Origin of the sequence: Ruminiclostridium sufflavum DSM 19573, assembly GCF_003208175.1 — a bacterium.
Classification (GTDB): domain Bacteria; phylum Bacillota; class Clostridia; order Acetivibrionales; family DSM-1351; genus Ruminiclostridium; species Ruminiclostridium sufflavum.
In genome coordinates this window covers 1-42,901 of record NZ_QKMR01000028.1, presented here as the reverse complement: position 1 = coordinate 42,901, position 42,901 = coordinate 1, and the positions used below count along the sequence as shown (strand labels likewise).

39 protein-coding genes and 1 pseudogene are annotated in these 42,901 nt (G+C 34.4%); 32 read left to right on the top strand and 8 right to left on the bottom strand.

The features are described from left to right. Nucleotides 1–225, bottom strand: a 225-nt coding sequence (tnpA, locus tag LY28_RS17280; RefSeq protein WP_110463355.1) for an IS66 family insertion sequence element accessory protein TnpA, incomplete at its 3' end; no start/stop codon positions are given. Nucleotides 226–385: 160 nt separating this feature from the next. Between tnpA and LY28_RS17275 the strand changes: the two genes are divergently transcribed. Genes LY28_RS17275 through LY28_RS19890 form a run of 4 tightly spaced genes read left to right on the top strand, consistent with a single transcriptional unit; the run spans nucleotide 386 to nucleotide 1,861 of the window. After that, entirely contained in the window at nucleotides 386–598 is a 213-nt protein-coding gene (locus LY28_RS17275) for a hypothetical protein (protein WP_110463429.1), read from the top strand. A gap of 6 nt (nucleotides 599–604) precedes the next feature. Further along, entirely contained in the window at nucleotides 605–1,381 is a 777-nt protein-coding gene (istB, locus tag LY28_RS17270) for an IS21-like element helper ATPase IstB (RefSeq protein WP_110463428.1), read from the top strand. A 13-nt stretch (nucleotides 1,382–1,394) separates the two neighbouring features. Then, on the top strand, nucleotides 1,395–1,730 hold the full coding sequence (locus LY28_RS19760; protein ID WP_110463427.1) for an IS66 family transposase zinc-finger binding domain-containing protein: 336 nt from the start codon (nucleotides 1,395–1,397) through the stop codon (nucleotides 1,728–1,730). Then, nucleotides 1,667–1,861 carry an IS66 family transposase gene (locus LY28_RS19890; RefSeq protein ID WP_479692094.1) on the top strand — a complete coding sequence of 65 codons (195 nt, stop codon included), beginning with the start codon at nucleotides 1,667–1,669 and terminating at the stop codon, nucleotides 1,859–1,861. Before LY28_RS19760 ends, LY28_RS19890 begins: the two co-directional genes overlap by 64 nt. 208 nt (nucleotides 1,862–2,069) lie before the next feature. On the opposite strand, the gene LY28_RS17255 is transcribed toward LY28_RS19890, so the two are convergent. Both LY28_RS17255 and LY28_RS19845 read right to left on the bottom strand, forming a co-directional pair. Continuing rightward, nucleotides 2,070–2,318, bottom strand: coding sequence for a DUF6618 family protein (locus tag LY28_RS17255; RefSeq protein WP_110463425.1), 249 nt, complete (start codon nucleotides 2,316–2,318; stop codon nucleotides 2,070–2,072). Nucleotides 2,319–2,478: 160 nt separating this feature from the next. After that, on the bottom strand, nucleotides 2,479–3,006 hold the full coding sequence (locus LY28_RS19845; RefSeq protein WP_422785020.1) for an ExeA family protein: 528 nt from the start codon (nucleotides 3,004–3,006) through the stop codon (nucleotides 2,479–2,481). Nucleotides 3,007–3,577: 571 nt separating this feature from the next. Here LY28_RS19845 and LY28_RS17240 point away from each other — a divergent pair. The 3 genes from LY28_RS17240 to LY28_RS17230 are packed head-to-tail and all read left to right on the top strand — an operon-like array spanning nucleotide 3,578 to nucleotide 6,768. Beyond that, nucleotides 3,578–4,807: a tyrosine-type recombinase/integrase gene (locus LY28_RS17240; RefSeq protein WP_165835616.1), complete on the top strand. Its 1,230-nt coding sequence runs from the start codon at nucleotides 3,578–3,580 to the stop codon at nucleotides 4,805–4,807. After that, entirely contained in the window at nucleotides 4,797–5,759 is a 963-nt protein-coding gene (locus LY28_RS17235) for a tyrosine-type recombinase/integrase (protein ID WP_165835615.1), read from the top strand. The genes LY28_RS17240 and LY28_RS17235 overlap by 11 nt, the downstream gene beginning before the upstream one ends. Continuing rightward, complete coding sequence (locus LY28_RS17230; protein WP_110463421.1) at nucleotides 5,749–6,768, top strand: tyrosine-type recombinase/integrase; 1,020 nt, start codon at nucleotides 5,749–5,751, stop codon at nucleotides 6,766–6,768. Before LY28_RS17235 ends, LY28_RS17230 begins: the two co-directional genes overlap by 11 nt. Nucleotides 6,769–6,821: 53 nt before the next feature. Here LY28_RS17230 and LY28_RS17225 read toward each other — a convergent pair whose 3' ends face one another. Together LY28_RS17225 and LY28_RS19840 are read right to left on the bottom strand one after the other, a co-directional pair. Further along, nucleotides 6,822–7,535 carry an integrase gene (locus LY28_RS17225; RefSeq protein ID WP_110463420.1) on the bottom strand — a complete coding sequence of 238 codons (714 nt, stop codon included), beginning with the start codon at nucleotides 7,533–7,535 and terminating at the stop codon, nucleotides 6,822–6,824. A gap of 100 nt (nucleotides 7,536–7,635) precedes the next feature. Beyond that, nucleotides 7,636–8,181, bottom strand: coding sequence for a DUF6431 domain-containing protein (locus tag LY28_RS19840; RefSeq protein WP_422785019.1), 546 nt, complete (start codon nucleotides 8,179–8,181; stop codon nucleotides 7,636–7,638). A 247-nt stretch (nucleotides 8,182–8,428) separates the two neighbouring features. Here LY28_RS19840 and LY28_RS19835 point away from each other — a divergent pair, with 247 nt between their 5' ends. From LY28_RS19835 to LY28_RS17120, 22 genes and pseudogenes are all read left to right on the top strand, one after another. Continuing rightward, a complete protein-coding gene (locus LY28_RS19835; protein WP_110463419.1) occupies nucleotides 8,429–8,686 on the top strand; it encodes an IS66 family transposase in 258 nt (85 codons plus the stop codon). Between the two features lie 346 nt (nucleotides 8,687–9,032). Continuing rightward, nucleotides 9,033–9,272, top strand: a complete 240-nt coding sequence (locus LY28_RS17215) for a hypothetical protein (RefSeq protein ID WP_110463418.1) — start codon at nucleotides 9,033–9,035, stop codon at nucleotides 9,270–9,272. Between the two features lie 23 nt (nucleotides 9,273–9,295). Then, a complete protein-coding gene (locus LY28_RS19830; RefSeq protein WP_110463417.1) occupies nucleotides 9,296–9,475 on the top strand; it encodes a sigma factor-like helix-turn-helix DNA-binding protein in 180 nt (59 codons plus the stop codon). Nucleotides 9,476–10,224: 749 nt separating this feature from the next. Beyond that, complete coding sequence (locus LY28_RS17205) at nucleotides 10,225–10,437, top strand: SHOCT domain-containing protein (RefSeq protein WP_110463416.1); 213 nt, start codon at nucleotides 10,225–10,227, stop codon at nucleotides 10,435–10,437. An 80-nt stretch (nucleotides 10,438–10,517) separates the two neighbouring features. Next, nucleotides 10,518–12,122, top strand: a complete 1,605-nt coding sequence (locus LY28_RS17200) for a recombinase family protein (RefSeq protein WP_110463415.1) — start codon at nucleotides 10,518–10,520, stop codon at nucleotides 12,120–12,122. Further along, nucleotides 12,119–13,120 (top strand): recombinase family protein, encoded by a 1,002-nt coding sequence (locus LY28_RS17195; RefSeq protein ID WP_110463414.1) that lies wholly within the window; start codon nucleotides 12,119–12,121, stop codon nucleotides 13,118–13,120. Before LY28_RS17200 ends, LY28_RS17195 begins: the two co-directional genes overlap by 4 nt. Next, nucleotides 13,026–14,690, top strand: a complete 1,665-nt coding sequence (locus LY28_RS17190; RefSeq protein WP_340162553.1) for a recombinase family protein — start codon at nucleotides 13,026–13,028, stop codon at nucleotides 14,688–14,690. The genes LY28_RS17195 and LY28_RS17190 overlap by 95 nt, the downstream gene beginning before the upstream one ends. Before the next feature lie 150 nt (nucleotides 14,691–14,840). Beyond that, entirely contained in the window at nucleotides 14,841–15,233 is a 393-nt protein-coding gene (locus LY28_RS17185) for a resolvase (protein ID WP_110463412.1), read from the top strand. A gap of 295 nt (nucleotides 15,234–15,528) precedes the next feature. Further along, nucleotides 15,529–15,738 (top strand): annotated as a pseudogene (locus LY28_RS19245) (DUF1413 domain-containing protein); the annotation flags it as partial. Nucleotides 15,739–15,771: 33 nt separating this feature from the next. Further along, nucleotides 15,772–17,808 (top strand): ATP-dependent nuclease, encoded by a 2,037-nt coding sequence (locus tag LY28_RS17180; RefSeq protein ID WP_165835618.1) that lies wholly within the window; start codon nucleotides 15,772–15,774, stop codon nucleotides 17,806–17,808. Nucleotides 17,809–17,832: 24 nt separating this feature from the next. After that, the gene (locus LY28_RS17175) at nucleotides 17,833–19,527 is read left to right on the top strand and encodes a UvrD-helicase domain-containing protein (RefSeq protein WP_110463410.1); all 1,695 of its coding nucleotides are present in this window, start codon (nucleotides 17,833–17,835) and stop codon (nucleotides 19,525–19,527) included. Between the two features lie 350 nt (nucleotides 19,528–19,877). Further along, the gene (locus LY28_RS17170; RefSeq protein ID WP_110463409.1) at nucleotides 19,878–20,630 is read left to right on the top strand and encodes a Fic family protein; all 753 of its coding nucleotides are present in this window, start codon (nucleotides 19,878–19,880) and stop codon (nucleotides 20,628–20,630) included. Between the two features lie 199 nt (nucleotides 20,631–20,829). Further along, the gene (locus LY28_RS17165; RefSeq protein ID WP_110463408.1) at nucleotides 20,830–22,158 is read left to right on the top strand and encodes an AAA family ATPase; all 1,329 of its coding nucleotides are present in this window, start codon (nucleotides 20,830–20,832) and stop codon (nucleotides 22,156–22,158) included. 2 nt (nucleotides 22,159–22,160) lie between these two features. Next, entirely contained in the window at nucleotides 22,161–22,820 is a 660-nt protein-coding gene (locus LY28_RS17160) for an RloB family protein (RefSeq protein ID WP_110463407.1), read from the top strand. A 143-nt stretch (nucleotides 22,821–22,963) separates the two neighbouring features. Further along, nucleotides 22,964–24,355, top strand: coding sequence for a recombinase family protein (locus LY28_RS17155; RefSeq protein ID WP_110463406.1), 1,392 nt, complete (start codon nucleotides 22,964–22,966; stop codon nucleotides 24,353–24,355). Nucleotides 24,356–24,880: 525 nt separating this feature from the next. Then, entirely contained in the window at nucleotides 24,881–25,189 is a 309-nt protein-coding gene (locus tag LY28_RS17150; RefSeq protein WP_110463405.1) for a hypothetical protein, read from the top strand. Nucleotides 25,190–25,298: 109 nt separating this feature from the next. Further along, on the top strand, nucleotides 25,299–25,601 hold the full coding sequence (locus tag LY28_RS17145) for a DUF7225 domain-containing protein (protein WP_110463404.1): 303 nt from the start codon (nucleotides 25,299–25,301) through the stop codon (nucleotides 25,599–25,601). A gap of 62 nt (nucleotides 25,602–25,663) precedes the next feature. Continuing rightward, the gene (locus LY28_RS17140) at nucleotides 25,664–26,461 is read left to right on the top strand and encodes a hypothetical protein (RefSeq protein ID WP_110463403.1); all 798 of its coding nucleotides are present in this window, start codon (nucleotides 25,664–25,666) and stop codon (nucleotides 26,459–26,461) included. A 598-nt stretch (nucleotides 26,462–27,059) separates the two neighbouring features. Beyond that, on the top strand, nucleotides 27,060–30,158 hold the full coding sequence (locus LY28_RS17135) for a DUF499 domain-containing protein (protein WP_110463402.1): 3,099 nt from the start codon (nucleotides 27,060–27,062) through the stop codon (nucleotides 30,156–30,158). 11 nt (nucleotides 30,159–30,169) lie between these two features. Beyond that, nucleotides 30,170–30,724, top strand: coding sequence for a DUF3780 domain-containing protein (locus LY28_RS17130; RefSeq protein WP_110463401.1), 555 nt, complete (start codon nucleotides 30,170–30,172; stop codon nucleotides 30,722–30,724). A 16-nt stretch (nucleotides 30,725–30,740) separates the two neighbouring features. Next, nucleotides 30,741–33,662, top strand: a complete 2,922-nt coding sequence (locus LY28_RS17125; protein WP_110463400.1) for an anti-phage-associated DUF1156 domain-containing protein — start codon at nucleotides 30,741–30,743, stop codon at nucleotides 33,660–33,662. A gap of 12 nt (nucleotides 33,663–33,674) precedes the next feature. Then, entirely contained in the window at nucleotides 33,675–36,377 is a 2,703-nt protein-coding gene (locus tag LY28_RS17120) for a phospholipase D-like domain-containing anti-phage protein (RefSeq protein WP_110463399.1), read from the top strand. 399 nt (nucleotides 36,378–36,776) lie between these two features. Here LY28_RS17120 and mcrC read toward each other — a convergent pair whose 3' ends face one another. Together mcrC and LY28_RS17110 are read right to left on the bottom strand one after the other, a co-directional pair. After that, nucleotides 36,777–37,817 carry a 5-methylcytosine-specific restriction endonuclease system specificity protein McrC gene (gene mcrC, locus LY28_RS17115; protein WP_110463398.1) on the bottom strand — a complete coding sequence of 347 codons (1,041 nt, stop codon included), beginning with the start codon at nucleotides 37,815–37,817 and terminating at the stop codon, nucleotides 36,777–36,779. Further along, nucleotides 37,810–40,296 (bottom strand): AAA family ATPase, encoded by a 2,487-nt coding sequence (locus tag LY28_RS17110; protein ID WP_110463397.1) that lies wholly within the window; start codon nucleotides 40,294–40,296, stop codon nucleotides 37,810–37,812. The genes mcrC and LY28_RS17110 overlap by 8 nt, the downstream gene beginning before the upstream one ends. Nucleotides 40,297–40,479: 183 nt before the next feature. On the opposite strand from LY28_RS17110, the gene LY28_RS17105 reads away from it, so the two are divergent. Next, entirely contained in the window at nucleotides 40,480–41,088 is a 609-nt protein-coding gene (locus LY28_RS17105) for a hypothetical protein (protein WP_110463396.1), read from the top strand. A gap of 127 nt (nucleotides 41,089–41,215) precedes the next feature. Then, entirely contained in the window at nucleotides 41,216–42,019 is an 804-nt protein-coding gene (locus tag LY28_RS17100; protein ID WP_110463395.1) for a hypothetical protein, read from the top strand. A 253-nt stretch (nucleotides 42,020–42,272) separates the two neighbouring features. Here the strand turns inward: LY28_RS17100 and LY28_RS17095 are convergent, their stop codons facing one another. After that, on the bottom strand, nucleotides 42,273–42,503 hold the full coding sequence (locus LY28_RS17095) for a hypothetical protein (protein WP_165835613.1): 231 nt from the start codon (nucleotides 42,501–42,503) through the stop codon (nucleotides 42,273–42,275). 211 nt (nucleotides 42,504–42,714) lie between these two features. On the opposite strand from LY28_RS17095, the gene LY28_RS17090 reads away from it, so the two are divergent. After that, nucleotides 42,715–42,901: helix-turn-helix domain-containing protein (locus tag LY28_RS17090; RefSeq protein WP_207658133.1), on the top strand; the 187-nt coding region annotated here is incomplete at its 3' end.

Sequence of the window (42,901 nt, the reverse complement as noted above, 5' to 3'; positions counted from 1 at the left end):
GAAAGATACCGGTACAATCTTCTGTTCATTTCTTTGTGGTACAAGTGTTCCGGTTTCACATGCCAGGGAACGAATTTTTCGTAGCCAGTAGTAGTATGATTTTGTATTCACGTTGTTCTGGCTGCACCAGCCTACAACTGTCATACCACTGTTCTGGCAGTCCTGAATTATTTGAGTCCATTGCCTCCGCCTGAATTCGGTTTTGGCATCTGTGATTTTATCCATTTTCTGATAGCCTCCTCAAAATTGCTTTGGACTTTTTAGTCATTGACGAAAAACTTGAAAAAGTCTAAAGGTTCTTTGGAAGTATTATCTCAAATGAATGGTTAATGTGTAATGCGCTCTTTTATTGAGCGCTTACGAACAACAGACCTATAAGAGTTGTATGGGGCTTCTTAAGCTGGCCGATAAATATTCGGTTGTACGACTAGAAGCGGCCTGCAAAAAGTCACTTGGTTACACAGCTTCTCCCAGCTACAAAAGTATTAAAAATATACTTACTGCAGCACAAGACAATTTGGCAACAGAGGAACCTAAACTTGAAACTACACAGAACAAATTCGGCGTCATAAGAGGTGCCGATTATTACAGGAGGTAAGGCATTATGACTAACCAAAGTACAATTGATAAATTAATTGAAATGCGCCTGACGGCAATGTCAGATGCATTCCGTAGCCAGTTAAAGGATTCTAAAATAAATGATATCCCTTTTGAGGACCGATTCGGTATGCTGGTGGATATCGAATTCAGTAGCCGTAAGAATAACCGACTCAAGAGACTTATCAAAAATGCCGAATTTGATCAGCCTGAGGCTTATTTCGGAAACATTGATTACACTTCAGGCCGCAAGTTGAATAAAGACCTCATAAAGAGGATTGCAACATGTGAATATATCACTGAACACCGGAACTTATTTATTACCGGTGCAACCGGCTGTGGTAAAACCTATATGAGTTGCGCCTTTGGAATGGAAGCCTGCAAACAATACTATTCTACAAAGTACATTAGACTTCCCGATCTTCTCATTGACCTTGAAATGGCAAGAAGTGAAGGCACCTACAGGAAGGTCATGTCCAGATATGCGAACACTGTACTCCTCATTATTGACGAGTGGCTCTTACTGAAACCGACCGAAAATGAACAAAAGGATATCTTTGAACTCCTACATAGGAGAAGAAAGAAATCATCTACCATCTTCTGTTCACAGTACCGCTCAGAAGGCTGGTATGAACAACTTGGTGGCTCGGATAGTCCATTATCGGATGCCATTTTAGACAGGATTGTTCATGACTCATACAAAATCAATATCGAAAGCATTGATCCAGCAAAGGATATATCTATGCGTGAGGTATATGGACTAGAGAAGTCCTTAAGCGAGTAAACTCGCACCAAAAATGATTTCCAGTGCCGGACATCTGATTTCCACTTTTCCGGTACTGCGATTTCATCGCACAAGAATATTCACACCAGATTTACCTGTGGAAGTGGTTGAGAATACTCTTCCCAAAGATAAACAAATATGTCCAGAGTGTGGCGAAGCACTCCACGTTATGGGTAGGGACATACGGCGTGAATTAAAGCTGATACCTGCAAAGGCAGTTATTGTAGAGCATGTGAGGTATACATATGTTTGTCGGGATTGTGAAAAAATGCTTGTGGGGTTCCTATTCTTAAAGCACCTGTTGACGAGCCTGTCATTAAGGGTAGTTTTGCATATCCTGAAGCTGTAGCACAAATCATGACACAAAAGTTTGCTATGAGAGCACCGCTGTACCGACAGGAACAGGATTTCCGCAGGTATGGAATATGCTTATCAAGACAAACCATGTCAAACTGGCTGCTCAAATGTTCCGAGGACTGACTGGATGTAGATTTACACATTATTTTACCCCACAGTTTACAAATTAAAAACTCCTAAAAAATAAAGGATTTGCAAATTAAAATAGTTAACCTTCACAATAAAATAGCTGCTTTTGCAAAATAAAATAACCAAGCGCAAAAAAGAACAGCCTTTAGAAAGACTGTTCAGCTATAGATCTTAATGCACTTGCGACTGTAATATCATCAACTTATCCAAGAACTTGTACTAATTTCTCTCTATTCCAAAACTCATCCCTAAAATCTGCTATATGGCAACCAGCTCCGAAATCAGGCATACAAGCAAATCCGCCACAAGAATTTTTACCGACCATAACATGGATGCTAGAGCGGCTTTCGATCCGAAATTCATAGAAATTTGCATTTTTATACAATGATTTTATACGGCCTTTCCAACGCTCCGTCTTGCTTTTTCCTTTGTTAATACAATCAAATCCCATAAAATCCTCCGCTATGCGATTAGTTCTGTTTCATTTTGTGCCGCCATTACAATTTCAGTGTCTATTGACCTAACATTTTGGGTAGCCCCAATCATAAGGCATTTTTCAATAATTGAGTCAAGCTTTCTAGTAGAGACATTACAACAAGAATACAGCGATTCTAAAGCATTTTGATTAAATATTGGTTCGTGGCAGCCACAGAGAGAAGCCTAGAAATTATGTAATTTTCCATTTCAGATTTGGTAATTCCCTGAAAATTGTAGTTAATTACAATTCTTTGGCGGAGGGCTTCATGAACTTGTTTTGATAAAATACTATTTAGAGTTGGCTGACCTGTTAGGATAAAAATTGCATAGTTTTTTGAGTCCATATCAAAATTCAATAATAGCTTTAGGTCATTTAATACCTCCGTTTTAAGGTACTGCGACTCATCAATGATAATAGTGGGGATAATTTTTTTCTCTTTAGCAAGGGTTGTAATTCTATTCTGAATAGATCTAAAAAGATCTGTTTTCTTAGACTGAGGCTCCAAATCAAGACTCAAAGCTAAGATTCGATAAAACTCCATAACAGTAACAGTGGATAAAGGAATGTAGGCCACCTTATATAGATTAGGGTTCAAAGCGGCAGTGAAGCATCTGAGCGTAAATGTTTTTCCGGTTCCCGAAAGACCAGTGAAAAGCCCTATTCCTCGGGTGCTTTTAAGGTGCTCAAGTCTTGCCGTCGCTTGTTTAAAATCCTCTGAATTAAAACTATATTTTTCACTAATTCCTTTTTCGAAACTTTTCTAATGGGATGAACTTGATTTTGTGGCTGTCTTTAAGGTATCTTTCACGAGGAGTTAGCCCCAAGGCTGAATGAATACTATTCATATATTTTTCAGATAGAAAGATATTAAACTCGGTGTTTAAAGCTTCTAATGAGTCAAAGTTGTCCCAATCCACACCGTTCATCCAGTTGTCTTTAATGGTTCTAAAGCTCCGTTCAATTTTCCCTTTGGATTCTGGAGAATATGCGCGGCTGTGAATTAAAGCGATGCCAACGGATGCACAGATTAAACCCAGCTGATCATTTTTATATGGGCCACCATTATCAACACTATACCGAATTCGGTATAGTGTTGACTATCCCGAAGAAAAAACTATGCCGAAAGTTTTTTGAACTTCCTATAGTTACCGGAAATCGCGGAGAATTTTCGGAATAGTTTTTTCTTGAACATGCACTCATTCTTTGAGACCATCTTATCAGGAGGTGGTCAAATGAGAAAAACAATGAAATTAACGGACCTAATTAATGCTATAATACAGATCATGGTAGACACAGGCTTTGCAGAAGGCACAATACAAATCTATAGAGGTATTTTTTCCAGACTGCAAAAATTGGCTGACAGCAGGAAGGAAGAAGTATATTCTACAAATTTAGGACTTGTATTTATAGCGGATACAAATCATCCAGGAACAGACGAATACTGCCATTCAAGATATTGTTACCATTGTAGAATCATTCAGTTTATTGAATCGTTTATCAGAGCAGGTGCAGTAGACTGGAGCATCAATTCCGGTGCACCTGCTGAAAGTTTTAAATCACGAGATTTTAATACTATGTTCTTAAAATTTGATGAAATGATGTTATCTAGAGGATTAAAGACTAACACTCGTGATGGATATCATAGATTTGTTGGGTATTTTCTACGATATCTCAGTGATAAAGGATATCAATCTACTAGTGAAATTCAGAATGGTGATGTTGTAGCATTTATTGTTGTCGTGGTTCAGGAGCATTATTCTTCAACAAGCTTAGGTTCACATATGCCTAGATTAAAGCTTTTTCTACAATTATCAGAATACACTCAGTCCTTTGTAAGAGAGATACCAGTTCATCTGCCAAAAAAACGCGACATTCTTAAAGTATATAATGACGAAGAATATCAGCAGATGATTCAATATCTTGAGAATGCTCCAATTACTTCAAGAGATAAAACGATATCCTTCATTGCACTTGAAACAGGCTTAAGAGCCGTTGATATCTGCAACCTAAAACTTAGGGATATTGACTGGGAACACAGTGCGATTCGTCTTATTCAAGAAAAGACTGGAAAATCTTTGGTTTTGCCTTTGAAAGAAACAATTGGAAATCCTCTTGTTGATTATCTTCTAAATGAAAGACCTGTTTCTCAAAGTGACTATGTGTTTTTACGTTTTGAAGCACCATTTGTACCAATAAAATCTCATGCCGCTTGTTATAGAATTCTATTTAGAATAGCCAATAATACAGGAGTAGAATCCAATGGTCGTATTTACGGAACCCGTATTACTCGTCATAGTACTGCATCAAGATTGCTGAGGCAAGGCGTTCCTTTGCCTGTTATTTCAGAGGCTTTGGGCCATAGTAATCCAGATAATTCTATGAGGTATATCACGACAGATGATCTCAAGCTTGCAGAATGTACATTACCTCTTCCAAGAGGGGGTGAATGTGATGCTATGTAATCAAATTTCACTAAGAACAAATGCTGAATCATTTGTGGTGTATAAAAAGAGTTTAGGCTATGTGTATGAAACACAAAGTTATTGTTTAATGCACTATGTATCATTTGCTGAAAAAACATCTGATAATTGCAGTATCCCAGATAAAAGCAGTATTTTAGCTTTTATCGATACTATGTCAGATGCACCAGGTACTTTATATAACTGTGTTGCCGTGTTACGAGAATTCAGCCGCTACCTTCAATTGCAGGGATTTTCAAATGCATTTATTGTTCCAGCAAATAAAAATCCGCAAATACATCCTGAGCCTCCATATTTTTTTAACCGAATGGAAATCAATATGGTCTTTGCAGAGTGTGACAGTGTTAAGCCACATGATTCATTTCAAGGTCGAGAAATAGTTCTTCCAGCCATGTTTAGATTAGTTTATTGTTGTGGACTGAGATGTAAGGAAACAACCACCCTGTTATGCAAAAATGTGGATATAGAGTACAAATACATGGATATCATACAATCAAAAGGACTAAAAAGCAGAAGAATATTCATTAGTGAAGAACTGTCTGCTTATCTAAAAGAATACGAAATCACAATTAGCCAAGTATTTCCATACAGAAAATACTTTTTTCCTTATAGAGTTGATGGACACTATTCAAGTGGCATGTTAAACAGAAATTTTCATAAGTTCTGGTTTCAAGCATTTCCTGACTTTAATAGTGATATCATCCCAACAGTATATGATTTCCGACATCATTTCGCTTATTACAATCTTAATAAATGGGCACGCGAAGGACTGGATGTAAACATCATGCTTCCATATCTCATGAGATACATGGGACATAATTCTATAAAAAGTACTTTGTACTATTTTCACTTCGTACCTGAATTCTTTCCAACCTATCAGGAAATGTCATTATTTTCAGAAGATATCATTCCGGAGGTACCATATGAAGAATAAGCAAAAGGCGATTGACTTTTGGTCAATTTCGAAGGAGTACATTAATCATTATCTTCCTGATATTAGAAAATCCAGCAATAATACAATTAGTGCCTATCGGGCAGGAATTAATCTGTTTATTGATTATCTTGAAGAGAATAAACGGATCAGACGGCAGGAAGTATCTTTTGAAGATTTCTCACGTCAAAATTTAAAAGATTTCATGGACTGGTTAATAAATGAAAAAAAGCTTGCTATGAAAACAGTTAACTTACGTCTTACTGCAATCCACTCTTTGTTGGAGTATGCATCAGTAGAGGATGATAGAATAATTCCACTTTATCTTAATGCTCGCACCATAAAGGGGATGAAGGTCAATATGAATACAATTGAATACTTTGAAAAATACCAGATGCAAGCATTGTTAGCATCGCCAAGTTCTTCTAAAAAGAGCGAACGACGCAATCAGATGATGTTGATTTTAATGTATGATACAGCCATAAGAGTCCAGGAGATACTTGATTTATGCATAAGCAGTTTGCATCTAGAAGCAGAAGTTCCTTATCTTACTGTCTATGGCAAAGGTGGAAAGTACAGAAATATTCCCATAATGGCTAAAACAAAACAACATCTTGTACGGTATTTGAAGGAGTTTCATTTGACAGGAAGTAATAATGATCCGCTGTTTTATACTGTAACATACGGAAAAATACACAAGCTCTCAGATGATACGCTAGAAAAGATGATAAAACGTTATGCACTACTATGCAGTGGAAAGGAAATATCTATGCCGTCTGACTCACACTGTCATATGATTAGAAAAACCCGTGCAATGGATTTATATCAGAATGGTGTTCCACTGACACATATACAGCAACTGTTAGGACATGAAAATATTTCTACTACATCAGGCTTCTATGCTTTTGCAACATTAGATACTTTGGCAAAGTCCCTTTCTAATGCCAAGGACGACGTTGCTGAAAAAAGATGGATAGATTCAGATACTCTTGCACAACTTTATCGTTTATAACTGCAAAAAACTATTCCGAAAATTCTCCGCGATTTCCGGTAACTATAGGAAGTTCAAAAAACTTTCGGCATAGTTTTTTCTTCGGGATAGTCAACAAACAGTTTTTTAGGAACGCCATATTTAGAGATGGCTTTTTTAAGAACAATCTGAAAATTTACAGCATTGTCATTAAAGAAAAACTCTGCATGAGGGATGATTCTTGAAGCATCGTCTAAAACTGAAACAAGATAGGTCTGCCTTTTTAGGCCATTCACTTTAATTACAGGACCATGGGAAGTATCTGCTTGCCAACAATCTCCCGCAAATTCCATTTCAAAAGCCTTTCTTTCAATAGGTACTAATTGGCTAGGTTTTAGATTGTTATCACGGATATATCGAAGAACTGAAGCTAAAGATGTTTTATGTTCTTTTAAATATCCCTCCTCAATTAGTTTTCGATAAACAAGAGTTCCAGTAATGTAGGGAAATTTTTCTTTTAATTCATTAATTTTAGCAATAGCATCATTGCTGATAACCCTGGGGAACCCAGCATCAGCCCTCTTTTTAGGAATCAGAGCATCAAAGCCCTTGTGTTTGTAGTCTAAGAACCATTTTTTAATAGTACCTGAAGAAAAATTTGCAGTGGTGCCATCGGGTAAAGTATATGACTTTGAAGCCACATCTCTAAAGTATTGAGACTGAGAAGCAGACTGGTAGGAATCATTAACAACAGGGCTAATTAATGAGAACCTAAAGAGTGCTAATTCTTGAATTTCTTTATCCTTCATATGTAAAAACCTCCTTCTTGGACTTTTTAGATGTAATACGTTTCGCTAAAAGTCCTTAGAAACAGGATACAAGAATTTGAAACTGAAATATATTCAAAAGTTATGTGGGTGGCCTAAAATATGAACCAATGTGGAGCTGCTGGGATAAAACATTTTGACTTCTAGACATTAAAAAAAACGAATTTGAAAAATTAAAGTACTGGAATTGGAAATTAATGAAATTCAAACTGGTATTGATAACAGAAAGTATACCCTTAGGGGAAGAGTTAAAATCAATCTCTATAGAGAGAAATATTCTTAGGAAATTTATACATGGACAAAAATGAACAATAAATTTTTTAATGAAAAGATAAATTAGCTGAAAAGATATTTTAAATTGCTTAAAAATACTCAGAATTCCTTGGTTTTCAAGAAAATACATTGCTAAAACTTGCATAATACAGGAAAACGAATAAATTACAAATGGAATTACGTCAGCAGGAAGTACCGCATGAGTAGTTTTACATGAATTGCAGATAAGACGTAGAAGATTTAACCTTTTCTCAATTATATTTGAATTCTCTAGAAAGCAAATATTTCTTGAATAAATACCATGCCTAGAAAACGAATGAATAGCGCCGCAACAAGGGCATTTGAAATCCCAAATCCTATAGAAATCTAAAATTTTTCTTTGTAATTGTTGAAATTTACTGCAAAATTTAATATCATAATATTGTTGTGTGTTTAACCTTAGTGTTAAGCATTTGATTAGAAGAGCTAACTTTTCGACGGGTTGGGGCTCTTCTTTTCTTTATATTATCATATTTATTATTCTGCAAATATTTTTTCACGTTATCATGATCTATTGAGACTAAGAAAGATAAATTAATTTAAAAAGATTTTAAATATCTTGAATGGTTTATTTCGTGAATCTACAACTGGAGCCAATATATAAAACATTAAGAGAAGATAGAGAAAACTCTGTAGCCCTCCAATGTAAACGGTATTGTAATCGACTGTTTGATATTGAGTGCGATTTGCATAACCTAAGTCCAGATGAGCGCTATCAAAAACGTCATGAACTGGCAAAGCCTGTGCTTGACGAGTTTTTTGTATGGCTAAAATCCTTAAGCCCTGCGACCAAAACAGGTTTAGGACAAGCAGTTTCTTAGCAGAGCGTTCCATCCATCAAGCCATTTGTGATAGACAGAAAAAACTTTCTTTTTGCTAATACACCGCGTGGAGCCAAGGCAAGTGCTGTGATTTTCAGTATCATAGGATCGCAAAAGAGAATGGTCAAAATCCTTATGCTTATCTAGTTTATATTTTCAAGAACGCCCCCAAATTGGAATATTCTCAATAATATTAATACACTTGAACTTTTGCTTCCATCTAACGTGCCAGAATCATGTAAGACTACTGCTCGTTAGGGTTTGTCAAGGTGGTCTTTGTTTTGATGCTTACAGTTCTTATTTAAAAACAGACCTATTCAAAAATCAGAAACGGAGGAAATGCCATATGGCAGGAGAAAGAAGAGTTCCTAATTACAGAAAGCTGCATCCAGCGGTAAGCGAGGAAGTAATAGCAGTTTTAAGGCAGAGTGAACGAAAAATGCATTACCAGGAATATGATCTCAAAACAAAGAAGTTTGCGGTAATAAAGATAAACAGAAAGATTTTTTCATACCAAGCGGAGAAGCTTTCCTGGAACGGCTGGAAGAAGCAGAAGTTCAGTTCCGGGATGAAAATACCAATGTAGAAGAAGCAGCAATTAGGGCTACCATGATTGAAAGGCTCATAGAAAGTCTGAAACTATTGGATACTGAGGAATATGAATTGATAACAGCTCTATTTTATGAAGGTAAAAGTGAAAGAGAATATGCAGAGCAATGCGGTATTTCAAGGACTACATTGCAATATAGAAAATATCGGATTTTAGAAAAACTTAAAAATATTTTATAAATTTTTCGTCCAACCCTCTCATTTAACGTGGAAGTAAGTGAGGGGGTATTTTTATCCGCTCAAAAGTACATTGATAATTTTATATCCGATTTCACAGATACATTAGCTGATGAGCCTGAGAAGGACAAGCGACAAAGGAAGATGCGCCAGGACCACCTGTAAAGTTAGAATACAATCCATGCAAATGGATTTTTCTCTTGAGAAAAAGAATTTATTGAAATCTTAGCTATAGATGGAGTAAAAACTCCGCTTGAAGCTATGAACTATGTTTATTCATTTCTGATTATATAAAAGAGGAACAATAAGGTGCGAGCGAATCCATCCGGCCTAAAAGCAGTAGAGCGGAACTTGTGTTCCGGACAGTTCAACTGTTTCGCAATGACCTCATCAGCCTATAATGATACTTTTGCCCAGCCATAGACATCGCAATGGGGGCAGCCTGCGGAGATCCCGGAGGAGGTGAGAATCCTATGATGAGGTTAACTGACCTCAGTTTGTGAAATCGCCCTAATGCCTGAGAAAGGCTAGCACTGGGGAAGGTGTGTCAAATACAGTGCTTATAACTTAAAGAAAGCTGACTTAATGTCAGAAGCCATAGGGATTACAAAAGACAATTATTATCGACTTTAAGCCGACAGTAGTTGACTTTGCTTTCTCTCTGCTTTTCGCAGTGCGATTACAGGGGGAAAAGTAATCCCTATTTTTGTGATATTAAGCATATTAAAGATGACATGGAGAGGAGCATAAAGATGGAATTTGATATATATAAAATCGGAGCTGAAGCCGTAAAAGAGCATAGAATGTCAAAGGAGCAATCTAGACAGGAAGTGCAGTACAAGATGGCACTTAAGATGCTGCAGATATTGCTCCGAAGAGGCATTGTGACAGAAGATGAGTATGAAAAAATAGATATTTTGAACCGACAATCATTTTCTCCGCAACTTGCAAAAGTATATGTGTAAAAACACTTGCTTTCCGGAAAGGTTTGGAGTATTGTGTGTTGCTGACAAGGAAAATCATTCCGGAAAGGAGGAAAAATTATATGGCAAAAAAGGTAATGAAGATTGAACCTGTAAGGCAAAAAGTAATACAGCAATTAAGACCGAAAAAACGAGTATGTGCTTACTGCAGGGTCAGTACTGATTCCACCAAACAGCACACTTCCTATGTTGCACAAGTAGAATATTACAAGACATATATAGAAAAACGGAAAGATTGGGAATTTGCCGGAATTTTTGCGGATGAAGCAAAAAGCGGAACACAGGTCAGAAAACGAGAAGAGTTCCTGCGGATGATGAAAGAATGTGAAAACGGAAATATCGACATCATCATAACAAAATCGGTTACACGATTTGCAAGGAATACCATCGACAGCATTGAAGCCATAAGAAAACTAAAATCTCTTGGTATTACCATATATTTTGAAAAAGAGAACATCAGTACCATTTCGGAGCAGAGCGAACAGATGCTTACAATACTAAGTTCTCTAGCGCAAGGGGAATCGGAAAACATATCGCAAAACATTCGATGGGGAATACAAAAAAGATTCAGAGACGGCAGTTTCAATCTTACTTGCGTAGCTTACGGCTATACCAAAAATCAAGATGGAGAATTAATCATAAAGGAAGATGAGGCAGCTGTTGTTCGCAGGATTTACCGTGAATATCTAAACGGAAAAGGCTCATATGTAATAGCAAGGGATTTGACAAAAGATAATATACCGCCTGTCAGAACAGCTGATAAATGGAGTGACTGCGTAGTGAAAGATATTTTACATAATCCAATATATGAAGGTGATCTGATGCTACAGAAAACCTATACAACTGAGGTACTCCCTTACACGAAGAAAATAAATCGTGGAGAGATGCCTCAGTTTTTTATTAAAGACAACCATGAGCCAATAATCACCAGAGAACAAGGTGAAATGGTGAGAGAAATCTTAGAATACAGAAGAAGTCAAATGGGTATGGATGACAGAGGTAAATATCAAAATCGCTATAAATTCAGCAGTAAGATAATGTGCAAAGAATGCGGAGGGATTTTCCGAAGACAGAAAATATATATCGGAAAGCCTTATGAAAAAATCCAATGGAGCTGCAAGAATCACATCGAAAACAGCAAGCTCTGCAGAACAAAACCCATCAGAGAGGATTCCATAAAAGCTGCATACCTAACAATGTGGAATAAGCTCACAAGCAACTATAATATTATACTAAATCCCTTGCTTGACTCCCTTAAAAACTTAAGAGTGAGCAAAGAGCAGGAAGAAGAAATCGAAAACTTAAATAACAGAATCATGGAATTGACGGAGCAGAGCCATATCCTTAGTCAAGTAGTACAAAAGGGATATTTGGACTCTGCTGTTTTTATACAGAAGCAAAATGCGCTTAATGTTGAAATTGAAGAAATAAAGAAAAAGCGTAACAGTCTCCTTGATAACAACGGATTTGAAACAGAAATAGCAGGAACTGAACAGCTTCTGGAGATTATAAAATATAATCCTGAAATAATGGATGCATATGATGAAAATCTATTTTTACATACAGTAAACAAGGTACTCATCGGGAACAGCGGAGAGATAACCTTCCGGCTGATTAATAATCTAGAATTAACCGAGTATGCGGATAAGGGCGGTGGCAAAGCATGATGCAGAGGCATATGCCTTTGGGCTACAAAATGGTAAACGGCAATATAGAAATACAGGAAGAACAAGCTGAAATTATAAAAAGAATATTTAAGGATTACATCAATGGAAAATCAATGATTGCCATTGCAAAAGAGCTGACTGTAATGAATGTTCTCAATGCCAATAAAAAGCCAAATTGGAATCATGGATCAGTCGGAAAAATACTGCAAAATGTCAAATACCAAGGCGATACCCTTTATCCTAAACTCATAGAAAAAGATATATTTACAAAGGCACAGCGGAGAAGGACAGTCAAAGAGGCTGAACTTGGAAGAACACAGCAGATTTATGCCATGAGAAACCAGACAGTTTTCAGTGGGAAAATCAGATGTGGAGAATGCGGTGAACCTTACAGGAAATATATCGAACATGCAGGAAAGCCATCAGAGAAAATAAAGTGGAAATGTAAAAAATATATTTTTCAAAATAGCGTTTGCTGCAAAAATCAATTTTATACTGATAGCCAACTAAAGACCATATTTATAGCTGCCACAAATGAGCTTATAAAGAAGAAGTGGCTGCTGGAAAATGTACCCAAAAAGGGATCACTGAAAATGACCCTTGAACTCAGACAGACAGAAAACCGAATAAAAGAACTGGATCAGGAGGAACAGTATTCCTCACCTGAGCTTGCAGAACTGCTATTTAAGCGAGCAGAGCTTTATTATATAGGTTCAAAAATAGATGACCACAAAAGCAATACAGAGAAAATAAAGGAAGCATTAGCCGATATAGAAAAAATAACCGAATTCAATGAAGAGCTGTTTGAAGCCATTATCAAACAGATAACAGTATATAAAGAATCCGAAGTAGAAGTGGAATATATAAACGGAACAATAATAAATGTAGAAAACAGCAGAAAGGATGAAGCCCATGACAGTTACGAAAAAAACGGTAGCAATAATACCACCTCAAATAAAATACGACAGGCATGTAAGAGTAGAGCAGAAAAAGCTTAGGGTAGCAGCCTACTGCAGAGTAAGTACCCTGCTTGAACAGCAGGAAGGCAGCTATGAAGCACAGGTGGAATATTATACAGAAAAAATAAACAGCAATCCCAATTGGAAATGTGCCGGAATATTTGCCGATGATGGCAAAAGTGCAACCCAGACAAAAAAGCGTGATGATTTCAACGTGATGATAGAAGCTTGCATGGCAGGAAAGGTAGATTTGGTACTGACAAAATCGGTCAGTAGATTTGCGAGAAATACCGTAGATGCACTGCAATACATAAGAAAGCTGAAAGAAAAGAATATCCCAGTAATATTCGAAAAAGAAGGCGTAAATACAATGGAAAGCGGCGGTGAGCTGCTTATCACAATACTGAGCAGTCAGGCACAGGAGGAAAGCAGGAACATCAGTGAAAACACAAGATGGGGATTAACAAGACGGTTTGAAAACGGAATAATATCCGTCAATCATACAAAATTTTTAGGGTATACCAAAGACAAAGATGGAAACCTTGTAATAGTTCCAGAAGAAGCCGTTATAGTGAAACGAATTTTCAGAGAATATCTTGAGGGCAAAAGCATAATCCAGATAGCCAAGGGACTAGAAGCAGACGGAATCAAAACAGTAACAGGACTGGATTGCTGGCATCCTGGAACAATAGATAAAATGCTTTCTAATGAGAAATTTTGCGGAGATGCCTGTATGCAAAAGACCTACACCATAGACTTTCTTACAAAGAAGAAAGTAAAAAATGAAGGCTATGCTCCGCAATACTATATAGAAGATAACCATGAGGCAATCATACCGAAGGAGTTATTCCATCAAGTGCAGGTGGAGAAAGCAAGGCGGGCAAGCCTTAATAAAGCTGCAGTAACTAGAAAATCAAACAAAGCAAAAAAGGAAAAGAGCAAATATAGCTCAAAATATGTACTAACCGAACTTCTGGTATGTGCAGAATGCGGTCATGCTTACCGGAGACAAACATGGTCAAAATATGGACAGAAAACAGCAGTATGGCGGTGCGAGGATAGGCTGAAAAGCGGAACAAGCTCCAAATGCAAAAACTCCCCAACCTTGAAGGAAGAGCAACTCCACGATGCTATCATGAAAGCCATCAACAAAGTAGTAGAAAACAACGGAGACTTTATTGGAACATTTCGTGAGAATGTTATCAGGGTTATAGGAAACTATAGCACTCAAGGGATAGCAACTGAATATGATTACCAAATCGAAGAACTGCAAAAGCAGATGCTGAAGCTCATCGAAAATAATGCAAAACAAGGAGCTGTAAGCGATGATTTTGACAATGCCTACAAACACATATCAGAGCAGATAAACGAACTAAAAAAGGCGAAAATACAGCATGTACAAGCACAGAAAAAGGCAGAGAACTACCAACAGAGAGTAGAGGCACTGGACAAAGCCATAACCACGGTAAACCCACAAGTGCGAGACTTCGACCAAGAGCTTGTGAAAAGGCTCATTAGCTCAATTAGAGTCTCCAAAGGAATGAAAATAGAAATACAGTTTCATTCGGGGATTGTAATGTCGGAGGAAGTGGACTGCTATGAGGATTAAAATGGAAGGCACACTATGTGAATTTTAATAGGAATCACCATTACCGTAACTGCCAGTACAGCAGCTGCGGTTTTTCTATGTCTATCAGCAACACTTTGTGCTTGTAGCAACTGTTTTTAAATCATTATGAATAGAAATTGGAGGGAGAAGATGACAACAGAAGAATTATATGAATTACAGGAAGATGGAAATCTCGGATATGCCTGTGTATATAAAAAAGGCGATAATGGAATTCACACTGATTATATGTTTCCGATGACTGCAGAGAACATTGCAAACTTTATTGGAAAGAATGCTTATACAGCAGATAAGATTATCATGACAGATATGTGTGACAGGCTGATTTGTGAATCTATATATGGTGGGTTTATAATGACCTGTCCAAATCAGAAACTATGCAGAGATATTATTCCTCACTTGGCACCCATTCAGCAGGGAGAGAAAGAACCAAAAGACTTCCCAGTTGCAACCAGAGAAGAAATGGAGGCATTATGGCATTCAGAAGAAGAGGCAGTAATGCAGGCGGAATTTAGGATGTTGTAATTTGTAAAAGCTCACTTGGTTGAGGGTATTGTTAATTCCATTCATTCAATTGAGGAACGTAAACATTTTGATCATGACTTTAATGATGACTTATAACAATTATGAGTGTTTAAGAAAAACGAAAGTTTTACTTTCTGTGGAATAAAATAGAAAGGTTTTAATGATAATATTTAAAACCGTTGTAATATGTAAATTAATAAAATATATGGTTGCTTTTTCTTGTGTAAAATTTCCCATAATAGTACAATTATAATAATAATGCTGTAGATATTGTTGTGACTATTGGGACAAGAAAATGCCAACTGTGAATGAATTAATGAATATCGCTAAAGTTAAACTAGCTAATCTCTTAACGAGTGAAGGATTCATGGTTCGTGATCTATTTAAAGGATATGAATGGAACCGGATTTCATGCAGAAATCGATTACTCCTTGGCACTTTGTTTCTCAATTATATTAAGACAGATAATATAGGGGTTGTTCTGATAGAAAAGACATCATCGGGGCAACAGAGATATATAAGTTACAGGGGGGACATTATGAAACTACAAAAAATGATAATTAGTAATTATAGATGCTTTGGGAAAAAGCCAACTACTATTGAGTTTGATGACTTAACTGGATTAATTGGACATAATAGCAGTGGTAAAACCGCATTAATAACGGCTTTATTAAAATTGTTTGGCGATAAAACTTCAGATAGAAATATTGAACGATCTGATTTTCACATCCCTATTAGTCAAAATCCAGATAGCATAATTGAGAATGAAATGTTTATCGAAGCATACTTTACATTTGAAAAATCCCTTGTGGAAGAAAATGCACTTGATGTTCCTGTGTTTTTTAATCATTTTATTATAGATGAACCACAAGGAAACCCATATTTAAGAATTAGATTAGATGCCACATGGAAAAAAAGTACAAACCCTGAAGGAATTGTGGAGAGTAAAATTAATTATATAACTACAGGTTTATCAGAGGTTGAAGAGTCTGACTGCCATAAAGCTAATCGCCAAGAATTAGAACGGATAAAGATAGTTTATATACCAGCTATTAGGCAACCAAATGAGCAACTTAAAAATGTGTCAGGTTCTATTATGTATCGCTTGTTAAATAGTATTAAATGGTCAGATGAATCGAAATCAAAAATAGTAGAGAGAACTGAGTTGGTTGAACAAGCTTTCCTAGAAGAGGAATCCATAATATTATTAGCAGAATCATTAGATACTCAATGGAACGAGTATCATAAAGATCAAAGATATTCTAATGCTAAGATTAAATTTAATAATTCAGACTTAGAAACTATATTGAAGAAAGTTGAAGTTACTTTTTCACCAACTCAAACAACGAGAAGTTTTAAAAGTGAAGAGCTTGGTGATGGGCTGCGTTCATTATTCTATCTCTCAATTGTTGATACAATGCTTAATATTGAAGAAAAAATCATGGAAGAAATAATCTCAAAAGGAAGATCAAAATACTTTGATCTTCTTCCTCCAATCTTAACAATTGTAGCAGTGGAAGAGCCTGAAAACCATATATCTCCTCAAATTCTAGGAAGAGTAATTGAAAGATTGAAAACAATTGCATATAAGTTAAATTCGCAATCAGTAGTAACCTCGCACTCACCATCAATTATTAAGAGAATCGATCCTACAAATATAAGATACTTCAGAACTTGTAGAAATATTGAATGTTCTGAAATAAGAGCATTAACACTGCCAAATGAAGAAAAGGAAGCAATTCAATTTAAATATATAAAAGAAGCTGTAACAGCTTATCCTGAGTTATATTTTGCTAAGTTAGTTGTTTTAGGTGAAGGGGATAGTGAAGAAATAATTCTAAAAAAAATGTTAGAACTCAAAAATACTAAAATTGATACTTCAGAAATTTCTATTGTTCCTCTAGGTGGACGTCATGTGAATCACTTTTGGAGATTGTTGAACGACTTGAATATTCCTTTTATAACACTACTAGATTTTGATCGTGAGCGTGATGGTGGAGGCTGGGGACGCATAAAATATGCAATTCAGCAACTTATAGAGAATGGTGAAAATCGTAAGAAACTCTTAGATACTGACGATGGTGTTCTGAGTAAAAAAGAATTTGATGATATGCACACATGGACAAACTATAAAAATATCGGTGGGTGGATTGAAATGCTTGAAGGTTATGATGTATATTTTTCAGCCCCATTAGATATTGATTTCGCGATGCTTACGAAATTCAAAGAACAATATATTGCTACTTTAGCTGATAATGAAGGTCCATTTATTAAAGGATATGGGAAAATTCACAAGCCAGAAGTAAAGGAAGGCGATCAAAGCACATATACGAAATTATTAAATAAGAGAATAAAATCTGATTTACGTGCAACGTTGAAAGATGAAGGTGGCGATGGTGCTACATATACTGCAAAGGAAAAAGAACTAATGATCTGGTATAATTACTTCTTTTTAAACAGAGGTAAACCTACTACGCATCGTGTTTTATTTACTGAAAATGAGGATATAGTATTTGAAGATTTTCCAGAGTGCTTGCAGAAATTTGTAAATACAATTATCGCAAAAATAAACTAATATTTTGTATAGGAGGTGGTGTAAGTGCAATGGAAAAACTGTAATGAGTGGGTACCAACAGACGGTTTTATTCTAGAAGATGCAGCAATGCTGGTCGCTACTAGTAATGCCAGCAAATTAGTAACGGCTGGTCCAGGAGCTGGAAAAACGGAGTTACTAGCACAAAGAGCGAGCTACTTATTAGAAACCAACACTTGCATAAATCCTAAAAAAATACTGGCTATAAGTTTCAAAAAGGATGCTGCTTTAAATCTAAAAGATCGAGTTGAGAAAAGATGCGGTAATGAATTGGTATTTAGATTTAATTCTATGACATTTGATGCATTTGCCAAATCGTTACTAGATCGTTTCATGAATGGATTACCTGTTAAAATCAAACCTAATAAAAACTATGATATAGGTTTAAACAACGAAAACAACGGTAAAAGCATTCTTTCTTTTCAAGCTATTTCCAAGTTAGCTACTGAAATTATTAGAACAAATCCATCCATAAAAAAGTCACTACAATTAACATATAGTCATATTTTTTTAGATGAGTTTCAAGACACTACTTCAATACAATACGAGCTTGTAAAAGCTTGTTTTCTAGATTCAAAAGCGGTAATTACTGCAGTAGGTGACAGCAAACAACGAATTATGCTTTGGGCAGGTGCAAGGAGAACTGTTTTTGAAGATTATCTAAGTGATTTCAAAGCAACGAAGGAAATACTATTAATGAATCATCGGTCTGCTCCACGCCTTGTAGAAATACAAAAGGCTATGTATGCCAATCTTAATGAAAAAGAAGCTAATATTAAGCCGTCTCCAAAATGGGATAGTCAAATGGGCGAGGCGTTCTTGAGGTTTTTCAATGATGAAAATACAGAAACAGAAGTTATATGTAATGAGATAATAGAATTAATAGAAAGTGGAACCAAACCAAATGATATATGTATTCTTGTCAAACAAACAGTGGATACATATAGTGAAAGTATAATTAAACGGCTAGAAGATAGTAGTATTAGAGCAAGAAATGAAACTGTCTATCAAGATTTGTTAAAAGAAGAGATTGTCAAAATCTTGACTTTTATTTTTATACTTACTACTTCAAAACAAAATCCGAATGAGTGGAGATATATTAATAACTTTTTTTGTGAGATAGAATCTCTTGATGAAAACTCAAAGACTGAAGAGTTTATGCGCGTTGAAAACGAAGTAAATATCTTGCTAAAGACCTTTGCAAATAATATTCATAACATTTCTGATCCGAAAATATTTAATCAAAATATCAATATCATTCTAGAAAGATTGTCTTATGATAGGCTTGCTGCAATATTTCCAGAGTATAAAAATAAAGCTTATTATTCAAAGAAAATATTAGAGTTTAAAAAGTTGTTGTGGAAGGAGTATTTATTGGTTAATGATTGGAAAGTTGCTATTGAAAATTTTATAGGTGAAAATTCAATTCCCATCATGACAATTCATAAAAGTAAAGGTCTAGAATATAAATCTGTATTTTTTATTGGGCTGGAAGATTCCGCCTTTTGGAATTTTGCTAATCAACCCGATGAAGATAAATGTGCTTTTTTTGTAGCTCTCTCAAGAGCTAAAAATCGTGTGGATTTTACTTTTTGTAGAGCTAGAAGGACGAGGTTTAATAACATACAGAGTAATGAAGGAATAAATGAACTTTATGATATGCTATCTAAAACTGGCTTAGTTAAAGTAGAAAATCACTAAAAAATAGGAGTGTACTCTAAAGAGTAATAGTAATTGTTAATTATCGATATGGGTATAATCATTATAAAATAATTAATTGTGCCCAATAAAGCTTTCAAGTAAAACACATTTATTTGAAAATTTAATGAGCAAATTAGGCACTACGGTGTTGAAGAAATTTATGATTAAGATAAAGATTTTAGCGATAATCTTTCCCACTATTTGGCTAAATGACATTTTCTAAATAGATGAATTCAGATTTGGTGTTTTAAGATTATATGTACCAGAGCCATAATATAAATTGTTGTCTTACTATTTGTAACCAGCATGCTATAATGATTATAAAGTTAGCTATGAAATGAGGCTCAATCTTGGATTTTAAAAGAATATCAGAAAAACAAAAATCGTATGATGATGGAAAAAATACACTTCATAAAGTTACAATTGAATCTTATAATAATGCGTTTGAAGTAGAATTTACTCATAACTCTACTGCAATAGAAGGAAATACCCTTACGCTTATTGAAACTAAAGTGGTATTGGAAGACGGTATTTCCGTTGGAGGAAAAGCACTTAGAGAAATATACGAAGTTGTAAATCATAGAAAAGCCTTCCGTTATGTGAAACAATGTATCCAAGAAGGGCTTCCTTTGAGTGAAAAAATAGTAAAAGACATTGATGCACTTGTCATGAAGAATATCATAGTCGGTGGTATATATAGAAATGAAGAGGTTTTTATTAGTGGTGCCAGCCACACACCACCTGCAAGAAACGAAATGTATTTTCAGATAAAGAATTTCTTTGCAGATTTAATGTATAAGAAAGATTTGAATCCAATTGAACTAGCAGCATGGACACATGGAGAGTTTGTTAGAATTCATCCGTTTCAAGATGGTAATGGTAGGACATCAAGACTGATTATGAACTATCAATTGATGAGCTATGGTTTTTTACCGATTTCTATAGCAAAAGAAAATCGATTGAATTACTATAATGCATTAGACAAATATGCTGCTCAAGGTAATCTAGATGATTTTACAAATATGATTGCGGAATTGGAAGAAGCACAGCTTGATAAATATATCTCTATAATACCGGAACAGAACCAATCACATCAAATGTAAAAAGTATCCATAGTGTTTAAGAACATTCACATCTTCTACTTTCATAAATTTATGGAGGTAGAAGTTTTTATTTTAATTTAAATGGAAATAATTTTGCAATATTTATGCAAAATTGAATAGTAAATTTGACTTATGCATATAATATCAGTATAATTTAATTGTGATTTTGCATTAAAATTGCAGAATGGAGATAATAAATATGATTTTAGAATTCAAGACTAAGAATTATAAGTCTTTTGTTGATGAAGCTGTGTTTTCTATGACTGCAGCACCTAAACAAAAGGGGCTAGATTATAGCTTGCTAGTTAAAAAGACAAAAGGGAAAAGTGTAAAGGGACTGTGCTCATCCGTTATATATGGACCGAATGCATCAGGTAAAACTAATATTATTGGTGCCATGGACACTTTTAGGGCTATTGTACTTAGGGGTCATATTCGAAATTCAGAAGATCAATCTTCACCGAATCAAGCTTCAAGTTCATTAGAATTGATACCTAATAATATGGAAAAATGTTCTGAGCCTGTTTTATTCTCTATAGATTTCATAGAAAATGATTTGTTGATTCACTATGAAGTAAACTTGGACTTAGGATGCTTTTTAGATAGCGAATACACAAGAAAAGTATTACGAGAAGAGCTTCATGTAAATAATGAAAAGGTATTCGTCAGGGATGACAAGTTGTCCTTTGGGGATTTTAAGAATATAAACAAATTCCTAGCTGATAACCTTTATAGAAATGAAGATAGCATCATTGAAATATCAAAGAATAGTTTAAATGATGAAGAGCTGTTTTTGATGAATGGGTTTAAGCTGATAATTAGCCAAAGCTTTGTTAAGCTGATTACCAATTGGTTTACAAACAAGTTCATGGTTATCTATAGAGCGGATTCACTACAACTTATCAAACGATTTGTCGACCCACAAAAACAGACTGTTTATGTTGAGACGACAACAAATAATGCAGCAAAGCTGTTTGGGATCAATTCAAATGCACTGGGATATGTAATAAGCGAAAATGAGGCTGATGCAAAGCTATGCTCAATATTTAAAAACATGAAGGATCAAAAAAATGCAATTGTTGCTGCAGAGATATTTGAATCATACGGAACGATTCGTTTCGTAAACATATTTCCTTTAGTAATAAGAGCTATTTTGACAGGCGGTACTTTAGTAGTTGATGAATTTGATGCATCAATCCATCCGATGGCGCTAATGAGCATAATCAATGTATTCCACAATGATGAGATTAACGTAAATAATGCACAATTGATTTTTAATACTCATAATCCGATTTTCTTAAACTCCAACATCTTTAGAAGAGATGAGATAAAGTTTGTAGAACGAGATGATGGCAACAATAACAGTGTATTATACTCCCTGTCTGATTTTGGGACTACTGGCGAAAAGGGTGTTAGAAAGCACGAAGACTATATGAAAAACTACTTTGTCAGCCAATACGGTGCGATAAAAGATATTGATTTTACACCAATCTTTGAGGAATTAATCTCGAGAGAAAGAGAGGTGTAGAAATGGCAAAATTAAAGCAAACGAAGAAGTACTATTTTAGTGTAGAAGGCGAGACTGAACAATGGTATTTCAAATGGCTTCAAAGTCTCATAAATGAAACTCCAGAATCTGTGTTTAAGGTTTCCTTTGATTGCCCTGTTCAAAAGAATCCCCTAAAACGTGCAAAGTCAATTGTCGTAACAGGAAAAACAGATATTTATCATATTTCTGATTATGAGAGTGATGAAGAAATCCATGTACGACAATTCAAAGAAACAATGGACAATATGAAACAAGCAAAAGACTTAGGCAAGCAAATAAACTATAAATTTGGGTATTCAAACCTAACTTTTGATTTATGGATTGTATTACATAAGTCAAACTGCAATGGTTCATTAGCTCATAGGAGATTGTACTTATCGCATATTAACAGTGCTTACGGTGAAAATTTTGAAAACATGGATGAGTACAAACATGAGAACAATTTTAAAAGAATGCTGAGCCAATTGACTTTGCAGAATGTTAAAGATGCCGTTAATCGCGCTAAACAGATTATGAAAAGAAATGCAGAAAACGGATATGTTTTGCAAGAATATAAGGGATACAGGTATTACAAAGAAAATCCTTCTTTAGCAGTTTGGGAAGTTATTGAAAGAGTCTTGGTAGAGTGCGAATTGGTATAGTTGAATATTTAGGAAGGATTAATTCTTGGCAATTTTGCTTATGAGAAATATTATCAAAGCAGAATTGTCAAAATTTCTCGCTTTATAGATATGATTTTGTATAATAGAAAAGTCAAAATCAAATCTATATAGGAGAGGTTAAAATGGTACATAAAAAGAGTATTACAGTCATTCCGCCAGATCCAAAGTATGATTCACATATTAGGATTGAGCAAAAGCAATTGAATGTAGCAGCGTACTGCAGAGTCAGTACAAGATTTGAACAGCAAGAAAACAGCTATGAAGCTCAGATAGCATACTACACAAAAAAGATTGAATCCAACAAGAATTGGAACTGTGTTGGTATATACGCTGATGAAGGGAAGGCAGCTACTGATACAAGATTCCGTGACAGCTTCAATGATATGATTGATGACTGCTATGCTGGCAAAATTGATCTTATCCTTACAAAGTCAATTAGTCGGTTCGCAAGAAATACAGTTGATTTTCTGAGGGTTATTAGGGAGTTAAAAGAGAGGCAAATACGCATCATTTTCGAAAAAGAGAACATCGATACTATGGATAATACCGGTGAGTTATTTATCACCATCTTGAGCAGCCAAGCACAAGAAGAAAGTCGTAACTTAAGTGAAAACACAAGGTGGGGTATTGTTCGGAAATTTGAACAGGGAATTGTTCAGGTAAATCATAACAAGTTTATGGGATATACAAAAGATTCAAATGGTAGATTAATTGTAGTTCCGGGAGAAGCTGAAGTAGTTCAAAAAGTATATGACTTATATGTTGCAGGTTTTAGCGCTTATAAAATTGCGCTAATTCTTGAAACTGAAGGAATAAAAACAACTACCGGAAATGACAAGTGGCATAGCAGTACGATTTACAAAATGCTTCAATGTGAAAAGTATATTGGAGATGCTATTTTGCAAAAGACATATACGATTGATTTTTTCACAAAGAAAAAGGTCATGAATAATGGCTATGTAAAGAAGTATTATGTTAGAAACAGCCATGAGGCAATAATTAGTAAAGAGCTTTATTATAAAGTTCAAGAGGAGCTAAAAAGAAGGAGTACGAAAAAAGCTAGTGATGTTCGAAAGAGATACAGCTCGTCATATCCTTTAAGTGGACTAATTGTTTGTGGAGAATGTAATAACGTATACCACAGAGTAACCTGGTGGAATAAAAGTGGAAAGTCATATGTATGGCGATGTCGGAAACGATTAAAAAATGGAACCACAAAATGCAAAAATTCGCCAACGATAAAAGAGGCAATAATGCTGGAATTGCTAGTGGAATTGTTTATATCAATTCTAGAAACAATAGTTAATGAAGCATCAGCATATTTGTTGAAAACAAAAGCTACGTTAAAGAATTACCTATTAGCTGATAAATTAGAGTTTGATAAAAACGATATAAACAAAGCTGTATTGAATGAGACGATTGATCTGATAGTTATCAAGGATGAAAAAACAGCAACTGTGTACTTTAAATCCGGATTAATTATGGAAAAAGACTTTATCAAGACAATTGAATAATTGTTCAGAATAAAGCTCTCAAACCACATTTTGTTTGAAAGTTTTATTGCGTACAATTTTTACTTACTGGTAAAGTTGTAGCAGCACTTCAAAGTGCCTGACAGAAATGATATACTTCTGATCATAAAGAGCGGAGGTTAAGATTCGAAAAAGCGAATTATTATAACCTGTTTTTAGAGAAAAATACTCCTCCGCCAAGGAACCATCAGGTTCAAACGACATCATTTTTGTCTACTCAAGGCACGTTGAGACAGTCGTGTTGATAGAACGGAAGTAGCTTGATATCAAAGGTTCGGGGCGATAAGCCCCTTTTTTGATGTGTGTTTTATGTTTCCGTGGACACACTTTTTTATGCTTTTTGGTACAGGGGGGTCGTACTTTTACGCAAAATGATACTCGATACGCAAATAGGAAAGGGTTTTTGCGGGATTGTATAGAATTTGTAAATATAAACTATATATACCTAAGTAAGCATACTGAGGCTATAGCTCTTAATATATAGCATATTTGAGGAAGGTGTAAATTATGAACGGAGAGGCATTATGGGATAGTATTATTTCTGATATATCTTGTTCAGATGTTGAATTACAAACAACAACGGGTCTCTGGTTTAGAGCTTTTTATGAAAGAGATAAATTATATGTGGGAATGGCAATGAAACATACTCCGTCAAGCAATCTTTCTAAACAAAGACAAATATCAAAGAGAGATTTTTTATTTGTATATTCATACTATGACCGATGGACTAATGGAGAAAATGGAGTAAGACATGAGGTTAGCAGAAAATCTAGAAATACTGCTTACGTTTTTGCACTTATAGAAAAATTTAAATGATAAAAAGTAAATTAAGGACTAATAACGAATATGCCTAAAAAGGATGAAGTTCATTAAGTGAGTTGAACAGTAATTGGATATAATGATATTTTTATGAGGTAGAAGGTATATGACTATTATTGAAAAAGTAAAAGAGACTTTTTTGGAGTGCGAACCAGGCACCATCTATTTAAGAAGTGAAATTATTAATATGGTAAAAGTAAGGCATGGTGTAAATGAAGGTAGTGTTATACCAAGTGATTATTGCTATAATCTTACAAATAAGGACAAATTATCTAATGAATCTTTAAATGATTTTAAGATTTTTGAATGGATATCTCGAGGAAAATACATATATCGAGGTGAAAACTATTTCTACAAAGGAGCTGTTATAAAAAAACCTTGTAAGATAGTTACAAAAATAGAAAGCTAATTTGACTAAATAATTGGACACTTTGAAAATTTTATATTAAATACGCGAAGGCAGGTGTAAAAATGGCAAGTCATTTTTCAAGTATAGGAATACCATTAAAAAGTCAGGAAGAATTTCAGGCTTACTTTGAAAAGACCTTTAATAAAGGAGAGCATATTAAAGTAAGCAAAGGTACTTATATTAAATGGAGTATGGACTCTAAAGTTGAACTTTGGGGACAACTAAATAACAAGAATGAAGCCATAGGGCTAAATCCTCATTTTTCGGGAACAGCACGTATGAGGGTGCGTATTAGTGAGAAAGTAAAAAATCCAGATAATACTGACCTTGATGGAGCGTTTTATGCAATGACAAGTCCAAATGGTGAAGAAGATGGGGCAAACGGATATCCACTTGTATTTGATGTTCCTGATATTTATACATATGGCAGTATAAAGCTTCCACAAATAGCAAATATTCAACTGTCTGCTTTTGCTCATGAAATAAAAGGATTTGAGTCTGAAGAGGAGTATTTTAATGCTCAAGATAGCGAAATAAAGTTTGCTGTTGAATCATTTATACCATCAGGGTTATTTCATCCTGATGGAGAAAGTACAGTGCCTCCGGAAGCACGAGCTATATTTAGTGGAAGGATAATAGATACAGAAAAATGTATTAATAGACACACAAATGAAGAATATATTTGGGCTAAAGTGACTGTCATGGGGGATGAAATTGATGTTGTTGCAGATCCTGAAATTATAGAAGGAAAATTAATAAAAGGTGGAATCCTAAGTGGTTCGTTTTGGCTAAGTGGAAGAGTTATTGGTGATCTTGTAAAAGAGAAAAAATCCTTCTGGGAGAGACTTTTACACAAGTAATGTTTTACCACAAATTAAAACAATTTTACAAAAATTAACTCCCTCAATAGGATATAACCATATAAACATACCACTTCTACATAAAGGTGTTGTATTTCACGCGAGCCCTACTACTTTTTGGTATTCTTTCCCATTGAGCTAAACCGATCCCGCAGTGATTTCAATGTTTTGCTTTCCGTCTCGATCGTAATTTTATAAGAGTTTTAAAACTAGTATTTTTTTCATCAAATTAAAAGGTATTTTTGTAGCTTAATATACATAATTAGAACAAATATCCAGAGTTATATTGTTAAAGAAATATACAAAGAGTATAATTTAAATAAATATTGTACAATTTTGACACAAAAATGAAGGGTGCATAGTTTGACTTATTTTAATAATCAAAGAAATTTGGTAAAAAATTAAAATTAATTCTGATTATTGTTATTGAAATCATGAAATGGAGAACAATCATTTATAGGATATTTGAGGCAGTTCTTGATAAAAAACAATGAAAGTATATAAAGAAAATAAAATTACTGGTGTTATTCAGCAAAGTGTTGGGAAGAAATGATTATATTTGCTTAGGAAAAATATTGAATCTAGGGGAGAATACATAATGAAAACTATATTTCAGGCATGTAAAGTGAGGGAAAGTGTTTTTGACGAGACTAAAAGGGACGATACCTTGGACCTTGGTAATTTGGTAAATAATTCTATTGATGCTAAACACTTTTTTGAAGAGACTTTTATAACAGAAGGCATGAAGCTTTTATTTGATACAGCATTTAAGAGATTTAGAGGCCAAGCTTCAGGTGGGATAGTCAAGCTTACTCAGGCCATGGGTGGTGGTAAAACACACAATATGGTTGCTCTTGGTCTACTTGCATTAGATAAAAAAGTTAGAAGAGAAATCCTTAACGGTGAATATAAGAATGTTGACTCGGATATAAGGGTAGTAGCATATACAGGTAGAGAAAGTGACTTACAGTATGGGATATGGGGTGAAATTGCAAAACAACTTGGCAAAGAAGAGTTGTTTAATAGCTATTACACACCGTTAAAAGCTCCAGGTCAATCCGCATGGATTAACCTCTTAAAAAGTGATGTTCCTACACTGATATTGCTTGATGAACTTCCTCCATATTTGCAATACACGAAGGCTGTGGAAATAGGAACTGGTACACTTGCTGATATTACTACCAACGCCTTAGCTAATCTGTTCAATGCTATAGGTAAAGCAGAGCTTCATAACGTATGCCTTGTTGTTTCGGACTTACAGGCAACATATGAAGAGGGTTCTCATCTATTACAGCAGTCATTTAAAGAATTAGAAGGAGAAATTGAACGTTCTGCCATTAATATTGAACCAGTAGGAGCTAACACAGATGATTTATACAATATTTTAAGGACTCGATTATTTGAAAAAACTGCCAGTAAAGACGAAATTGCAGAAATATCTTCTGGATTCAGAAATGCAGTTAGTGAAGCCAAAGAAATGAGACTAACAAATGCATCTCCTGAAGAAATAGTTAAAGGAATTCTAACGTCATACCCTTTTCATCCATCTGTTCGTGACATTTTTGCTCGGTTTAAAGAGAACCAAGGATTTCAACAGACGAGAGGATTTATCAGACTTACTCGTATGATGGTAAAAAATCTTTATTCTAAAGATATGATGGCAAAAAAAAGGTATCTTATTAATGCTTTTGATATAAATCTGAATGATAATGAACTGATGACGGCTGTAAAAAGTATAAAACCTGAACTTTCCAATGCGATATCACATGATATAGCAAATCAAGGCAAATCAGTGTCAGAATTAATGGATTTAGAAACAAAAACAAGTGATATGCAGGATTTAAGTAAATTAGTATTAATGTCATCTCTTGCAAGGGTCACTGGGGCTACAATTGGTCTTTCGATGAATGAAATTATTGGATATATGGCTGAACCAGGAAGGGATATAACAAACCTCAAGAAAAACATAGAGGATTTTAAAATAAAAGCATGGTATTTATATACTGATAAAGAAAACAGAATATTTTTCAAGCGTGTTCAGAATGTAAATGCTGAGCTAATTGAGACATCAAAAACCTATTCATACGAAGTTGCTAAATTAAAAATAAAAGAAATGCTAGCTACAAGCTTTAAACCTAAAATGGAAGATTGTTACCAACAAGTATTAGTATTTCCGTCAATTGAAGAGATTGAACTTAAGAAAGATAAAATTACACTGATTTTAACTGAGCCTGTTGTTGGCAATACAGGATTACATTCGGACGTTGAGAAGTTTTATAATGACTCAACAATGAAAAATAGAGTAATGTTCCTTTCAGGACAACGTGTAACGATGGACAAACTTATTGAGATTACAAAAGAATATAAGGCAATTGAATCAATTATTAAGAGAATGGAATATGAAGAAAAATTACCTGCAAATGATAGTCAGCTTATTCAAGCAAAAGACCTTTTCGATAAAATAAGCGTAAGACTATTTTCAAGTATCAGGGAAACATTTATCACGCTTTACTATCCTAAAAAAGATGGTCTTCAGAAGAGTGACTTCAAAATGGAATTCAAAAGCAGTAACTTCGATGCAGAAGAACAAATCAAAAAAGTTCTTATTGAAGTCATGAAGTTCACAACAGATGTAGATCTTAATAACCTTAGAAAAAAATTTGAGGTCAGAATATTTACTGTTCAAAGAATGAGATGGAGTGACCTAATGGAACGTGTTGCAACGACAACGTCATGGGAATGGCACCATCCAAAAGCATTAGAAGAGCTTAAAACTGACGCCTTAAAGAAAGAAATTTGGATTGAAGAAGGAGGCTATCTCGATAAAGAACCGCCAGCACCAGAGACATGTGTAAGTTGTAGAGTTATTAGTAGAGACGATGATACTGGCGAAGTGACATTGAAGATTCTACCTCATAATGGAGATGTAGTTTATTATGAGATTAATAATGATGCAACGATTGCTTCTATGCAAGTTGCGGACATTAATAATTTTAAGACAACAGAGTTGAAACTATCATTTTTATGCGTTGATAGCAAGGGTACTAATTCGACTGGCTCTCTGCTTTATTGGACTAATGATGTTTTACTAAAGCACAAAATTTATGATAATGGAGGTAGCCAATATATCGAACTTAAAGCATCATCACCAAATGTTGTTATTAAATATACAAGTGATGGCTCAAATCCAAAAGATGTAGGTGGAGTATATGATGGTGCATTTGAAATTCCCAAGGGAAGTAAGTATATTCAAGCCATTGCGGTAAATGAAAAAATGGGAATTTATTCAGCAGTTAAGCAGATTGAGGTTAAGGAACAGAAATTTGAACTCGATAAAGACAAACCTGTTAAACTGAATGAGCCTCTTAACGCTACCAATACTACAGAATCCTTTGCTTTAATTGAAAGCATTAGGAAGTTCGATACGAAAGTAAGTGGTGTTAGTATTAATATACAAGAAAAAAACTCGGGGAAATTTGGCTGGTTAAGCTTAGATATGGGTGACTTTGAAGTAGAAAATGTGGATAAGCTAACAGATGAGCTTAATAGTCTGATTGACAATTTCTTTTCAGATAAAAAGTACGAAGTAAATGTTACAATTAATAATATTAAGTTTGAAACAGGGCAAACCTTTGAACAATGGGTTGCTGAACAGAAATCTACCATAGAGTCATATAAAAATAAGATTAGTCAGTAAGGAGGTAACAAATGGCCAAAAATCAAGCTATAGGATTTGGATATATACCTGACGAAACAAAACATCACTTTTTGGCGAGAATTTCCAGAAGCAAAAATAATGAAGTTTATATTTATGAAAGATTTGAATGGGATAATTCTGATGAACAACAGTCGGATATTATAGAGAAAAACCTTAAAGTTGTTATTAATAAGGAAAAATGGGATTCAGTAAAAGATGTGATAGAAAAAGAATTTAACAGGAGATTAAGTGCAACGAATACAATAGTGGGAAAGTTTAAAATTGGTGATATACCAATTGAACGTCTTTTAGGGAAAGAAATGATTCTTCTTCTTTGGGCAATTGAGGATTCTGACCCAAAACTTATAAGCACAGCGATTAAGAATTGGCTCGGACTTAGTCAGGAAGAAAGATGGTGGCTGTTTACAATGGCTAATGCCACTACAGGGTATTACGCAGACAAGCGTGGTTGGAGAAAAGCAATTCGATATGCATTAACAGAAAATCCAGTTGATGAGCGAGGCTTACAGGGTAATATTACTGAGTTTCTTTATAAACAATTTTAATTAAAAGGGGCTTAAAATGTTAGATTTTACAAAATCATTTATAGAGATACAGTTTCCTGTGTCCAAAATATCAAAAGAGAGTTATAAAGAAAGAAAAGCTAATTTGGGTCAAACCTTAACAGGATTAGGAAAATGGTGGGGGCGTAAGCCACTTATTCTTGTAAGAGCTACACTACTTGGTATTCTAATGCCTGTTTCAGAGGACACTGTTAAAGACAAAGACATATTTCTGAAAATTCTTACAATGGATAATGAGGGTCTCTGGAGCAGAAAATCAAAAGCTATAAGCACTAAAGATATATACAGTCATTTAAATACCAAAGAAAGAAAACAGTACTTTGATTCTGAATCTACTTTGGATAAACCTAAATATATCTCGGGGCTAAATAAGGAAGATAAAGAATATCTTCAAAAGTTGGTTTTTAACCGTTTGTCATATGATGAAAAGTTAGTGCTTTGTGAGCGACCTGAGCATGTAATAATTGAAAGTAAGGAAATATGGGAAGAAATCAATTCACACCTAAAAACTAATGCATTTTCTCTTGAAGAATTGGTTAAAGAACTTGGTGCGAAGAGATATGGACATAATCCAAGAGTTGGTGATTGTTTTGCGGGAGGGGGTTCAATTCCGTTTGAATCAGCGAGAATCGGTGCTGATGTCTATGCCTCTGACTTAAATCCTGTAGCATCACTACTAACATGGGCATCACTTAACATTGCAGGGGCATCGGATGATGAGGTTGAAAAGCTTAGAGAGTTCCAGAAAAAGGTCTATCATGATGTAAATAAGCAGGTTATATCTTGGGGAATTGAACACAATGAGAAAGGTCACAGGGCAGATTCTTACCTTTATTGTAATGAGGTTCGATGCCCTGAATGCGGACACAAAGTACCGTTAGCTCCATCGTGGATTATTGGACAGGGGACTAAAACAGTAGTTATTCTAAAAGATAATAATATAGATGGCTTTAATATGGAAGTTGTACAAGGGGCAAACAAAGAACAGTTTCAAGAAGCTAATAATAATATTACCTTTAGAAAGGGTAAGCTTTACTGTCCACATTGTAAAATGGAAACTCCAATGTCTTCTATCAGAGGAGATAGAAGGGATTCAGAAGGAAACACTATTTTTGGACTCAGAAAATGGGAGAAACATGAGTTTGTTCCAAGAGGAAATGATGTATTTCAAGAGCGACTCTATGCAATAAGATATGTTGAGATTTATATAGACGAAAAGGGTAATGAAAAGACAAAAAGGTATTATGCATCACCTTCAATAAAGGATATAGAGCGGGAGAATAAAGTTGTTGAGCTATTAACTGATGTATTTACAGAATGGCAAGAAAAAGGATATATTCCTTCTGCAATAATTGAATCGGGAGAAAAGACTGACGAGCCAATAAGGACAAGAGGATGGAATTATTGGCATCAATTGTTTAACCCAAGGCAGTTGCTAATACATGGGTTGTTTATGCAAAAAACTGATAAGTATGCGAAGAATAATTACGAACTAGTAATGGGATTATTAGGTATAAATAAGATTTGTGATTGGGACTCAAAACTGGCACGATGGGATTCAGCACCAGCAAGCGAAAAAATAGCACAGACTTTTAGCAATCAAGCATTAAATACGATTTTTAATTTTCCTTCAAGAGGAGTTAGTACGACAACAACATCTTGGTTTTTTAATATTAATAATACAAAAATAATGAGTAAGGCTAATATAGATTTATTTGATGCAAGAATAATAAATAATATTGCGGACATATGGATTACAGACCCACCATATGCGGATGCAGTTAATTATCATGAGCTTACAGAGTTCTTCCTATCATGGGATAAAGGACTTATTGAAAAAGCTTTTCCAGAATGGTATACAGATTCTAAGCGTGTATTGGCAGTCAAAGGGACTGGGCAATCCTTCAACGAAAGCATGATTGAGGTATATAAGAGCCTTAAAAATCACATGCCCGATAATGGCACACAAGTTGTCATGTTTACTCACCAGGATGTAAAGGTATGGTCTGAGCTTGCTATGATTTTGTGGTCGGCTGGACTTAGGGTAGTGTCAGCATGGAATATAGCAACTGAGACAGAAGCTTCGGGTTTAAAGCAAGGAAACTATGTAAAAGGGACTGTGCTTTTAACACTGAAAAAGCAAATTTCAAATGAGATAGTATTCCAGGATGAACTTTACGATGAAATCAAGTATGAAGTTGAAAAAATCATTGATTCAATGCATGATTTAGATAATAAAGATGACCCAGACTTTACGGATGCAGATTATTTATTGGCTTCATATGCTTCATCGCTTAAGGTTTTAACTGCATATAAAGAAATTGAAGGTATAGATGTCCATTATTGGCTGAGTCAACCAAGGAATAGCACGCAGGAAAATCCAATTGAAGCTCTTATCAATAAAGCTGTAAAAATAGCTTATGACTATTTAATCCCAGAAGGGTTTGATAAGATACATTGGAAAGATTTAACTCCTGATGAAAGATTTTTTATTAGAGGGCTTGAGATTGAGATGAATGGTAATTATCAAATAAGCTCCTATCAAGAACTTGCAAGAGGGTTTGGAGTTAAAGAATATGCTGACATGTTTGCAGAGTTTAAGGCAAATTCAACAAGACTTATGACACCGTCGGAATTTAAAATGAAAAATCTGGGTAATGGCGGTTTTAGTTCCTCAATAGTTCGCCATTTGCTGGTTGCGATTAATGAATGTACAAATTCAAAATCAACAGTAGAAGGCAGGAGTTATTTGAAGTCTATTTACTCTGAAAACAATGAATTCTGGTACAAGAAACCAATCATGATAGAAGTATTAAGTTTCATATCAAGGTTAGAACATGTCGAGAATATGGCACTTTGGCATGAACATGCATACTTTGCAAAGATTTTGAAAGAAGCTCTTAAAAATGAAGGTGTTTAAGGGGACTAGTATATGATAAATCGTTATTCCTCAAGAAGAGAGTCATTGACTGATTCTCTTCTTAAAAAGAAGCTAATAGATGCTCAAAGTTATGATAGGATTGCAGGATATTTCCGTTCTTCTATTTTTGAGGTTGCAGGGGAAGAATTAGAAAATATCTCAGGGCAAATCAGAGTGATATGCAATTCGGATTTGTCAGTTGAAGATGTTGCAACGGCTAAAATGGCTCAAAGTGCCATACGAAAAGAATGGTGCGAATATAAGCCTGAAGAATTACCTAATCCAGGTAGACGCTTTGAAAAGTTATATAACCTTCTTTCGTCAGGAAAAATGGAAGTAAAAGTGCTTCCCAATGAAAGGTTCGGTCTTATTCATGGCAAGGCAGGGGTTATTACTTTAAGTGATGGTTCTCGTACTTCTTTTTTAGGTAGTGTTAATGAATCGGAAATGGCATGGAAATTGAATTATGAACTCATGTGGGAAGATTCATCTCCCGAAGGTGTTAATTGGGTTCAAGATGAGTTTAATGCTTTATGGACAGATAAAACCGCTATACCTCTTGCTGATTTTGTTATTGAAGATATTAAAAGAATAGCAAATAGAACTGTTATTGATGATGTTATTAGTTGGCGTGAGGAAGATAATGCAACATCATCCGTAGCAGTTGAATTACCTGTATTTCGAGAACAATTAGGTTTATGGGAACACCAAAAGTATTTTGTAGATTTGGCTTTCAGAGAACATAAACAGTCCTATGGTGCAAGATTCATATTAGCGGACCAGGTGGGTCTTGGTAAAACAATTCAGCTTGCAATGTCAGCTCAATTGATGGCATTATATGGGGACAAACCTGTACTTATAATAGTGCCCAAAACTCTTATTTGGCAATGGCAGGGAGAACTAGATACATTACTTGACCTTCCTTGTGCTGTGTGGAACGGAAAAGAGTGGGTTGATGAAAATGGGTTAAAATATCCCAATAGAGGCAATCAAGATATTAGTAAGTGCCCAAGACGTATTGGTATATTGTCACAAGGACTAATTGTATCTCAATCTCCAATAATAGAGCACCTTTTGAACAAAGAATATGAATGTATAATAGTGGATGAAGCTCATAGAGCAAGACGACAAAATTTTGGGAATGGGAAAGAATACCATAGCCCTGAGATGAACAATCTGTATAAATTCTTAATGCAGATTTCAACAAGGACAAAAAGTATACTACTAGCTACGGCAACACCAATTCAGCTTTATCCAGTAGAACTTTGGGACTTAATGAATATTCTGTCCCAAAAGAATGATAGTGTTCTTGGTAGTAAATCAGCTTTATGGAGAAAGCCTGAACGTGTACCTCAGGGGTTAGATTTGATAATGGGGAAAGTAACAAAGGAGTTTTTCGACCTTGAGAACTGGGATTGGATTCGTAATCCTTTTCCACCGAAATATGAAGACGCTACATTTGCGTCAGTTAGAAGTAGTAACAACATGAATGATGATGATTTTGTTTTAAGCAAGGGCTATGTTGAACTATTACCAAAAGAAAGACAACGTATTGGGAATATGCTAACGAAAAAATTCTTCGCAAATTTTAATCCATACATCCGTCATGTTATTAGGCGTGAAAGAAAGTATTTAGAAGATACCATTGACCCAAATACAAATGAGCCATTTTTGAAAAAGATTGAGGTAATCCTTCATGGGGAAGATGATGATGAGGCTTTGACCCTTACTGGATACTTAAAGCAAGCATATGAGTATGCTGAAGAATTTTGTAATGAAATAGGGAAACGTTCAAAGAGTTCAGGATTTTTAAAAACGTTATTATTAAAGCGTATTGGAAGCTCTATTGAGGCAGGAAAAAATACTGGCTATAAGATGCTTAATGAGTGGAATACGGGTTTGTCTGATTTAACAGATGAAGAAGATGAAGTCCGTATAGACTCAGACATTAAAAATCTCACAGAAGTAGAATCGTTATTACTTAATAATTATGTTAAAGCGTTAGAATCAAATGAAGCGAGAGACCCCAAATATGATAAAACTGTTGAGTTATTAAAAGATGAAAAATGGTTAGACAAAGGTGTAATTATTTTCTCACAATATTTTGATACTGCAAGGTGGGTTGCTGAGGGCTTATCCAAGGAGTTTAATGATGAACCGATTGGTCTTTATGCTGGAGGCTCTAAATCAGGTGTGTACTTAAGTGGAAGTTTTAAAAAGAAAGAAAAAGAAGAAATAAAACATGCTGTTAAAACAAGAGATATAAAGGTTTTGGTTGGAACTGATTCAGCCAGTGAGGGGCTAAATTTACAAACATTGGGGAATCTTATTAATATTGACTTGCCATGGAATCCTACAAGGCTTGAGCAAAGGAAAGGTCGTATACAAAGAATTGGTCAATTGAATGACACTGTACATATCTATAATATGAGATATAAAGATTCAGTTGAAGATAGAGTTCATCACTTGCTTTCTTCCAGACTTGAAAGTATATACAGCGTATTTGGACAATTACCTGATGTTTTAGAAGATGTTTGGATTGAAATTGCTGTAGGGGATAAAGCTAAGGCGCTAGAGATTATTGATTCTGTTCCGAAAGTTCATCCATTCGAAAATCGGTACAATATGGGAGTGGAACATATTGATTGGGAAACTTGTTCTAGGGTACTAGATAAAAAGGAGAAACGTAAGTATTTTGAACAAAGCTGGAAATAACGAGATCTAATGATATATGGTATGCTGTTAATGACTATTGATAGTAAAATTTATTACAGACTCAATTATTTAATACTATTATTCATAAACATTTCATTTATAGCATTCTCCAACATAACTGACCGTATTTTCTAGTGTGCTTGCATAAATGCTTTTTTTGAAGATATAGTCTAACGTTATAGCAATATTAGTGCAAAATGAAACTGGATGATTTATTTTGCATGTTCACCCATAAATCAGCTTTTGATATAGCTAGAATCACAAAAACTGGTGTTTTTATGATTGTCGTATCTACATATTAGTTTGTGTGTACAAGGTATATATGGAAATAATTATACAGTCATGTTGGATTTTAAATTTTGTGAATTTTATTTTATTACTTTAGGTTAACCAGAAATTTTATGTAATATTAAAAACCTTCTCAACCAAAAAATTCAACTGCTTTTTAATATTACTAAAATCAGTATTCAAATCCAAAGTTTTTACACTTATACAGTTGCCACTCATCATATAGTCATTATCTGGTGTGATTTCTTCATCAGTTTTTGCGTAGAGAAGGATACCGCTAACATTGCCGGAATTAGTGGTGTCCAGATTTTTAACATAAGTAAAAATCTGATATAAGTTACCGGAATGAATAGTACAACTATTATAAAGGCTATTGGTTTGCATGGTATGCGAATAATACTTGGTATCAATAATAAGTATTTTCCCCTTGTGTTCTATTGTAATATCTGTTTTCATAGCTGGTAAAAAATCAGTAATGTTATCATCAACATCCCAGTCAATTTGAGCCGCTGTCACTTTATACTCAGGGAAATGTTTCCTATAGTATTCAAATACAAAGCGTTGATATAAATTATGTATTCTTTGGTCATCTAAATAACGGGCAAGCTTTCTTGAACCATTGGTTTCAGTTAGTAGTAGCCCGTTAATTATTAAATAACATATATTGATTAACATTTTATATGTAGAATTATTTCGCTGATATTTAATGCTTGACCACTTAATTTTATTCGGAATAATTTCATCGACATTAGTAAAATAGAGCATAACCTTTTTAAGCTCTTTCTTTTGCCGAGCATTAACTTCAGTGGAACGTATTAGTAACATGGCAGTTGTTTTAAGGATCTGATTCATATATGAATTTTCTGTGTACACATCAAAATCACATACCAACTGCTTTTTAAGTATCGTTTGCTGCTTTAAAGAAGAGGATATATCAATTTTACCTATAGAGGAACTAAGAGACTCCGAGTGGATTTTATACTCTTTGCCTAATCCTCTTTTTATTTGTATTGCAATTCCTTTTGCCAGAATTGAGGCTAACAAGTCATATATGTATTCAAATTCCTCTTCAGCAATACTCAGATAACCAGCTTCATTAAGTACTCCAAATGCATAAGCAAGCATATGGTAAATGTTTTGTAATTTAATCATTTAAAGCACCACACAATTTCTTAGTCCATTGCTCAATTTTTGATTGATCTTCAAACCAATACTCATTGAGAAGTGGAATAAGTTCATAATTTATAACTGATAATAGCCATTCATCTGTAATTTCTTCTTTAGTACAAAGATAACTGTGACCAATCCTAAAACCGTCACCAAGAGACTCATCCTTGGAGATTACTTCATTTAACGCCTTTATCTGCTCTACTAAAGCTGTGAATTTCGGGTATGATTTTTCATTGAGAATTGCTTTGAAACCTTCCGAATCAAAGGCTGGTTCAAGCTCAAAAAAAGCAAATCTTCTTCTAAGCGCATAATCAATCATTGCAAGGCTACGATCAGCAGTATTCATCATGCCTATGATATGTACATTTTTAGGTACAGAAAATAATTCATTTGAATAAAGCAGTCTTAGCTTTTCACCTCGTTTGTCAGTCTCAATAAGCATTAATAATTCACCAAATATTTTACTTAAGTTACCTCTATTTATTTCGTCGATGATAAAGAAATAATCTCTCTCATTATCATCCTGTGCTGTTTTGCAAAAATCATAGAATGGTCCACAACTCAAATCAAAGCCTTCTTTTGTTGGACGATAACCCATGATAAAGTCTTCGTAGCTATAACTTTGATGAAATTGAACCATCATAACGCGGCTTGTATCACATTTCCCCATTATTGAAAAAGCCAGCCTTTTAGCAGTAAAGGTTTTACCAACACCTGGTGCACCTTGAAGAATAATATTCATTTTGACCTTTATAAGCTTTACCAGAGATTCATATCTGTCTGCATCAATAAATACTTCGTTAAGGAAGTCAGCATCTGTATAATCAGGATATCGGACTTCTTTCTTTTCTGGTAATTCTACTTCAGTATCATCGCTTGCAAACAGGGTCTCTAGCTTTTGAACATAATCAGTATAGTATGTGATGTCTGTGAGGGTTTTCATTGCTGCTTTCCCTGGATGATCCCATTCACCATTATGTGTCCAATTCATTTTACGAGTATGAGTATATTCATTTCGAGATGGGTCATAGATATAATCAGATTCTACAACACCTCGACCGATAATTTTATGGATGCCTTTTTTTACATAAACTATATCACCAATCTGCATTTCATTTACGAACTGCCATGTTGCAAGAGCTTGATTCATATATGAGTAATCTTCACCGTATAATTCTTTCATTTTAGTCTTCATTGAATCTTTGGATTTGTATTGCTCTAGGTCACCCATGTCATCCCAACCGATACCCATAATGTTATTTGTATAGAATTCATCCCAAAAACGAGAACTTTCACCAGGAGCATATAACCAATACTTTATTTCATTTCGGGCAACAATAAAGGATTCGTCCGTATCAGTTCTTTTTTGTTTATTAATTTCCATCCATTTGTAAAAAATCTCACTTGCGATTTCTTCATTAATAGGTGCAGTCATACCTTTTTCTGTTAGCTTCCAGATTCCACGTATAGATTTATCTATAAAATCCTCGTAGGCTAAATAGTTTCTTGCAAAAGCTATTTCATTATCAAATTTCTTTGTACCTGTTTTCCCACGTGTTTCGTTAATGATTTTATCTGGTAGGTTTAAGTCGGAAATTATTTGATTTCGTACCTGTTCTGGAGTACCAGAACCTCCTAACTTTTTTATAGCATTTACAATAGGATTAAACCATTTAAGAAAGCTAGCAGTTGAAATTTTTTTAGAAGTAGGTTCTATGCTTGTAGATTTCCATGCAATGCAGGATAACTCAGGAAAATTTTTGAAGTTGATTCCTTCTCTCTTAAAGAAAGTTTTGCAGAGTGAAATGATATTTAAGTACATCTGGGCAGTTGGAACCTGCTTAAAATTCGTAATATTATGTACTTCTTTCGCATAAGAACTACTATCTTCAGTTAAAAAACTTCTGTTTCTCTCATCAAGGTTTAGATAGGAATATGGGCGTATCCAATATAGACCCATTGTTATGTTCCATTTTATACTAATTTGCTTGCGTACTTTATCATAGTCAACAATAAAAGCATTTCGGGTGACATCTGATGGGTTGTCTGCATAAGCAATAGCGGCTTCAAAAAGATTCCACAGATTTGAAATGTCATCAGAGTTTCTGTCCTTTTTATATCCAAAAAACCAAGCTTTTAAATTATTTAAAACGGGGATACCATCAAATTCTGTTGGTACTTCTGACTTTACACAAAGTTTTGAGCCAATTGATTTCATTAGGGCAATTCTATTATCATTTGTTATACCTTTGTTAAAGCAGCCAAAAACCGTAAACGGACAAATATCATCAAGCAGTTCACCATTGTCCACGAATGGAAATTTCATTCCTAAGCTATCATATGAATCCTTTATGCCTAAAAGCAATTGTGTACGGTTATTTTTAAATAGTAGCAGTTTATCTGCAAATTCTGAATAGAATGTTGTCCATGCAAATGCCGTATTTGAATTATTATTTTCCATGTTGCACCGCCTATATAAAATTTAATTTATCATCATTAGAGTAATTTACAAATAATTATATCATATTGAATTTTCAAAATATTACTATTTTTTTAACTGTTTTGAACTTATAATAAATTTTATATTATATAAAGGATAATTTTACATTAAATAGAATTATTATATAAAAGGAGTTGATGATTTATGGCATTTAGATGGGATACTCGTCATCTATCGCCTCAAGCACAGCAAATTATTAGCAAAAGAGATGATACTGACAGATTTATAAAGGAAAATTTGAGGTTAGAACGAGAAAGTGAAAAAAAGATTATTTACCCAATAGCCATTTTTATGAGATTAGGAATAGATACATATTCTAGACTTAATGGTGTGGAAACTTTGAAGCAATATGAAAATTTTTGCGGAATAAATAAATCAGTTTGGTTTTCTACCGATTCGTTAGCGACTGGAATGTCGGAAAAGAGAAGAACAGAATTTTTAAGTGAAATAAACAGTGGCAATACTGTTGAGGTGTTTTTTGCTATAGGTAAAAGTGGAGGAGGTAATAATGATATTCAATACAAAGCAGAAGTAATAGATATAAAAACTGATGCTGAAGGTATTGGTTCCCCAGAAAAAATATTGACACCAGATTTATGGAAAGATGATAAAAAGAAAATATGGATTAAGATTAAAGACATAGTGCCTACGGGATTGAAAGCAGAGGATTTTATTGTACAGAAAACCAAGAAAGTTTTAGCAAAATCAATTGAAAAATCTCAATATCATTTTGGGTACATAGAAAGGAAATAAACCTTATCAAAAACTATGAAAGTTGTATTTTGTGAATTACTTTTAACATAGAAAGCCATATAATTTACATTATCTTTTGGACATTTTGTTTCATTGTACATTATTTTTGATGAGAGGAATTTTAAGAATGGATATTTTATCAATTTACAAAACGCTTAAAGAAACACCATCAGATTATTTGGCTTATGCAGTGCTTATATTTATTTCAGTATGGTTATTTAGAGAAATTCGTTCTACATATTTGAAAAATATATCTGATGAATTGGTTAGAAGTGAAAAAAACTTAAGCATTTACTCTAAGGCATATAGGAGTATTTGTAAATATGAGAGGATGGAAATTGATTTAGATGAGCTTTCTATACAATTAGAATCACTACCATCAATATGCTCAAAAAAAGTATTTATATTATATTTAGATTGGGAAAAAGATAAAAATTCCACAGTTATTTCTGAAATGAAACAATGTATAGAAAACGAAATGAATTTTCACAAATCACAGCAAAGTTCAGAATTAACAAGTTGGGTAAGAAGTGACTCTTTTCTTGATGCTTTTCCAAATTTTATAAAGAAGAGTCCTTCAAAATCTTTTTTTTGGCCTGCTGTATATACTTTCCTTATATTATTAGCTAGTGTTTTTTTTGTAGCTACGACAATTTATGTTTCTATGCAAAGTACCATAAATCAAATATTGTTTTCGTTTTATATATTTGGGGGAGTACTTTTAGTTGTTTCAACTATGAGCATACTTGAATTCATTTTGTTTAAAAAGATAATAAAAAAATTACCTTTCTTTATTTCAACTATTTTTTTCGCTGGTCTTAACGCAACTATTTTAAGTTTTACGCCACATTTTGGGGGGATAATTATAGCATTAATTTGTGTTATATATTGGTATGTTATTTTTAAGTATAAACTAATAAAAAACGATTAGAAATAATAAATTCATAACAATATTTATCAACATTTATTGCAAACATTATCAACAATATTATCCACATGATATACAAGTTATATAACGTAGCACACAAAGTTATTAACAATATCCACAGGGGATTTATTCACAAAAATATTCACAACTTATTTCTTAACTTTTTTTGAAAACTACTATTTGATTTAAAATATATACAGAATATTTTAAAATCAAATAATTTATGGACGAGTTGTTTTTACGTCTTCCCACCCCTTCAAAAACCCCATACTATAAAAATAGGTCTCACTTCCGCAAGCTTCACAAAACCGTGCATTTTCAGGATTTTCATAGCTGCAGCCACCTTTATCAACATACCAACCATTATGACAATAGTTGTGTAGTACCATGTTGCACTTGGGGCAGGCACCATCCGGCCACTTGTATGAAGTCTCACCACAGTATGGGCAATCAGCATATAAATAAATATCAGTGCATACTGTTTCATAATATGATTTCTTTTCAACGCCGTTAAGATTGTTTTTTAGAGTGTTTCCACATATTCGGCAGTATCTGGCTGCCTTGTGTGCATATTTCGGCCGCATCCGGACACTGATTCCGGAAACATCCGGACAGCATTTCGGAATTATCCGGACACCTTGTCGAGTTAATAAATTAACTGCTACTCTTTAATCAGTATGATTAAAGGGGGCCAGACGATGAGGAGGCTGGAAATGCTGAAAGCAAGAGAAATTTTAAGGTTGAAACATGAAGTAGGACTATCACTAAGAGAAATTGGTAAGGCATGTAATTGTGGCAAATCAACTGTATCCGAAATTCTAACAAGAGCCGAAAAGGCAGGGATATCATGGCCTATTGACCTTAGTGATAAAAAATTAATGTCTA

What these genes read in the sequence shown, in the direction of transcription:
- LY28_RS17180 (WP_165835618.1), top strand. Translation starts at nt 15,772, where the DNA reads ATGAAACTACAAAAAATGATAATTAGTAATTATAGATGCTTTGGGAAA.
- LY28_RS19830 (WP_110463417.1), top strand. Translation starts at nt 9,296, where the DNA reads ATGATTGAAAGGCTCATAGAAAGTCTGAAACTATTGGATACTGAGGAA.
- LY28_RS19760 (WP_110463427.1), top strand. Translation starts at nt 1,395, where the DNA reads ATGATTTCCAGTGCCGGACATCTGATTTCCACTTTTCCGGTACTGCGA.
- LY28_RS17095 (WP_165835613.1), bottom strand. Translation starts at nt 42,503, where the DNA reads ATGAAACAGTATGCACTGATATTTATTTATATGCTGATTGCCCATACT.
- LY28_RS17120 (WP_110463399.1), top strand. Translation starts at nt 33,675, where the DNA reads ATGATAAATCGTTATTCCTCAAGAAGAGAGTCATTGACTGATTCTCTT.
- LY28_RS17230 (WP_110463421.1), top strand. Translation starts at nt 5,749, where the DNA reads ATGAAGAATAAGCAAAAGGCGATTGACTTTTGGTCAATTTCGAAGGAG.
- LY28_RS17165 (WP_110463408.1), top strand. Translation starts at nt 20,830, where the DNA reads ATGATTTTAGAATTCAAGACTAAGAATTATAAGTCTTTTGTTGATGAA.
- istB (WP_110463428.1), top strand. Translation starts at nt 605, where the DNA reads ATGACTAACCAAAGTACAATTGATAAATTAATTGAAATGCGCCTGACG.
- mcrC (WP_110463398.1), bottom strand. Translation starts at nt 37,817, where the DNA reads ATGATTAAATTACAAAACATTTACCATATGCTTGCTTATGCATTTGGA.
- LY28_RS17160 (WP_110463407.1), top strand. Translation starts at nt 22,161, where the DNA reads ATGGCAAAATTAAAGCAAACGAAGAAGTACTATTTTAGTGTAGAAGGC.
- LY28_RS17195 (WP_110463414.1), top strand. Translation starts at nt 12,119, where the DNA reads ATGATGCAGAGGCATATGCCTTTGGGCTACAAAATGGTAAACGGCAAT.
- LY28_RS17235 (WP_165835615.1), top strand. Translation starts at nt 4,797, where the DNA reads ATGCTATGTAATCAAATTTCACTAAGAACAAATGCTGAATCATTTGTG.
- LY28_RS17145 (WP_110463404.1), top strand. Translation starts at nt 25,299, where the DNA reads ATGACTATTATTGAAAAAGTAAAAGAGACTTTTTTGGAGTGCGAACCA.
- LY28_RS17105 (WP_110463396.1), top strand. Translation starts at nt 40,480, where the DNA reads ATGGCATTTAGATGGGATACTCGTCATCTATCGCCTCAAGCACAGCAA.
- LY28_RS17155 (WP_110463406.1), top strand. Translation starts at nt 22,964, where the DNA reads ATGGTACATAAAAAGAGTATTACAGTCATTCCGCCAGATCCAAAGTAT.
- LY28_RS17135 (WP_110463402.1), top strand. Translation starts at nt 27,060, where the DNA reads ATGAAAACTATATTTCAGGCATGTAAAGTGAGGGAAAGTGTTTTTGAC.
- LY28_RS17185 (WP_110463412.1), top strand. Translation starts at nt 14,841, where the DNA reads ATGACAACAGAAGAATTATATGAATTACAGGAAGATGGAAATCTCGGA.
- LY28_RS17215 (WP_110463418.1), top strand. Translation starts at nt 9,033, where the DNA reads ATGGCAGGAGAAAGAAGAGTTCCTAATTACAGAAAGCTGCATCCAGCG.
- LY28_RS17205 (WP_110463416.1), top strand. Translation starts at nt 10,225, where the DNA reads ATGGAATTTGATATATATAAAATCGGAGCTGAAGCCGTAAAAGAGCAT.
- LY28_RS17240 (WP_165835616.1), top strand. Translation starts at nt 3,578, where the DNA reads ATGAGAAAAACAATGAAATTAACGGACCTAATTAATGCTATAATACAG.
- LY28_RS17275 (WP_110463429.1), top strand. Translation starts at nt 386, where the DNA reads ATGGGGCTTCTTAAGCTGGCCGATAAATATTCGGTTGTACGACTAGAA.
- LY28_RS17255 (WP_110463425.1), bottom strand. Translation starts at nt 2,318, where the DNA reads ATGGGATTTGATTGTATTAACAAAGGAAAAAGCAAGACGGAGCGTTGG.
- LY28_RS17100 (WP_110463395.1), top strand. Translation starts at nt 41,216, where the DNA reads ATGGATATTTTATCAATTTACAAAACGCTTAAAGAAACACCATCAGAT.
- LY28_RS17190 (WP_340162553.1), top strand. Translation starts at nt 13,026, where the DNA reads ATGAAGCCCATGACAGTTACGAAAAAAACGGTAGCAATAATACCACCT.
- LY28_RS17110 (WP_110463397.1), bottom strand. Translation starts at nt 40,296, where the DNA reads ATGGAAAATAATAATTCAAATACGGCATTTGCATGGACAACATTCTAT.
- LY28_RS19835 (WP_110463419.1), top strand. Translation starts at nt 8,429, where the DNA reads ATGGTTTATTTCGTGAATCTACAACTGGAGCCAATATATAAAACATTA.
- LY28_RS17225 (WP_110463420.1), bottom strand. Translation starts at nt 7,535, where the DNA reads ATGAAGGATAAAGAAATTCAAGAATTAGCACTCTTTAGGTTCTCATTA.
- LY28_RS17140 (WP_110463403.1), top strand. Translation starts at nt 25,664, where the DNA reads ATGGCAAGTCATTTTTCAAGTATAGGAATACCATTAAAAAGTCAGGAA.
- LY28_RS17200 (WP_110463415.1), top strand. Translation starts at nt 10,518, where the DNA reads ATGGCAAAAAAGGTAATGAAGATTGAACCTGTAAGGCAAAAAGTAATA.
- LY28_RS17125 (WP_110463400.1), top strand. Translation starts at nt 30,741, where the DNA reads ATGTTAGATTTTACAAAATCATTTATAGAGATACAGTTTCCTGTGTCC.
- LY28_RS17130 (WP_110463401.1), top strand. Translation starts at nt 30,170, where the DNA reads ATGGCCAAAAATCAAGCTATAGGATTTGGATATATACCTGACGAAACA.
- LY28_RS17150 (WP_110463405.1), top strand. Translation starts at nt 24,881, where the DNA reads ATGAACGGAGAGGCATTATGGGATAGTATTATTTCTGATATATCTTGT.